This window comes from Sulfitobacter sp. 15WGC (assembly GCF_005068605.1).
Taxonomy (GTDB): domain Bacteria; phylum Pseudomonadota; class Alphaproteobacteria; order Rhodobacterales; family Rhodobacteraceae; genus Sulfitobacter; species Sulfitobacter faviae.
The window spans coordinates 10277-57135 of the sequence record NZ_SZNL01000014.1 but is presented as its reverse complement, the minus strand read 5'-3'; the positions used below and the strand labels follow the sequence as shown (position 1 = coordinate 57135).

Here is a 46859-nt window from a genome sequence, read left to right as displayed (position 1 = left end):
CTCGACTCGCTTCGGGCGCTGAAACCGGCAGGCGTGCTGCTGGCGCCCTTCGGCAAAGCCTCGGACCGTGACGAGATCGCGCGCTTTTGCAAGGATGTGCCGGTGGTGACCTTTGACGCCAATGTCGAAGGGGTTTGCGAGGCTTTCGTCGGCACCGACAACTTCCAAAGCGTTGATTTGATCGTCGAATACCTCTGCCGCAGCGGTGAGCCGCCCTGTTTTTTCGAGATGAAGACCCCCAGCAACCCCAACGCCAACAAGCGCCGCCAAGCCTATCTGGAAGCGATGGAGCGGCACGGTTTTGCGCCGCATATCCATCAGGTGCCGGGAGAGGGCTGGAACTTTGAAGAGATCGGCGCGACCGAGGGCGGCAAGCTGATCTCGGCGGGGGCGTTCGAGACGGATACGGTGCTTTGCTCGAACGACCGACTGGCCATCGGGATGCTCTCGGCGGCCTATGGGATGGGGCTGCGCGTGGGGCATGGCAAGGATTGCGCCATGCGGATCGCGGGGCAGGACGACCACCCGTTTTCGCGCTATACTTGCCCGCCGCTGACCACCATCGCGCAGGATTACGGGGCCATCGCGAATCGTGCCGCCAGTACCCTGTTTCGCATCATCGAAAGCGAAACCCGGCTGACCGAGCGCGAGGAAACGCTATTTGACGGCAAGCTGGTGATGCGCGCCTCTGCCTAAGTCATTGAGTTCGCAAGTTGCTCAGAAAATAGTTATCGCGCGTAAAATTTAATTTGACTGCGCGTTGCGTAGGTCGTTAGTCTCGGTTCATCATCTATAGAGGGAGGAACTATCGATGTTCTGCGATAAATCACTTTACGCCGCGACGGCCTTGGGCCTGATCATGGCGGGCGGCGCGGTTGCCGAGACGATCACCATCGCCACCGTGAACAACGGCGACATGATCCGCATGCAAGGCTATACCGACAAATTCACCGAAGAGACCGGCCACGAAGTGGAGTGGGTCACCTTGGAAGAGAACGTGCTGCGCCAGCGCGTCACCACCGACATCTCGACCAAGGGTGGCTCTTTCGACATCATGACCATCGGCATGTATGAGACGCCGATCTGGGGCGCGAACGGCTGGCTGGTGCCGCTGGACGACCTCAGCGAAGAATACGACGCAGACGATATCCTGCCCGCCATGGCCGGTGGTCTGAGCCACGACGGCACGCTTTACGCGGCACCGTTCTATGGCGAAAGCTCCATGATCATGTACCGCACGGATCTGATGGAGAAAGCCGGCATGGAAATGCCGAAAGACCCGACATGGGAATTCATCCGCGAAGCCGCCGCCGCCATGACCGATCGTGAGAACGACATCAACGGCATCTGCCTGCGCGGCAAGGCCGGTTGGGGCGAGGGCGGTGCGCTGATCACCGCGATGTCCAACTCCTTTGGCGCGCGCTGGTTCGATGAAGACTGGAATGCCCAGTTCGACACCGAGGCATGGGCCAATACGATCAACTTCTACAAAGACCTGATGGATGAAAGCGGCCCGGCGGGCTATGCCTCCAACGGCTTCAACGAGAACCTCTCGCTGTTCCAACAGGGCAAATGCGGCATGTGGATCGACGCCACCGTGGCGGCCTCCTTCGTGACCAACCCCGAGGATTCCACCGTGGCCGACAAGGTTGGCTTTGCGCTGGCACCGGACACGGGCCTTGGCAAACGCTCCAACTGGCTCTGGGCATGGGCGCTGGCAATCCCGGCGGGCACCCAGAAAGAAGACGCCGCGAAAGAGTTCATCGAATGGGCCACTTCGAAAGACTATATCGAAATGGTCGCCGAGAACGAAGGCTGGGCGAACGTCCCTCCCGGTGCGCGCAAGTCGCTTTACGAGAACCCCGAGTACCAGAAAGTGCCCTTTGCGCAGATGACGCTCGACTCGATCCTCTCGGCTGATCCTGAGAACTCCACCGTCGATCCGACGCCTTACGTTGGTGTGCAATTCGCCGCGATCCCCGAGTTTGCAGGCATCGCGACCGATGTGAGCCAAGAGTTCTCTGCCGCCTATGCCGGTCAGCAGACCGTCGAAGAGGCGCTTGAGAAGGCTCAAGACCTGACCAACGACGCAATGGAAGCCGCAGGCTACCGTTAAGCCGCCGCTTCACAGTCTAAAGGGCGGCGGCCTGCGCCGCCCTTTTCCGCCCCACCACCCGATATGATACCCTTCACCTAAACGCGGCATTCGCCGCCGGCAGAGGAGATGTGCCCGATGGCTACCCAACATTCCCGATCAGCGGCACGCCTGATGATGGCCCCGGCGGTGGTCTTGCTGCTTGGATGGATGCTCATCCCGCTGACCATGACGCTCTACTTCTCTTTCAAGAAATACCTGCCGATGCGCGGCGGTGATCTGGGTTGGGTCGGCTTCGACAACTATGTGCGCTTCGTCACCTCCAGTTCCTTCTGGCCCTCGGTGATGACCACGCTGATCATCGTCGGTGGTGTGCTGGCGATCACGGTCTGCCTCGGCATCCTGCTTGCCCTTCTGTTGAACCAGCCGATGTGGGGGCAGGGCTTTGTCCGCATCCTCGTCATCGCGCCCTTCTTCGTCATGCCCACCGTGTCGGCTTTGGTATGGAAGAACATGTTCATGGACCCGAACTATGGTCTCTTCGCGCATCTGTGGGAGTTCTTTGGCGCCACCCCAGTGCAATGGATGAGCCAAGCTTCGCTGTCGTCGATCATCATCATCGTATCCTGGCAATGGCTGCCCTTCGCGACGCTGATCCTGCTTACCGCGATCCAGTCGCTCGACCGCGAGCAGCTGGACGCCGCCGAGATGGACGGCGCGCCGGTGACCAAACGTTTCGCCTATATCACCCTGCCGCATCTGGGCCGCGCGATCACCGTGGTGATCCTGATCCAGACGATCTTTCTCTTGTCGATCTTCGCGGAGATTTTCGTGACCACGGGCGGGGCCTTTGGCACCAAAACACTGACCTATCTCATCTTCCAGCGCGTGCTGGAAAGCCAGAACATCGGCCTCGGATCGGCGGGCGGTGTCTATGCAATCATTCTCGCCAATATCGTCGCCATCTTCCTGATGCGCATCGTCGGCAAGAACCTGGACGCCTGAGGAGGAGACATCATGGCACGCGCAGTCACAAGGCAACGCAAGATCGTCAACACGGCCCTCGCTTGGGGCATCGGTTTCCTGATCTTCTTCCCCATCCTTTGGACCATCCTTACCAGCTTCAAGACCGAAGCACAGGCCATCGCCGACCCGCCAATCTTCCTCGGCTTCGACTGGACGCTGGCGAATTACGAGGCGGTTCTTGAGCGGTCGAACTACGGGCGCTTCCTGTGGAACTCCATCGTCATCGCGGGCGGCTCGACCATCCTTGGCATCATGATCGCGGTGCCTGCCGCATGGTCGATGGCCTTCGTTCCCGGCAAGCGGACCAAGGATATCCTGCTCTGGATGCTCTCAACCAAGATGCTGCCCGCGGTGGGCGTGCTCTACCCGATCTATCTGCTCTGCATCCAGTTCGGCGTGCTCGACAGCAAGATCGCACTGGTCATCATCCTGATGCTCATCAACCTGCCGATCATCGTCTGGATGCTCTACACCTACTTCCGCGAAATCCCCGGTGAGATCTTGGAAGCGGCACGGATGGATGGGGCAAGCCTGCGCGAAGAGGTGCTTTACGTCCTCACGCCTATGGCGGTGCCGGGCATTGCCTCCACCCTGCTGTTGAACTTCATCCTCGCATGGAACGAAGCCTTCTGGACGCTCAACCTCACTGCGGCCAAGGCCGCACCGCTCACCGCCTTCATCGCGAGCTATTCCAGCCCCGAGGGCCTCTTCTACGCCAAGCTCAGCGCGGCTTCCACCATGGCCATCGCGCCAATCCTCATCCTCGGCTGGTTCAGCCAGAAACAACTCGTCAGCGGCCTGACTTTCGGCGCGGTCAAGTAAGCAAGGGACAGTCACATGGGACAAATCAAACTCAATCAGGTTTCCAAAAGCTTCGGCGATGTGGAAGTCATTCCGCCCCTTGATCTGACCATCGAAGATGGCGAGTTCACGGTCTTCGTCGGCCCCTCGGGCTGCGGTAAATCGACCCTGCTGCGGCTGATCGCCGGGCTGGAAGACATCACCTCGGGCCATATCGAGATCGACGGCACCGATGCGACTAACGTGCCGCCCGCGAAACGGGGCTTGGCGATGGTGTTCCAATCCTACGCGCTTTATCCGCATATGTCGGTGCGCAAGAACATCGCCTTTCCGATGAAGATGGCGGGCGTTCCGGCGGATGAACAGCAGCGCCGGATCGAAGCCGCCGCCAAGGCGCTGAACCTCACCGACTACCTTGACCGCCGTCCGGGCCAACTGTCTGGCGGTCAGCGCCAGAGGGTCGCCATTGGCCGTGCCATCGTGCGCGAACCTTCGGCTTTCCTTTTCGACGAGCCGCTGTCGAACCTCGACGCCGCGCTGCGGGTGGGCATGCGTCTTGAGATCAGCGAGCTGCACAAGCGGCTGGCCACGACGATGATCTACGTCACCCACGATCAGGTCGAAGCGATGACCATGGCCGACAAGATCGTCGTGCTGCGGGCGGGCCATATCGAACAGGTCGGCTCCCCGCTTGAGCTTTACTACAAGCCGCGCAACGAATTCGTCGCGGGCTTCATCGGCTCGCCCAAGATGAACCTGATCAAGGGTGCCGAAGCCGAAGCGCGCGGCGCGCCGACCATCGGCATCCGGCCCGAGCATTTCGACGTCTCCACCACCGAAGGCGCATGGGAGGGCACCATCGGCGTGGCCGAGCATCTGGGCTCCGACACCTTCTTGCACGTCCATGGCGTAGCGGGCTGCGACCCGATGACCGTGCGCGTGGATGGCGAGTTGTCGGTCCGACATGGGGATCGGATTTTCCTGACCCCACAGGCGGACAAGCTGCACCGGTTCGACGCGCAGGGCCTTCGGGTCGAGTAATGCAAGCGGCAGAAATGACAGGCCGACCCCCGCACCCTTTCCCCGGTGCGCGGCCCTTTAAGGATGTGGATCATGGATAAACTGGTAGATCTTTCGAACGCGACGCTGGGTGATCTCGACATCGCCCACCCCAGCTATGACCGCAGCGCCCTGACCCCCGGTATCGTGCATATCGGCGTCGGCAATTTCCACCGCGCGCATCAGGCGTGGTATCTGCACCGCTTGATGCAGAACGGCCAAGCGCATGACTGGGCGATCCTCGGCGCGGGCGTGCGCCCCTATGATGCGGCCATGCGCCAGAAGCTCTTGGCGCAGGATTGTTTGACGACGCTGATCGAACTCGACCCCGCGCAGACCTCGGCCGAGGTTGTGGGGTCGATGATCGACTACTTGCCGATCGAAGAGGGCAACGGCGCCCTGATCCGCGCCATGGCCGATCCGGCCATTCGTATTGTCGGGCTGACCGTCACCGAAAGCGGCTATTACATTGACCCAGTCAGCAAGGGGTTCGACGCGGCCCACGCGGATATCATCCATGACGCGGCCCATCCCGAAACCCCACGCACCGCCTTTGGGGCCATCGTCGCGGCCCTGCGGCTGCGCCGCGATGCGGGGCAGGGGCCTTTCACCGGGTTGAGCTGTGACAATCTGCAGGGCAATGGCGATATCCTGCGCCAAGCGGTCGTGTCGCTGGCGCGCATGTCCGACCCGGCGCTGGCCGATTGGATCGAGGCAAACGCCAGTTTCCCCAACTCCATGGTCGATTGCATCGCCCCGGCCACCGGCCCCGCCGAGATCGGGCAGGCGCGGGAGTTCGGCGTGAACGACGCCGCCCCCGTCACCCATGAAGCCTTCCGCCAATGGGTGATCGAAGACGATTTCTGCGCGGGCCGCCCGGATTGGGACGAGGTAGGGGCGACCTTCTCGGACGAGGTGCACGCCTATGAGAAAATGAAGATCCGCATCCTCAACGCGGGCCATCAGGTCTTGGCCAATGTCGGTGAGGTGCTGGGGATCGAGACGATTTCCGCCACCATGGCGCATCCGCCGATCCGCGCGATGTTCCACCGCGTGCAGGCTGAAGAGATCACCCAGACGGTCGCCCCGGTGCCGGGCATGACGCCGCTGGCCTATCTCGATCTGATCGAACAGCGCTTCTCGAACCCGCGCATCGTCGATACCACCCGCCGCGTCGCCTTTGACGGTTCGGCCCGGCACACCGGCTTCGTGCTGCCGATCCTGCGGGATCAACTGGCGGCGGGGCGCTCGGTTACTGGTTTGGCCTTGGTCGAAGCGCTCTGGGCCCGGATGTGTGCGGGCACGCGCGAAGATGGCAGCGAAATCGTGGCCAACGATCCGATCTGGGACGCGCTGAAAGCCGTGGCGCAGGCCGCGCGGGAACGGCCCGAAGCCTGGCTTGAGCAAGAGCGCCTTTACGGTGATCTGGCGCAGGCCGAGGCGTTCCGCGATGCCTTTGTCGCTTGGCTCTCGCTCATCTGGGACGCAGGCGCAGTCGCGGCGATGAACGCCTATACGCAAGTTGATGAGAGCAACGATCGCGCCAGCAAGGCGGGCTAAGGGTTAGCTCTGGTCGGGTTTCAAGAACCCGACCAGCAGCGCCGACAGGGCCACCATGATCGCCGCCGCGCCCAGCATCAGGGGCAGGCCGCCAATCTGATAGCTTAGACCCGACATCAGTGTTCCCAAGAGCCGCCCGGCGGCATTGGCCATGTAGTAAAACCCCACATCCATCGTCACCCGCTCAGCCTTGGTGAAAGAGAGGATGAGGTAGGAATGCAGCGATGAGTTCACCGCAAAGACCGCGCCAAAGGCCAAGAGGCCGATCACAAGCGTCACGGTAAGCCAGCCCTGCGGCCCGTCGCTGAACAGCGCCGCCAGCGTCAGCGCCGTGGGCACGGCGGCAAGCGACCACGCCCAGCCCTTCGCGGCTGAGATCAGGTCGCCTGCCGGGCGGGATTTCGCGCGGAGCAGGCGTGGGGCGTAGATCTGCACCAACCCGTAGAGGATCACCCAGACCGCCATAAAGGTGCCGATCATGAAAAAGGCCGCGCGGTTGCTTTCCTCCGTGCCATCCGAGAGGACCGCGTAAAAATAGATCGGGATGCCCACCACGAACCACACGTCCCGCGCGCCGAAGAGAAACACCCGCGCCGCGCTGAGCCAGTTCACATTGGCGGATTTTGAGAAGACTTCCGAGAACTTCGCTCCCTTGCGGCCCTTGGGCAGGCCGGGCGGCATGGCGGTCAGCACGGCGAGCAGGATCAGCGCAAGGATCGCCGCCATCCCGAGCACCGCCCAGACAAAGCCAAGCGTCGCCAGCAGGGCTGCGCCGAGCAGAAAGCCCAAGCCTTTGACCATGTTCTTGGAACCGGTCAGCAGCGCCACCCAGCGAAACAGCCCGCCATCCTCAGCCGGGGCGAGCAGTTTGACGGCGGATTTCGACGACATCTTGGCTAAATCCTTGGCCACGCCGCTGGCCCCCTGCACCAGCATGACGAAGACGACCGAGGCCCCAACCGCCCATGTGGGGTCAAGCTGCGCCAGCGCCAGCAGTGCTACGATCTGCAACCCCAGCCCGGCATAGAGCGTCGAGGCGAGCCCGAAGCGCGCCGCGATCCAGCCCGCGCAGAGGTTGGTAATGACGCCCGCGATCTCATACAGCACAAAGAGATAGGCCAGTTGCACCGGCGAAAAGCCAAGCCGGTGGAAATGCAGCAACACCAACATGCGCAACGCGCCATCGGTCAGCATGAAGGCCCAATAGGCCGCCGTGACCGCGATATAGGCCGAAAGCCCCTCAGGGCGGGTCGCGCTCTGGCTCACAGGCTTGCCCCGACCATCAGCGCCACATCGACCAGACGGTGGGCATAGCCCATCTCATTGTCGTACCACGCATAGATTTTTACCTGCGTCCCGTTCACCACCATGGTGGAGGGCGCATCGACGATGCTGGACCGCGTGTCATTGGTGTAATCGGTCGAGACCAGCGGGCGCTCCTCATAGCCAAGGATGTCTTTCAACCCTCCTTCGGCGGCAGCTTTGAACAGGGCGTTCACCTCTTCCACGGTCGTCTCCCGCTCCACCTCAAAGACACAGTCAGTCAGCGAAGCGTTCAGCAGCGGCACCCGCACCGCATGGCCGTTCAACCGGCCTTTAAGCTCGGGGTAGATCAGGGTGATCGCCGTAGCGCTGCCCGTGGTCGTCGGGATCAGGGAGTTCAGGGCCGAACGGGCGCGGCGCAGGTCTTTGGCGGGGCGGTCGACGATGGTTTGTGTGTTGGTCACATCGTGGATCGTGGTGATGGAGCCGTGTTTGATCCGCAGCGCCTCATGGATGACCTTCACCACCGGGGCGAGGCAGTTGGTCGTGCAGCTTGCCGCCGTGACGATCCGGTGCCGTGCGGGATCATAGACATCATCATTGACGCCATAAACGATATTGGCCGCATCCCCGTCTTTTACCGGGGCCGAGATCACCACTTTCTTCACCCCGGCTTCGAAATAGGGGGCGAGTTTCGCCTCGGTCTTGAAGGCGCCGGTGCAATCGATCACCACATCCACCCCGTCAAGCGGCAGCGCGCCAAGGTCGCGCGTCCCGATGAAGGGCAGGCGGGTGCCGTTGATCGTCACGCTGTCGGCGTCATGGGCGAAATCGGCCTGCCAGCGCCCGTGCACCGTGTCGAATTCCAGCAGATGCGCGTGCATTTCTGGGTCGCCCACCGCATCGTTGATCCATGCAATTTCGGCCCCTTGGTCCAGCAGGGGTTTCAGGGCGAGCTTGCCAATACGGCCAAGGCCGTTGATCGCGTAGGTGGTCATGCGGAAGTTCCTTCTTTGTCGGTTTGGCCAGCGTCATCCAGCGCCTTTTGCAGCGAGATACGGTCGAGCGAGGTAAGCGGCAGGCTGGTAAAGCCCAGCATCCGGTTGCGCAGGGTGCCATAGGCCTGCTGGAAAGCGAGGCTCTTTTCCGCGTCGGAGCCTTCCACCTTGACCGGGTCGGGCAGCCCCCAATGGGCGGTGATCGGCTGGCCCGGCCATGTGGGGCATTCCTCATTGGCGGCCTGATTGCAGACGGTAAAGACGAAGTCGAAGGCAGGCGCATCCGCGGCCTGAAACTCAGAGATATGTTTTGATCTGAGGTGGGTCACGTCATGGCCCTTTTGTTCAAGCACTTCGACGGCGAAAGGGTTCAGCTCAGACTGCGGGCGGGTGCCTGCGGAATAGACGTTGAACCGGTCCCCTGCGAGGTCGCGTAGGATGCTTTCGGCAAAGATCGACCGGGCGGAGTTGCCGGTGCAGATGAATAGGACGTTGAACTTGTCGTCGGTCATGGGCGCGTTTCCATCTGAAGAGGTGAGGGGGAGGCAAATTTCGGGCCGGCCACGGCAGCAGTCGTTCAGCAGGTAGCCGATGGTGTCCCGCGCGGCCTCGATATCGATCGCATAGCGCAGGGATGTGCCCTGCCGTTCTTGGCTCACCAGCCCCGCTTGCATCAGCGCGCCGATATAGGTCGACAGGGTGTTGGGCTTGAGGCCGAGCGCCTGCGCCAGTTCGGTCGCGGGCACCCTGTCAGGATAGCGGCGCATGAGCAGCCGAAACAGCGCGAGGCGCTGCGGATGGCCGAGGGTGGCAAGGCGGTTGGGGATCACTTGTTCCATAATTCATGAATTACAGAATTAATCAGCTTTGCGCCAGTGAAGTTTTTGTAACAGCGCCAAATCGGCTGCGCCCGTATCGCCCCTATCCGCGGCGATTCATCGAAACCTATAAATATTACCAGCTTTACAGACGCGCCCGGGCGCGCGCAGTCAAGATGCGCCGGAAATTTAATCAAACTATAACAAATGCTTGAAGATCGCCGGCGCGAATCTTGCTATCCGAGTTTGCGGCTGTGCTGAATGGCCGTCAGACATAAGATGCGCGCTCAGGCTGACGCGACCTTTTGACAGGGCCTGCCATTTGGCTCTGTTTCGGTCCCCGCTTTCGGAAGCCGCGCCCCTGTCCGCTGTGTTGGACGATCGTGTTTTTGTAAGGGGCGCATTGGTTTTCGGGCGGGGGCCGCTTTATGCTCTGCACCGCTTCGCGGGCAGGCGGACGTGCCGACCTTTCGTCGGGCGGCCCTTTCGCTTGACCCTTGGTCATTGAGACAAAATTGCAACGTTTTGGCCCGTTTCCCCTATTCCGAGAAATCATTCGACGGCGGGCATGTTCCCTCACTGGTTGAGGTGTCCTAACTGAATGCTCAGTTTTTAATCACATGAGCTTTTGAACGCCGCCCTATGGTGACACCGCTTTCCGACCGCTACCTCCTATTGAAAGAACAACGCCCCGACATCAAACCCGCCGAGATGTTGCAGGTCTTGGCGCAGGATATGGGGCTGAACAACCTGTCCTATCTGGGGTTTCACAAGATCGGCGCCAGCGGCAGCGATCCGGTCATTCACTCGACCTATGATCCCGCTTGGCTGACACGCTACCAAGAGGAAAACTACCATTTGATCGACCCGGTGGTCGACAAATCCCTCGAAGGTACCCTGCCGGTGGACTGGAGCGAGCTGCCCAAGGTCGACCGGACCACGCGCAATTTCTTTGGCGAGGCGATGGAGTTCGGCGTGCGCCAGAACGGTGTGTCGATCCCCATTCGGGACCACGCGCATGGCAAGGCGGTGCTGACGCTGAACTCTGACCTGCGCATTCACGAATGGCGCAAGTACAAGCGCGGGATCATCGCCGATGCGATCTATCTGGGCTGTCTGATCCAAAGTGATATGGTGGCGGATATCGCCCCCGCCGCGCCGGGGCCACGGCTGAGCAACCGTGAAAAGGAAGTGCTGAAATGGGCCGCGGTGGGCAAAACGGCATGGGAGACGGCGCAGATCATGACGGTGGCGGCCAGCACGGTGAACCATCATCTGTATAACGCCTGTGCCAAGCTGGACGTGACCAACAAGACCCATGCGGTGGCCAAGGCGATCCGGGCGCAGATCATCACGATCTGACCGGGCGGGGCAGGGTTTGGCGGCGGCTTCGCCGCGCGGTAAGCCGCCTGCAACATAGGAGAGCGATATGGAACTGCGCGACAAACGTATTTTGGTCACCGGCGGCAGCGACGGGATCGGGCGTCACATCTGTCTCAAACTGGCAGAGGCTGGCGCGCGGCTGGCCATTCTGGGCCGGGATGAGACACGTCTTCAGGCCGTGGCAGAAGCCTGCGAAGCCGCCGGCGCGGCAGAGGCGGTGGGGCTGACCTGCGATCTGCAAGACCCTTCGGCGATCGATCGGGCCGCCGCACAGGTGGTGGACCGTCTTGGCGGCTTGGACATTCTGATCAACAACGCAGGGATTTGGCACAAGGCAGGCCCGCTCGACACGATCGCGCCCGAAATGCTGCAAGCGACGGTGCAGACCAATTTGACGGGCCTCATGCAGATGACACAGGCCACGCTGCCCGCGCTGCGCGACAATGACGAGGCGATCATCCTCAATGTCGTCTCCAAATCCGGTGTCGTGGCGCAGGCGGGGCAGTCAGTCTATACGGCCACGAAATACGGCGTGCGCGGCTTTACGGAGGTGCTGAAGGCGGATGAGGAAAACACCGGCGTACGGGTGGGCGGGCTGTATCAGTCTGGCACCAACACCGGCATGTTCGCCAAGGCCGGAGAGGACGTGCCGAACCATATTTTCACCGAGCCGGATGATCTGGCCGATGTGGTGGTCTTTGTCCTGTCCCGCCCGCCGAAGCTTTGGATTCACGATATCCGTATCGAACTTTAAGCGCGGGCGCGGCGCTCAGTCGGTGCTTTGCAGCGCGCTTGGGGCGGCTTGCGGGGTGGCCTCTGCCCCGGCCCCGATGCCGAATTCGACATGGAAGGTCGATCCGACGCCGACTTCGCTTTCGTAAAACAGATCCCCCGCCATCTGCCGTGCCAGTTGGCGGGAGATATGCAGGCCGAGGCCGGAGCCTTGGGTTGATTTCTGCCCGTCGTCGTCAAGCTGCCCGAAACGGCCAAAGACCTTTTCCTCCATCCCCTCGGGAATGCCGCGCCCATGATCGCGGATCGAGACCCGCACGCGCCCGTTGTTGGTGGTCAGCGTGCCCTCCACCGTGTCCCCCACATTCGAGAATTTCACCGCGTTCGATATCAGGTTGTCGACCACCTGCCGGATGGCAAAGGCATCGCCCAAGACCACGGCGGGCTGGCCGACACTGCCGATATCCAGCCGCACGCCGCGCTCATGGGCATACATGCGGTTTTCCTCGATACTCTCGCGGAGCAGGGCAGGCAGGTCGACCGGCAGCCATTCGAGCGAGAGCGCCTGCACCTCAAGCTTTTGCACCAGCAGGATATTATCGACCAACCGCGACAGGCGCACCCCGTTGCGATGGGCAATGTCGAGCGAGGAGCGCAGCGGGCCTTTGATCTCACCCAGCTTGCCGCTGAGGGCCAGTGCCAAGCCCCCTTTCAGAGAGGTCAGCGGCGTGCGCAGCTCATGGCTGACGACCGAGATGAATTCATCCTTGGCACGGTTCGCCTCATCCGCCTCTCTCAAGGCCCGCTCTAGGGCCGTGGTGGTGGCGATCCGCTCGGTAACATCGACGAAAGTAACGCTCCAGCCGATGGCGGGGCCCGCGGGGGCGAGGGGGTTTTCGATGGGTTGAACGCGCGGCTCATAAAGCCGTTCGTTACAGGTGATATGGGCCGAGCCGTTCTGCGCCATCTGCGCTTCGATCCCCGCGATCAGATCGTCGCCCAACGTCGGATCGGACAGAAGCCCGCTGCGCTTGGCCGCGGCGTTCGAGCGGATGACGCGGCGCCGCGCGTCCAAAAGGATCAGCGGTTCGCTCATCGTGTCAAACAGGGTCGATTGCCCGACCGAGGGCATGTCCATCGTCTTGTTCGTGACCAGCAACCACGAAAAGGCGAAGATGCCCAAGGTGAACATGAAGGCGGTCGGATCAAGGCCGACGACAGTAAAACCAAGCAGCGCATAGGCCGCGTTCGCGCCCAAGGGGATCAGCGTGATCACCACCAGCATCGTCAGCAGCGGCCAAGCGGCCCGTTTCGCGCGAAAGAACGCCCGGCCCAGCCAGATGAGCGTCGCCATCACGAAGCAATAGAGCACCGCAAGAACGAGGAAATACCCCGGCCCATGTGCAAAGGTGATCTGATCGTCGCCCGGCTGAAGCGCGGTCTCGGCGGTATAGATCAGGTGGTGCCAATCGTTCGTCGCCGCAAGGCCGAAGGCCGCAAGCGGCACGGCAATCAGAGCCAGAAGGCTCACCCATCCGCGCGACCGGCTGGAGGGGCCGACATATTCGAAGATAAAGAAGGACCACGCCACCGGCACCAGCCCATGCCCCAGCCACGCAAGCTGCGCCTGTTGCATCTGGCAGGCGTAGGCGGGCGTTGCCGCTTCGGCCCCGACCATCATCAGGGTCCAGATCATCCCCAAAAAGGTGAGCGCATAGTAAATTTTGCCATGGAACTCTTGGAACTTGAGCGTCCAAAAGGCGACAGCTGCGGCGATCGTGCTGACGGCGAGCACGGTCCAATAGACCGGGTCGAGCATCAGCCCTTGGAAACACGTTAGCATGGCGGAAATACCTATGAACCAAAATGAATGTGCGCAGACCAGCATTAAAATACGGCGCAAGTTTGGCGCTGTAGTGACGTATTATGGCCGGTAGATGCAACCCTAGGGCGCAAAGCCGCGCCGTAAGTACCGTCACTCCCGCGCTTTAGTTGCTGTGATTCCCCTCGGGGGATGGGGCGAAACGGCGCTTAGAACGGGCATCTTGACGCCTTCGGTTGCAGGGGCGGGGGGCGATTGACCGGCAAACAGCCCGCCTGCGCTGTTTGCGAGGGGCTGGAGTTTCATCAAATGAAATTACCGCCAAAAAGAACCCCCCCGAACACGGTTTCGACGCAATCCTTGCGCAACACTGGCGTCATTATCTTGAGGTTTAAAAATGCTGACTGTGGCTCATTCTATGCACTCGGACCACGATATGACGCTGGTCTTGCTTGCCGCGCTGTTGTGCGCATTCGGCAGCTGGGTGATCGCAAACCTTTACCGGCACGCGCTTAAACAAACGCCGCGACAGGCGTTGTTGTGGTATTTTCTGACCGCCGTGACCTCGGGCATCGCCATCTGGTGCACGCATTTCATCGCCATGCTGGCCTATCAGCCCGACGCGCCGGTCAGCTTTGATTTCGGGTTGACCTTCGTCTCGCTGTTGATCGCAATTATCGGGTCCACCTTGGGCATTTTGATCGCCGGGATGTACCGCAGGCGGTTCACGAATGTGATCGGCGGGGTGATCTTGGGGCTCTCGATCTCGGCCATGCATTACACCGGGATGGTCGCCTATCGGATCGAAGGTATGATCCACTGGGACCAGAATTATCTCGTCGCTTCGGTCGTGCTGGCCATGGTGCTCTCCATCGTGGCTTTGTCTTTTGGTGGGCGGGGCGAAAAATACGCCCGGTCAAAAATGACGGCGAGCTTTGCTTTGGCGATCATCGGCCTTCATTTTACCGGCATGGCAGCTTTTCACGTGATGCCGACAACCTTGATCGGCGGTCATAGCAACCCGGATGAGTTCAGATTGCTGGCGATGGTCATCGCAGGAACGGCTGCAATGATCGTGACCGGCGGGCTGTTCACCTATTTCATCGAAAACCGCACCCGGATGGAGAACATCGTCGAGCTGCGTCAAGCACGGGATGAAGCCCGCGATGCCAGCCGGGCCAAGTCCGAGTTCATGAGCGTTCTCAGCCATGAGCTGCGCACGCCGCTGACCATCATCAACGGCTACGCCAGCTTCCTGACCAACCTCAAAGGCCATACCATGGCCAAGCTGAAACCGAACGAGCCGATCTCAAAGGTGCATTTCGATGAGTTGGGCGACCAGACAGAGCGCTACGGCGGGCGTATCAAATCGGCGGGCGACCATCTGTTGACCATTATTAACGAGCTTCTCGACTATACGAGCATTGAATTGAATTCCGTGAAGCTCAACAGAACCTCTTTTGCGGCGGGCGATTTGCTGGCCGAATTGGCAGAGCAATTTCAGGGGCTGGCCAAGGAAAAACAGGCGGTGTTGGAAATCGAATATGATGAATTTGACGTTTTCGCCGACCGCGGGCGCTGCAAACAGATCCTGATCAATCTCTTGGGCAACGCGCTGAAGTTCTCTTCGGCCTCCAGCATTCGCATGCGCGCCAAGCAGGTCGGCGATACATGCCGACTTGAGGTCGAAGACAACGGTTGCGGGATGCCGGCAGAGGATTTGCAGCGGATTTTCCAAGCCTTCATTCAAGCGGAAACAGCCAGCAAAAGCGCCGATGGCGGCACCGGGCTTGGCCTTGCGATCAGCAAAAAGCTCGCCGCCGCGCATGAGGGGGACATCCGGGTAGAGAGTACCGTTGGCATCGGGACGAAGTTCACCGTCGATCTGCCCCTCTGCGCCTCGGAAATCGCGGCAGAGGAAGCGCTTGTGGCCGCGTGATCGGCCCCTTCCCATTTCGGGGCGGGGCCTCTCCTTCTAAATGCGCCCGTCGATTGAGCGAATTCGCGCGGTCTTAATTCAATTGATGCGCTTTAGAGCACTGCGACTTGAATTGGGATGCGAAAGCGACAATGGTCGGAAGAGGCGTCATTTATTCACCGGGGATGTCAAAAAAAAACGCCATTCATTCCCGGAATACATAGCTTATACAATTTTGCGCTGCCTACCGCCCTTCCTGTCTGGGCGCTTTGGCGCCGCTTAACTTAAATTAGTATCTCTTTGCTTTTATGTTCCAAATTATAGGACTACGGTAAATGCTAAAGATGATAAGTATTGGGAGGGGGACCTATGGGCGCGAGCAAATCGGCAAACGGGGACGTGCCGAGATCTGCAATTTTTGCGGCGTCCCCCCATGGTTATCTTATTTTAGACACTGATTTGATTATCATCGACGTGAATGACCGGTACTTATTCATGACCGGGACAAAAGCGGAGGACCTTGTCGGGAAACATCTGTTCGACGCTTTCCCGGATGACCCTTCCGACGCGACGGCCGATGGCACCAACAATCTGGGCAAGTCGCTTGAGATCGTCGCCGCCACGGGCAAACAGCACCGCATGGCCGTGCAGAAGTACAATATCCCCATTCGCGACAGCGCCGACGGGGCCTTTGAAGAGAAATATTGGCAACCGTTGAACACGCCCGTGTTTGAAGATGGCAAGCTGATCGCGCTGATCCACCATGTCGAGGATGTCACCTCGGAATTTATCGGTCGCCGTGATCAGGCGATACGGCTCAATCTGGCCAAGCAGGTGTCGGGGATCGGCTATGGTGAGTTGGACCTTCAGACGGGGACCGCGAATATCTCGCAGGAATTGGCCAATCTGTTCGGCTATGCCGATACCGAGGGGACAATCCCCATGGCCAAGCTGTTCCGGCGTATCCATCCCGATGATCTGGCGCATGTGAACCAAAGCTTGGGCGAAACGATGGCCAATGATGCCACCGTGAACGCCGATTATCGGATCGTCTTGCCCAATGGGGAGACCCGTTGGCTGAACACGCGTGGTGAAGTTCTTTTCGAACATGACAAGCCCGCGCGGTTCATCGGTGCCACGCTCGATCTGACCCATTCCAAGAAGCGCGAAGAGGTCTTGCAGAAGACCCTGACCGAGCGTGACAAGCTTCTTGAGCAGAAGGAAACACTGCTTGGCGATGTGAACCACCGGATCAAGAACAGCCTGCATCTGGTGTCGAGCATTCTGCGTCTCGAAGCCGCGTCGGTGGACGATGCGTCTGTCAAACACAGCCTGCAACAGGCTTCGCTCCGGGTGCATGCGGTAAGCTCCGTCCATGAACTTATCTATAAATCGCATAACGTTACCCATGTGGATGTGGGCGAATACATCCCGCAGCTCGTCGATTTCCTTTCAGCCAGTACCGAGACCGACAGCAAGCAGATCGAGACTGTCGTCGATGCGCAGTCGGTCACCGTGCCGACCGATTTGGCCATCAACCTTGCGCTGCTGATCAATGAGCTTGTGACCAACGCGCATAAACATGCTTTCGTCGCGCGGGAACAGGGCAGGGTTGATGTTCGTTTGCATCAAGAGGGAGCCCTTTTGGCGTTAACGGTGTCGGACGATGGGATCGGCAACGCGGAGAGTGTGGATAGGGTCGGTCTCGGTTCGAAGATCGTGGCGGGCATTGTCGGCCAGCTTGGGGCGACGATGGATAAGAGGGCAACAGAGCATGGTTATTGCGTTGAAATTGAGGTTCCCATGCCCGCCGGGTGATGGCCGGTGAATATTCTGATTGTCGAAGACGAATTTTTGATTGCCTTGGACCTTCAGATGCAGCTCGAACAGCTTCAGCATTCCGTCCTTGGCCCGGTCAAGGATTTCGCGACCTGCCGGGAGGTGGTGACGCAGTCCCGGCCCGATCTGGCCTTCATGGACCTACGGCTCGCCAATGGCGATTCCGGCGAAGAGGTCGCGCAGTGGCTGCTGGCGGAACACAACATCCGCTGCGTCTTCATGAGCGGCAATCTGGACGATCTCACCCAACAGCGGCTAAGCGCGCTTGAGCCTGTCGCCATGCTTGGCAAACCGACCTTTCCGCATCTGATCGCCGCGGCGATCGAGGATTTTTCGCGCGCGTAGGTGGGGAGGGCCCACGTGTGAAAGAAAGTGGCGCTCCCTGAAGGATTCGAACCCTCGGCCTGCCGATTAGAAGTCGGCTGCTCTATCCAGCTGAGCTAAGGGAGCACTCGGCCGCTTATAGGGGCAAGCCTCGCCCTGCATCAAGAGGAACCCGACGCGGGCCGGGCGGGTTGAGCCGACATCGGACATATAACCCAAAGGAGGAAGCCATGTATCTGCGCAATATCCTACTCGGGGCCGCTTTGGCCACAACTGGCGCCGTGGCGGCGCAGGCCGAAAGCCATATGCAAACGGCGGCGACGGCTCAGGTCGCGGGCAATTCGAATGATATTTCGGGCAATGTTTCGCTGAACACGACTGCGTCGGGCCGCACCTTGGTCAAGATCGACGTAACCGGCGTGCCCGCGGGTACCCACGGCGTGCACTTGCATGAGACCGGTGATTGTTCGGCAGAGGATTTCAAATCCGCCGGTGGCCATATCGCGGGGGACCGCAAGCACGGTGTGCTCGTCGAAGGTGGGCCGCATCCCGGTGATATGCCCAATATGGTCGTGGGTGAAGATGGGGTGCTTGAAGCCGAAGTCTTTCTCGACCTGCTCGATATTGAGACCATGATCAAAGACGATGATGGTGCGGCCTTCATCATCCACAGCGGCGCAGACGATTACGAATCGCAGCCATCGGGCGACGCGGGGTCGCGTATCGCTTGTGGCGTGTTTGAGGCGTCGTGATGTTTTGAGGCGTCGTGATGTGATGTGAATTTTCGGCACTTCCGTCCCGGCTATCGGGGCGGGGGTGTCGATTCGATTTATAGAATAGGCGTGCAGCGTAGGCTTTAAAGAAACGAGCGGCACTCTCGCGGGGGTACTTCGATAATTAAGAGGAGTTTCATGGTGTTGCTGGAGAGAATTGAACTCTCGTACTCAGACTGACGCGTAGCGTCGGGCGTAAGTCGAGAGACCAGCGCTTGTGCTAGACGTTACATGTCCGGAAAAAGCGAAGATTAATGGTGCTGCTGGAGGGAATTGAACTCTCGCACTCAGACTGACGCGTAGCGTCGGGCGTAAGTCGAGAGACCAGCGCTTGTGCTAGACGTTACATATCCGGAAACAAGGAAGTTTCATGGTGCTGCTGGAGAGAATTGAACTCTCGACCTCTCCCTTACCAAGGGAGTGCTCTACCTCTGAGCTACAGCAGCGCCGTGGACGGGTGATTAGCCGCAATCGAAAGGGGGCGCAACCCCTGATCTGGACCCTTCTTGCCCCCTGCGCTAGATAGGCGGCATGGCAAAGCAAAACGCCCCGGAAAAGAACGCGAAAACACCCTCTGCGCGGGAGGCGCGGCTGAAGGCTGCGCTCAAGGCGAATATGGCGCGGCGCAAGGCGCAGGCGCGCGCGCGGGCCGAGGATGTGGCGCAGGATACAGGCAATGGCCCCGAGGGGCCGGAAAAGGACAGCTGAACGATGGATTCCATTCTGGTCAGGGGCGGCGGTGCGCTCAACGGGCAAATTCCCATCGCGGGTGCTAAAAACGCCTGTCTGGCGCTGATGCCCGCCACATTGCTGAGCGAAGAGCCGCTGACGCTGACCAATGCGCCGCGTCTGAGCGACATTCGCACGATGACACAGCTTTTGCAGTCTCTCGGCGCCGAAGTGGCCGCGATGCAGGACGGCAAGGTCATCACCATGGCAAGCCATGGGGAGATCAACACAAGGGCCGAATATGACATCGTGCGCAAGATGCGCGCGTCGAATCTGGTCTTGGGGCCGCTTTTGGCGCGCGAGGGCCATGCCGAAGTCTCGCTCCCCGGCGGCTGCGCGATTGGTGCGCGCCCGATGGACATTCACACCGACGGTCTGGCCAAGATGGGCGCGGAGATCGACCTGCGGGACGGCTATCTTTATGCCAAGGCGGGCGCGGGCGGCAAGCTGAAGGGGGCGGTGATCGACTTCCCCTTCGCCTCTGTCGGGGCGACCGAGAATATCCTCATGGCCGCGACCCTTGCCAAGGGCACCACCGTCATCAACAACGCCGCGCGGGAGCCTGAGATCGTCGATCTGGCGGATTGTCTGCGGGCCATGGGGGCGCAGATCGAAGGCGATGGCACCTCCAGCATCACCATTCAGGGTGTCGACAGCCTGCACGGGGCCACCCATAAGGTCGTGACCGACCGGATCGAGCTTGGCACCTATATGCTGGCCCCGGCCTTCTGCGGCGGTGAGGTTGAGCTTCTGGGCGGGCGAATCGATCTGCTGGAGGCGTTTTGCGAAAAGCTCGACGCGGCGGGCATCGACGTAAGTGAGACTGATGCGGGCCTCAAGGTCGCACGGCGCAACGGGCGGATTTCGGCGGTGGATGTCACCACCGAGCCGTTCCCCGGTTTCCCGACCGATCTTCAGGCGCAGATGATGGCGCTGCTCTGCACGGCTGAAGGCACATCGGTTCTGGAAGAGAAGATTTTCGAGAATCGCTTCATGCACGCGCCGGAGCTGATCCGCATGGGCGCGCGGATTGATGTGCAGGGGGGTACGGCCAAGGTCACCGGGGTCGAAAAGCTCAAAGGGGCGCCGGTTATGGCGACCGATCTGCGGGCGTCGATCTCCCTCATCCTTGCCGGGTTGGCCGCCACTGGGGAGACCACGGTCAGCCGGGTCTACCACCTTGATCGCGGCTATGAGCATGTGGTCTCCAAACTGCGCGGCGTTGGGGCGGATATCGAAAGGATCAGCGACAAATGACCGAAGATGCACGTTTCGAAGATGGCCGCGAAGCGCCGCTGAACCTTGGTGCTTTGGATGCCGAGGATCTGACGGTGATCGCCTCGCTGACCCAAGACGCGGTCTTTCCCGCCTCCGAAATGCGCTGGCACCGCGCGGGCGCGCGCTTTGCGCTGCTGCTGAACCGGCTGCGGCATGAGGATACGGGGGCGGCGCGTCACGCGCCCGAGCGGGTGCAATCGGTGCTGATGTTCAACAACGTGCAACGTGTCGCCAGCCAAGGTGTGCCGCAGGGCGATGCCGATACGATCCTGTCGCTGCTGGATATCGCGTTTGAAGAGGGCGACGCGCCCTCGGGCCATGTGACGCTGACTTTGGCCGGAGACGGCGCGATCCGGCTGGAAGTCGAAGCGCTTGAGGTGACGCTCAAGGATGTGACCCGCCCCTATGTCGCCCCGTCCAAGAAACGGCCCGTTCACCCTGAGTGACGCCGCCGCATGGCGGGCAAGGATCGCAAGATGCCTGAACTGAAACAGAATAGATTTACGCGGGGCCGGATCACCGCGCTGCTGACCGAAGTGTCCGGTTGGGCACTGATCCTCCTGGGCTGCGTCTTGGGCGCGGCGCAACTCATCGCGTCGCTCTCGGTCGCGACCTTGGTGGTGCCGCTCGCGTTGGTCTCGGGTGGTCTCTCCGCCATTTTGGTGGCGCAGGTGGCGCGTGCGATCTTCGACAATGCGCAAGACACCCGCGCCATGCGACTGGCGCAGCGTGCCGCCCCCGCTGCCACCTCTAAAACCGCAGGCCTGCGGGCCGAGCCGAGCCTGCGCCGCCCGCAGGCGTCTTAACATTTTCGGGCCAGCCCTGCGCGGCGGCCCCTCTACGAAAGCTTGAACCCATGCCCGTCACGCTCGATGCCTCTGCCGCCGATTTCGAAGCGGCTTTTGACAAACTGCTGAACGCCAAGCGCGAGGACAGCCCCGATGTCGATGCCGTGGTGGCCGAGATCATCGCCGATGTGCGCGCCCGTGGCGATGCCGCCGTGATCGACCTGTCGCAGAGATTCGACCGCGTGACCCTGACTGCCGAGACCCTGCGCATCAGCGCGGAAGAGGTCGACGCCGCCGTGGCCGAAGTCTCTCCCGAAGACCGCAAGGCGCTGGAACTCGCCGCCGACCGCATCCGCGCCTATCACGCCCGGCAATTGCCCGAGGATGCGGAATGGACCGACCCCGATGGCGCCACGCTGGGCTGGCGCTGGACGCCGGTTTCCGCCGCGGGCCTCTATGTGCCCGGCGGATTGGCGAGCTACCCATCCTCGGTGTTGATGAACGCGGTCCCGGCCAAAGTGGCGGGGGTGGCGCGTCTGGCGATGGTCGTACCGACGCCCGATGGTGTGCTGAACCCGCTTGTGCTGCTGGCCGCCCGCATCGCCGGGGTGGATGAGATTTACCGCATCGGCGGCGCGCAGGCCGTGGCGACACTGGCCTATGGCACCGAAACGATCCCCCCGGTGGACAAGATCACCGGCCCGGGCAACGCTTTCGTCGCCGCCGCCAAACGCCGCGTTTTCGGCAAGGTCGGCATCGACATGATCGCGGGGCCATCCGAGATCCTCGTCATCGCCGATGGAGAGAACGATCCCGATTTTATTGCCCTCGATCTGCTCAGCCAAGCCGAACATGACGAGAGCGCGCAGAGCATTCTGATCACCACCGACCCTGCCTTTGCCCGCGCGGTGGAAGAGGCGGTTGAGAAGCGTCTGCTCACCCTCGAACGCCGCGCCATCGCGGGCGCAAGCTGGCGCGACAATGGAGCGATCATCACCGTGCCGGACCTCGACGCCGCCGCCGCCCTCAGCAACCGCATCGCGCCGGAGCACCTTGAGCTTTGCGTGGCGGACCCGAAGGCGCTGTCGGACAAGATCACCCATGCCGGGGCGATCTTCCTCGGCCAATGGACGCCCGAGGCGATTGGCGATTACGTCGGCGGGCCGAACCACGTTCTGCCCACGGCGCGCTCGGCGCGTTTCTCCTCTGGCCTGTCGGTGCTGGATTTCATGAAGCGGACGACGCTGGCGCAGATGTCGCCCGAGGCGCTCAAGGCCATCGGCCCCGCGGCAGAGCGGCTGGCCCAGTCCGAAAGCCTTGAGGCACATGGCCTGTCGGTCACCGCGCGTCTGCGCAAACTCAACGACTAGGGCAGGGGCAGCGCTGCCCCCGCCTGCGTGCTTTCGGCCCTGTTGATGCTTCTGACGTATCGTCAAATGCGCTGACGGGGCGCAATCGCGGGCGCGCGTGCTCTCGCGCATTGCCCCCTTCCCACCGCTGCGCTATCCACGGAAGGGTATCGCCAGCAAAAAGGATGCGCCGATGACCCGCATCACCCATATCGCGCTTGATGACGCGAACATGCCGCCGCCCACGCCCGAGATTGATCAGGAGCGTAAGGTGGCCATGTTCGACCTGCTGGAAGAGAACAGTTTCATCCTGCCCGAACGCGAAAAGGGGCCGGTGCCCGAAGGGCCTTACCATCTGTCTCTCTCTATCCGCGACAAACGTCTGGTCTTTGACGTGCAGACCGAAGCGGCTGAAAAGGCAGCGGAATTTCACCTCTCCCTCGGCCCGTTCAGGCAGGTGGTGAAGGATTACTTCCAAATCTGCGAAAGCTATTTCGAAGCGGTCAAGAAACTGCCCCCCAGCCAAATCGAGACGATCGACATGGCCCGGCGCGGCATTCACAACGAAGGCTCCCGCGTGCTGCAAGAGCGGCTCTCGGGCAAGGCCGAGATCGACACCGACACCGCCCGGCGGCTATTTACCCTGATCTGCGTTCTGCATTTCGGCGGATAAATGACGCAGGTGCTGCCTCAATCCGTTCTCTTCTGCTGCGATCATAACGCCGTCCGCTCCCCCATGGCCGAGGGGTTGATGAAGAAGTTCTACGGCACCGGCACCTATGTCCAATCGGTTGGCGTCAAGAACGACATGGAGATTGACGGCTTCTCCATCGCCGTGTGCAGAGAGCTGGACGTGGAACTCGACCGCCACCGCAGCCGCAGTTTCGACGAGATGGAGGAATGGGGCGACGATCTGGGGTCATTCGACCTTGTGATCGCGCTTAGCCCTGCCAGCCAGCGCCGGGCGCTGGAACTGACGCGGTTTTATCATCTCGACGTGGAATATTGGCCGATCCTTGACCCCACCGGGCTGGGCGAGGGGCGCGAGGCCAAACTCACGCAGTTTCGCGCCGCCCGCGATCAGATCGTCGGACGGCTGATTGACCGTTTTGGCCAGCCGCTCAGCCAAGACTGAGCAATCAGGTGTTGGAACAGGCCGCCGCGGCGCTTTGGCCGAAGGCTTTCCATGTGCTCCAGAAAGCGTTCTCGCTTTTGTTGTCGGATTGGCGCATTTCCTGCAAACGGTGCGGGTCGCGGAAAATCTTGGCACCTTGGCGCTGGTCCGAGCGCGACAGCGTCTGATCCGCCACCGCCTGCACACAGCCGCAGCGCGCATGGCTGGAGCCGCGGCGCCCATCGGCCAGACAGGCCTTTTGGATCGGCCCCGTGGCGAAAAGAACCGGTGTGGGGGAGAAACGTCCGACGGCGGCATCGCTGGAATAACGTGTGCCGCCACAACCCGCCAAGATGGCGAGCGCCATCAAACTTGCAACTGTCCGCATTGATTTGCCCTATTGTTCTGGACCATGGGGTTTTCCCCTTGTCGGCCCGATCTGCTCTGCCCTTCATTATGCCGCAAAAGGGGGCTTCGCGCAATTCTCCTTTGGGGGGCTGCGCCCTTCGACCCGCGATAAAGCGCCGTGACGTGCGGGCAGGGGGCATGGGCGCGTTCATGGCCAATTGACGCAGGCGCGGCTCTGCGCCATATCCCCTTGCATGACACCGCTTGAAAACATCCGCAACTTCTCCATCGTGGCGCATATCGACCACGGCAAATCCACGCTGGCCGACCGGTTGATCCAACTCACCGGCACGGTCGCCGAACGCGACATGCAAAGCCAGCTTCTGGATAACATGGATATCGAGCGGGAGCGGGGCATCACCATCAAGGCCAACACCGTCCGCATCGAATACCCGGCGAAAGACGGCAAGACCTATGTGCTGAACCTGATCGACACGCCCGGACACGTCGACTTCGCCTATGAGGTCGCACGCTCCATGCAGGCGGTCGAGGGCTCGCTCTTGGTCGTCGACGCCACACAGGGGGTCGAGGCGCAGACGCTGGCCAACGTCTATACCGCCATCGATGCGGATCATGAGATCGTGCCGGTGCTGAACAAGGTCGACCTGCCCGCCTCCGACCCCGACCGCGTGCGCGAGCAGATCGAGGATGTGATCGGCATCGACGCCTCTGAGGCGTGTCTGATCTCGGCCAAGACCGGCGTCGGCATCCCGGACGTGCTGGAGGCCATCGTCAACAAGCTGCCCGCGCCCACGGGCGGCGACCCCGACGCGCCGCTCAAGGCGATGCTGGTGGACAGTAAATACGACCAATACCTCGGCGTCATTTGTATCGTGCGCATCGTGGAGGGCACCCTGAAGAAGGGCGACCGCATCCGCATGATGAAAACCGGCGGCACCTATGACGTGGACGACGTGGGCGTCTACCGGCCCAAGATGGTCGGCGTCGACAGCCTCGGCCCCGGCGAGATCGGCTATCTCAACGCCTCGATCAAACAGGTCCGCGACACCCGCGTCGGTGACACGATCACCCATGAGAAACGCAAATGCGAAACAGCACTTCCGGGCTTCAAACCCTCGGTGCCGGTGGTTTTCTGCGGCCTCTTCCCGGTCGACGCCAATGATTTCGAGGACATGCGCGAGGCGATCGAGAAGCTCGCCCTGAACGACGCCTCCTTCACCTACGAGATGGAGACCTCCGCCGCGCTTGGCTTCGGCTTCCGCTGCGGCTTCCTTGGCCTTTTGCACCTCGAGGTGATCCGCGACCGGCTCGAGCGCGAGTATGACATCGACCTCATCACCACCGCGCCCTCGGTGATCTACCACGTCCACATGAAGGACGGGGAGATGCAGGAGCTGCACAACCCCGCCGACATGCCCGACATGACGCTGGTCGATCACATGGAAGAGCCGCGGATCAAGGCGACGATCCTCGTGCCCGACGACTACCTCGGCGACGTGCTGAAGCTCTGCCAGGACCGCCGCGGCATTCAGGAAGACCTGACCTATGCCGGCTCCCGCGCCATGGTGGTCTATGACCTGCCGCTCAATGAGGTGGTGTTCGATTTCTACGACCGGCTGAAGTCGGTCACCAAGGGCTATGCCAGTTTTGATTATCAGATGATCGGCTACCGTCAGGACAATCTGGTGAAGATGCAGATCCTCGTGAACGACGAGCCGGTGGATGCGCTCTCAACCATGGTGCACCGCGACCGCGCCGAGATGCGTGGCCGGGCGATGGTGGAGAAGCTCAAAGACCTGATCCCGCGCCACATGTTCAAGATCCCGATCCAGGCGGCCATCGGCGGCAAGGTGATCGCGCGCGAGACGCTTTCCGCGATGCGAAAGGACGTGACGGCGAAGTGTTACGGCGGCGACGCCACGCGGAAGAAGAAGCTGCTGGAGAAGCAGAAGGCCGGTAAAAAGAAGATGCGCCAGTTCGGGAAGGTCGATATCCCGCAGGAGGCGTTTATTTCCGCGCTGAAGATGGACAGCTAAAATGAATTTGATGAGCGACTTTGCGTTTTTCATCCCGTAGCGAAGTCATGACTCTCGTCTTGCCCTATCGCTTTGCAGGCTATTGCAACTCGTGGGTGTGCATTGCAATATTGAACTCACTTTTCTAAACAGTCCAAGTCTTAGGTTTAAGGAGTGAGTTTTGTCCGGTCATGGGAACAAGAACATTGCAAGCCAGGCGCAGTTGACGACCGACGGAGGGGAAACCGCTGAGTTCCCGCGCCTTCCATCTACAGTTCTTAAAGCTCTTTTCGATGAGGTGACTGGCACAAAAGAGTACCATTTTTCGCGCCTTAACAAGTCCTATCGGATCGAAAGGAATGACATTTCTCAACTTTGTTTGAAGTTGGGTCAGTGGATAGAACATTTGCAGCCTACTTCTGCGGGCTTTCGCTCCGTTATTGTGGAGAAACGAGACAACAGCGGTGCGGTGTCCCGTGAGAATATTTCGTCCTACGATAAATTTGTTAATCATGACTTTAGCTCAACTTCCCCGATCTCATGTCTAGAGATATACTTTAATTTCGTTATCCCGACTGAGCGGTCTGCAGACGTCGCTGCTTACTCAATTAATATCGACCTACACGGTTTTGTACTGAACCAAGATGGTTCTAACGCGATGGTTGGTCACGAGCCCGGCCAACCGTGGTCAAGTTCATGTGCTGAAGTGAGAATTGAGTATGTTGACTACCTAATTTCGCGAAATTTAGAATTGGTCATAAAGGACTGGTTCGAAGCCTTACCTGAACACCCCGTGCCTGAAAGGCCGAAATGGGCGCCAAATTGGGGGCGCTGGAAAGATTTTGGCTCAAACCTGTTGACAGTGAATAGCTTTGAACAGCTGCGTATTGGTATTCTCTGCGCAGCAATTGTTGCCACAATTACCGGTAACGGATACTGGTGGACATTAAACCCTAGCTATCATTTGTACTTCCAAAACGTTCTTATTCTTGCTCTCTTGTACTATTTTCTGAATTGGGTATCACACAAGCTATATGTCCATGTCGCTAACAATGCTTGGCCACGTGGGTATTTCCCGATGCTAAATTTGAATGTTGCCGGTTCGCGACAAATCGATAGGCACTTGAAGATAGTAAATAAGGGCCGAGGATTCGCGAAAGAAATAGCCTACGCATCGATGGCCGGCGTTATCTCGACCATTGGGGTCAGTGTCCTAGTTTGGTTGGTTAGAATAATTAGCCCATAGTGAGCGCAACTGCGTTTCTGTAATTTCAGGTCGTTCGTACGATATTCAATAGCCATTCCATCTGTTGAAAGGTTGCTAAGGGATGCAGGTCTTAGCCCCTCTGTTCTCGCGCGGTGGCGGCTAGTGAACTCCAACGCTCTCTCCCAACTAGTGTACACCGCCCCCGCCATATGCGACCTTCTGCATCACACTACAGGACCACCACCCATGACCACCCCCTGCATCCTCTGCGTCGCCATCACCGGCTCCGTCCCCACCAAAGCCGCCAACCCCGCCGTGCCGATCTCGATCTCCGAGCAGGTCGAGTCGACCCACGCGGCCTTCGAGGCCGGGGCCTCGATCTGCCACGCCCATGTGCGCAACGAGGACGAGACCCCGTCCTCGGACCCCGAGAGGTTCGCGCGGCTGATGGAAGGCGTGCAAAAGCACTGCCCCGGCATGATCATCCAGTTCTCCACCGGCGGGCGCTCGGGCGCGGGGCGGGAGCGGGGCGGGATGCTTTCGCTACGGCCCGACATGGCCTCGCTCTCGGTCGGGTCCAATAATTTCCCGACGCGGGTTTACGAGAACCCGCCGGAATTGGTCGATTGGCTGGCCTCGGAGATGAAAGCCCATGAGATCAAGCCCGAGATCGAAGCCTTCGATCTCAGCCACATCCACAAGGCCGCCGAGATGAACCGTGACGGGCGCATTCCCGGCCAGCTCTATGTGCAATTCGTCATGGGCGTGAAAAACGCCATGCCGGTGGACCGTGAGACCTTTGATTTCTACATCCACACGCTCAACCGCTTGGCGCCCGATGCGCAGTGGTGTGCCGCCGGGATCGGGCCGAACCAGATCGTGCTGAACGAATGGGCCATCGCGGCGGGTGGCCATACGCGGGCGGGGCTCGAGGACAACGTGCGGCTGGACCGCGAGACGCTGGCACCTTCGAACGCGGCGCTGATCCAGCGCGCGGCGGATCTCTGCGCGAAATATGAGCGCCCCGTTGCCACGGCTGCACAAGCGCGTGAGATTCTCGGCCTGCGCCCCTCATAGGCTTGCCGCAAAACGGGTGCCGCGTTGAAATGCGGGGCGGGGCCGCTATGTCCCGTTCCAGCAACCAACAGGAGCCTGAAATGACCCAGACCCGCCGCCATTTCCTTGCCACCTCCGCCGCTGCCGCTGGCGTCGTGACCTTGCTGCCCTTCGCCGCCCGCGCCGCCACGCAGAGCGGTGATACCTTCGACACCGACGCAGGCCCGATCACCGTGCACCCGGTCGATCACGCCTCCATCGTGTTGGAGACGCCAAAGGGCGTGATCTATGTCGATCCGGTGGGCGAGCCCGCGCAATACAGCGATTTCCCGGCGGCGGATCTGATCCTCATCACCCATGAGCATGGCGATCACTACAATGCCGATACGCTGGCCGCACTGGCAGGCGATGACGTGCAGATCATCACCAACCCCGCCGTGTTCGACATGCTCCCCGAAGCGCTTGCCGCCAAGGCCAGCAAGATCGCCAATGGCGAGAATACCGAGTTCAACGGCCTGCCGATCAACGCGATCCCGGCCTATAACACCACCGAAGAGCGCAAGAAGTTCCACCCCGAGGGGCGCGACAACGGCTATATCCTCGGCTTCGATGGCTTCCGCATCTATATCTCGGGCGATACCGAAGACACGCCCGAGATGCGCGGGCTGACCGATATCTCGCTGGCTTTCGTCTGCATGAACCTGCCCTTCACCATGGATTCCAACGCCGCCGCCTCGGCGGTGGCCGAGTTCAAGCCAGCTTACGTCTACCCCTATCACTTCCGGGGCAAAGACGGCGGCACCCAAGACCCGCAAGAGTTCGCCAAACGCGTCGGCACTGATGTCGAGGTCAAATTCGGCGACTGGTATTAAAATTCAGCGGCCACGTCCTGTGCGGGCGTGGCTGCCTTTTTTACGGGCCGCTCGATCCGAGCAGCCGATTCCGGGATATGGTGGGGCTGTTCCACGCCTGCACCAAACTTCGGGAAATTTTCCCTTAACAAATTCAATAGCCTAACCGCTCTCCCTGCCGATGGCCCAAGTTTCGCTTGATCGCCTTCGGTCCGCGGACTAGCGTGACCTGCGACAAATGCGAAACAACGGTTCGCATTGCGAAACAAGTCTCTGGGAGGAGCCGACATGACAATTTTCAAACACCTGAGCTGCGCCGCAGCTCTGGCGCTGGCTGGTGGCGCGGTAAGCGCTAAGACCGTGTTGATTCATGGGGAAGCCGGGCCGAACCGCGGTGCACGCGCGCAGGCGTTGCAGTGGTTCGCCGATCAGGTCGCCGAACGGTCCGACGGCGATATGCGCCTCGACATCCAGTGGGGCGGGGCGCTGTTCAAAGCCAATGCCGCTGTGCAATCGCTTGCCGATGGCGTGGCCGACACCGGCTCGGTCATTGCAGTCTACTACCCGCAAGAGATGGCGGGCTACGGCATCGCCGACCTGCCGGTGAACAACCCCGACGCTTGGGTTGGCATGCGCGCCACCGATGAGCTGATGCGCAGCAACGAAGCCATTCAGGAAGACCTCGCCGACAAGAACCTCGTCTACATCGGCACTTGGACCACCTCTCAGGTGAACATCGGCTGCAAGGGCGGCGCGATCAAATCCGTCGACGACATTTCGGGCAAGAAGGTCCGCGGCGTGGGCGCCTATGGCAAGGTCTTTGGCGAGGAGGGCGCGAATATGGTCAACATGTCGATCTACGACGCCTACCAAGGCCTCGACACCGGGCTGATCGACTGCTCGCAGGGCTACAGCTATGCCGTCGCGGCGCTGAAGCAGGCCGAGGTGATGGACAGCTATACGATCCTCGATTGGGGTCAGGTCGGCGGTCTTGGCATCTTTATGAACAAGGACATGCACGACAGCCTGACGGAAGAGCAGCAGGAGACGCTGGCCGAGGTTGGCGCGGACATGGCCGACGAATTCGGTCGTCTGATCACCACCGCCAACGAAAAGGCCATCGCCTCCATGAAAGAGCAGGGCGTCGAGGTCATCACCCTGCCCGAAGGGGACCGCGCGAAACTGGTCAAAGCCGGTGAGAAGTTCCTTGACGAATGGGTGCAAACGGCAAGCTCCGCCGGTCTGCCCGGTGAGGAACTGCTGGAAGAGTATAAGGCGCTGATCGCCAAATACACCGAAGAGCGTGACGCCAACGGCTACCCATGGGACGCCGCTGGTAACTGATCGCTGACACTGGGGAGGGGCAGCATATGTTGGTAAATCTGGAGAAAATCCTGTTGGGACTGGGGGCCTTGGCGGTGATCGCCCTGGGGGTGTTGATCACCTCCAACGTGATCGCCCGCGCGCTCTTTGCCAGTCAGGTGCCCGATAGCGTGACCATGGTGCGAGAGCTCATGGTTGCCGCCATCCTGCTGCCCCTCGCCGCCGCCACCGCGGCCCGTGCGCATGTCTCGGTCGCCTTCGTGACCGACCGTTTCCCCGAACGCGCGCGTTCGGTGCTGATCGTGGCAGGCTCTGCCATCGGCATGTTGGCTCTGGCGCCGCTGATCTATTCCGGCGGGCGCGAATTCCTCTCCGTGGTGGAGAAGGGGAGCTTTTTCTATGGCGACCTGAACCTGCCCAAGTGGCCGGGGCGGTTGTTGTTCCTGATCGGGATGATCGCGACTTTCTTGCGGCTGGCCGAGCTGACATGGCGCGACGGGCGCACCGTTCTTGCAGGCGGCGTCGTCTCGGATGAGCAACATCACGCGGCTGATCTGATGGTTGAAGAGGACCTGCGCTAATGGATGCCTCGACCATCGGAATGATCGCCTTTGCCGCGGTGCTAATCATGCTGGCCCTGCGGGTGCCGATCGCCTTCACGCTGGCCTCGGTCGCGACCGTCGCCACCTTCTTTATCTTCGCCTTCCGCACTGGGACTTTCATGCCCGAACGCGCGATCAAGGCGACCACCTCGATGGTGTTCTCGAACTCCTTCGACCTTATCCATTCCTACGATCTGTCGATGATCCCGCTCTTCGTGGCGCTTGGACATATCGCTTACCGCGCGGATATCACGACGAAAATCTACCACGCGGCCAAAGTCTGGCTGACCAAACTGCCGGGTGGGGTGGCCATGGCCTCCGTCATGGGCTGCGGTGGGTTTTCCGCGATCACCGGCTCGTCCATCGCCTGCGCCTCGACCATGGGCAAGATCTGCACGCCCGAGATGCTGCGCATGGGCTATGACCCGCGCCTCGCCACGGCCTCGGTCGCGGCGGGTGGCACGCTGGGCTCGCTCATTCCGCCTTCGGTGCTGTTCATCATCTACGGCATCTTCACCGAGACCTCGATCTCCTCGCTCTTTCTCGCCGGTGTTCTGCCGGGGCTGCTGACGCTGATGGGCTTCGTGCTGGTCATCGCCGTCTGGGTCTGGCGCGATCCATCGGTCGCCCCCTCGACCGACCAGCGCTACAGCGCCGGGGAGCGTTGGACCGCAGCGCTCGAAAGCTGGCCCGCGCTGCTGCTCTTCGTGCTCATCATCGGCGGCATCTACGGCGGCATCTTCACCGCGACCGAGGCCGCAGCCGTCTGCGTCGTCTCGGCCACGCTGATCGGTTTTGCGCAGAAAAAGCTCGACTGGGCGGGCCTCTGGGCCGCGGTCAAGGAAACCTGCGTGCAGACCTCCGCCATTTTCCTCATCGCCGCCTCGGCCAAGATCTTCGTGGCCTTCGTCGCGCTGACTGGCGTCGCGGGCACCATCGTCGGCTTCGTCTCTGACGCGCAGATGTCGCTGGTGGTGCTGATGCTCTGCATCGCGCTGATCTACCTGCTTTTGGGCATGTTCCTTGATCCCATCGGCATCATGGTGCTGACCCTGCCACTGATGATCCCGCTGGTCGAAAGCTATGACCTAAACCTCATCTGGTTCGGCGTTGTGGTCATCAAGCTGCTGGAGATCGGGTTGATCACCCCGCCCGTCGGCCTCAACGTCTTCGTCATCGCCAACGTGGTGGGGCGCGAAGCGCCGATCGATAAGATCTTCGCTGGCATCACACGCTTTCTCAGCGTCGACGTGATCGTGCTGATCCTGATCATGTCCTTCCCGATGATCTCGCTCCTGATCCCGATGGCGGCGCGATGAATCAGGCGGCATCCGATACCGGCACGGACCGCAAGTTCGCCAATACTCTGGCGCGGGGGCTTGGCATTCTGCGGGCCTTTCGCGCCAGCGACAGTGGGCTGAGCCATGCCCAGATTGCCGAGCGGACGGGGCTGCCGAAACCCACCGTGTCGCGGCTGACCTATACGCTTTGCGAGTTGGGGTATCTGGCCCATGGCGGGCGCAACGACAAGTTTCGGCTTGGGCCCGCGGCGATAGCGCTCGGCTCCGTCGCCTCTGTCGCGGTGAGCTTCGTGGATATGGCGTCGGATGCGATGCAGGAACTGGCGGATGAGACCCGCACGCTGGCGTTGATCGCCGTGCGCGATGGCGACCGGATGATGCTGGTACGCACTTGGCGGCCGCGCACGGCCTCGACGATCTGGCTGGAGCCGGGGCACCGCATTCCGGTCTATGGCTCCTCCTCGGGTCTGGCCACGCTGGCCAGCCTCGACGAAGACCGTTTCGAAGCGCTGGAACCCGACGACCGGCTGCGCGATTTCCGTCGTGAGGGCTATGAGCAACTGCTGGCGCAGGGCTTCGTGCTGGCCCCGCCTGACACCCGCTATGCCCGCAATGTAAACGCGGTCAGCGTGCCCTATTACGCCGGTGAGTTCGGAGAGCCGGTGTCCTTTAGCTGCGGCGCGCTGCCGGCGGACTTGCCCGACGACCGCATTCTGTCACAAGTGGGGCCAGCCCTGCGCGACGTGGTCAGCGGCATCGAACAACGCACCGGACGGGCGCCCGCCCTGTCACGGCGCGGATAAAGACAAGGAGACATCACATGACCGACAAGATCGCCTATTCCCGCCACGACGACATCGTCGTGCTGCGCATCGAGAACCCGCCCGTCAACGCGCTGAGCCAAGCCGTGCGGCAGGGGCTGGCCGACGGCATGGACCGCGCCGAGGCCGAGGAGGGCGTGCGCGCCGTGATGATCGTGGGCGAAGGCCGCGCCTTCATCGCCGGGGCCGATATCACCGAGTTCGGCAAGCCGCCGATGGAGCCGCATCTGCCGAACCTCTGCAACCGCATCGAAGCCTCGCCGCTCTTGGTCGTGGCCTCCATGCATGGCGTGAGCCTCGGCGGCGGACTCGAAGTCGCGCTCTCGGCGCATTACCGCATCGCCCAGCCCTCGGCCCGCGTCGGTCTGCCGGAAGTGCACCTCGGCCTCATTCCCGGCGCTGGCGGCACCCAGCGTCTGCCGCGGCTCATCGGCGTGGAACCCGCGCTCGACGCGATCACCACGGGCCGCCACATCAAGGCACCGCAGGCGCTGGAAATGGGCATCGTCGACCGCGTGGAGGAGGGCGATCCGCAGGAGGTTGGTCTTGCCTACGTCCGTGAGCTGCTCGACAGCGGTGCCGAGCGCCGTCCGATCTGCGAGATGCCCGCGCCCGCGCCGATCGACTGGGATGCCGCCTATGAGGCAACGCTGAAGAAAGGCCGCGGCCAGATTTCGCCGGCCGAGGCCGTGCGCGCCGTGCAGGCAGGTGTCGAAAAACCCTTCGAGGAGGGCATGAAGGCCGAGCGCCGCATCTTCTCGGAACTGATGAACACCGACCAGCGGCAGGGCATGATCCACGCCTTCTTCTCCGAGCGGGCGGTCAGCAACCTGCCAGAGCTGAAAGGTGTCGAACCGCGCGAGCTGGAGGCCATCGGCGTCATCGGCGGCGGCACCATGGGCGCGGGCATCGCCACCGCGGCGCTGCTCTCTGGCTTCTCGGTCGTGCTGATCGAGATGAAGGACGAGGCCGCCAAGGCCGCGCATGAGCGTATCTCCGGCAACCTCGCCGGCGCGCTGAAACGCGGCAAGATCGATCAGGCGAAGTTCGATCACCTGACCGGCACGGCGCTGACCGTCTCCACCGAATACGACAGCCTGGGAGACGTCGATCTGGTGGTCGAAGCGGTGTTCGAAGACATGGACGTGAAAAAAGACGTCTTCGGCAAGCTCGACGCGGTCTGCAAGCCGGGCTGCGTGCTGGCCTCCAACACCTCCTATCTAGATGTGAACGAGATCGCCGCCGCCACCAAGCGCCCCGAGGACGTGATCGGGCTGCACTTCTTCTCGCCCGCGCATGTGATGAAACTGCTCGAGGTCGTTGTCGCCGACAAGACCGCGAAAGATGTGGTCGCCACCGGCTTCGCGCTTGGCAAGGCACTGGGCAAGGTCAGCGTCCGCGCCGGGGTCTGCGACGGCTTCATCGGCAACCGCATCCTCGCCACCTATCGCACCGCGGCGGACCACATGGTTCTGGACGGCGCCAGCCCCTACAAGATCGACGCGGCGCTGGAGAAATTCGGCTTTGCCATGGGCCCCTTCGCCGTGGCCGACCTCGCCGGCCTCGACATCGGCTGGGCCACACGCAAGCGCAAGGCCGCCACGCGCCACCCCGAGGAGCGCGTGCCGACATACATCGACCGGCTTTGCGAGCAGGGGCACTTCGGCCAGAAGACCGGCGAGGGTTACTACATCTACGAGAAGGGCAAGCGCGGCGGTACGCCGAACCCGGAAGTCACCCGCCTGATCGAGGAAGAGCAGAGGGAGCGCGGCATCACCCCGCGCGAGTTCACCGACGCCGAGATCGTGCGCCGCTATATGTGCGCCATGGTCAACGAGGCCGCCAAGGTGCTGGAAGAGGGCATCGCCAAACGCCCGCTCGACATCGATATGACGCTGCTCTTCGGCTACGGTTTCCCGCGCTACTGGGGCGGCCCGATGAAATGGGCCGACATTCAGGGCCTGCCCAACGTGCTGGCGGCGATCGAAGGCTTCGCCGAGCAGGACCCGTGGTTCTGGAAACCCGCGCCGCTGCTGGCCGAACTGGTCAAGACCAACCGCAACTTTGATGATCTGAACAAGGAAGCTGCCAAATGAAACAGGCCGTAATCGTCTCTGCCGTCCGCACCGGGCTGGCCAAATCCTTCCGCGGGTCATTCAACATGACCCATGGTGCCACCATGGGCGGCCATGTCGTCGCCGAGGCCGTGAAACGTTCGGGCGTGGAGCCTTCGGCCATCGAGGACGTGATGATCGGCTGCGGCTACCCCGAAGGGGCCACGGGCTCGAACATCGCGCGCCAGATCGCTCTGCGCGCGGGCCTGCCGGTCACCGCCTCGGGCGTGACCGTGAACCGCTTCTGCTCGTCCGGTCTTCAGACCGTCGCCATGGCCGCCAATGCCATCTGCATGGAGGGCGCAGGCCCGATGGTCGCAGGCGGGGTCGAGAGCATTTCGCTGATCCAGCCGCATGTGAAATCGGTCAAGGAGCCCTGGCTGGAAGAGCACAAGCCCGAGGTCTATATGGCGATGATCGACACCGCCGACATCGTGGCCAAACGCTACAACATCAGCCGCGAGGATCAGGACGCCTACGGTCTGCGCAGCCAGCAACTCATCGCCAAGGCGCAGGAGGCCGGTCTCTTCGACGACGAGATCGTGCCGATGCAGACCACCATGGGCGTGCAGGACAAGGAGACCAAGGAGATCTCCACCCGCGAGGTCACCGTGGACCGCGACGAATGCAACCGCCCCGGTACCACGATGGAGGGGCTTGCGGGCCTCACCCCGGTGCGCGGCGAGGGGGCCTTCATCACCGCCGGTAATGCCAGCCAGCTCTCGGACGGTGCCGCCGCTCTGGTGCTGATGGACAGCAAACAGGCCGAGCAGCAGGGCCTCCAGGCCATGGGCGCCTTCCGCGGCTTCGCCGTGGCGGGCTGCGAGCCCGACGAGATGGGCATCGGCCCGGTCTTCGCCGTGCCGCGCCTGTTGGAACGCCATGGCCTCAGCGTCGATGACATCGACATCTGGGAGCTGAACGAGGCTTTCGCGAGCCAAGCGCTCTACTGCCGCGACCGTCTGGGCATCGACCCGGACAAGTGCAACGTGAACGGCGGCTCCATCGCCATCGGCCATCCCTTCGGCATGACCGGGGCCCGGATGACCGGCCACATTCTGCGCGAAGGCCACCGCCGCGGCGCGAAACTCGGCGTCGTGACGATGTGCATCGGCGGCGGCATGGGGGCGGCTGGCCTCTTCGAAATCTACTAAAGGGGGCCGACATGGACCTGAGCTATACAGACGAAGAACGCGCCTTCCGCGAGGAGGTGCGTCATTTCCTCGCCGAGAAACTGCCGAAAGAGCTCTCCGAGAAGGTGCGCCGCGGGCAGGAACTGACGAAGGACGACCACGAACGCTGGCACGCGATCCTGAACGAACAGGGCTGGCTCGCGACCAACTGGCCCAAGGAGTTCGGCGGGGCCGCGTGGAACGCCGTGCAGCGCCACATCTTCGAGGAAGAAGCCGCCGCCCACCACGCGCCGCGCATCGTGCCTTTTGGCCTGTCGATGCTGGCGCCGGTGCTGCAGAAGTTCGGCTCGAAAGAGCAGCAGGACTACTGGCTGCCGCGCATCCTCTCGGGTGAGGACTGGTGGTGTCAGGGCTATTCCGAGCCGGGCGCAGGCTCCGACCTCGCCTCGCTGAAAACCACCGCGGTGAAGGACGGCGATCATTACATCGTCAACGGCCAGAAGACATGGACGACGCTGGGCCAGCACGCCAACATGATCTTCTGCCTCGTGCGGACGAACAAGGAGGTGAAGCAGCAAGAGGGCATCTCCTTCCTGCTGATCGACATGGAGACGCCGGGCATCACCGTGCGCCCGATCATCCTGCTGGATGGCGGCGCCGAGGTGAACGAGGTCTTCTTCGACAACGTGAAAGTGCCCGCCGAGAACCTCGTCGGCGAAGAGAACAAGGGCTGGACCTACGCCAAGTACCTGCTGACCCATGAGCGCACCAACATCGCGGGCGTGGGCTTCTCTCAGGCCGGTCTGCAGGCCGTCAAACGCATCGCCCGCTCCGAGATGGCCGGGGGCCGCCCGCTGATCGAGAACCCGCATTTCGCCGCCCGCGTGGCACAGGCTGAGATCGACCTGATGGCGATGGCGACGACCAACCTGCGGATCATCTCGAAAGCCGCCGCAGGGCAGGCGCCGGGCGTGGAAAGCTCGATGCTGAAGGTGAAAGGCACGATCATCCGGCAGGAGATCAACGATCTGGCGCGCCGCGCCGCCGGTGTCTACGCCATGCCCTTTGCCTCCGAAGCGGTGGCAGGCAGCAACGATGCGCTGCCCGACCCGCATGAGGCCGGCCCCGTGGCCGCGCAATATTTCAACAACCGCAAGCTGTCGATCTTCGGCGGCTCCAACGAGATCCAGCGTGGGATCATCGCCAAGACCATGCTGGGAGGTGGCAAATGAATTTCGACCTGACCGATGAACGCCAGATGCTGCAGGACAGCCTGCGGCGGTTCCTGCGCGACAAATACGACACCGAAACCCGCAACCGCATCCTCGAGAGCGAGACCGGCTATTCGACCGAGATCTGGGAAGGTCTGGCTGAACTGGGCGTGATCGGCGCGCTCTTCACAGAAGAGCAGGGCGGTTTCGGCGGCGCGGGCTTCGACCTTGCCGTGGTCTTCGAAGAGCTGGGCCGCGCCGGGGTGGTCGAACCGCTTCTGGACAGCGCCGTGCTGGCCGGGGGGCTGATCGCCGACCTCGGGACCGAAGAACAGCAGGAGCATATCGAGCAACTGATCGGCGGCGCGCTGCAATTGGCCTTCGCCCATGGCGAGCCGGGCAGCCGCTATGACCTTGAGCGGGTCACCACCGCGGCCACGCAAAATGGCGACCAGATCGTGCTCAGCGGCCGCAAGGCCGTGGTGGCGAATGCCGAGGCCGCCGACATGCTCGTCGTCTCCGCCCGCGAAAGCGGGGAGGCGGGGGACCGCGATGGCATCTCGCTCTTCCTCGTGCCCGCGGATGCCAAAGGGCTGACCGTCACCGGCTATGCGCTCTTGGCCGGTGGCCGCGCCGCCGAGGTAACGCTGGATGACGTGACCCTGCCCGAAAGCGCCCGTGTGGGCGCGCCCGGCAAGGCATTCGAGGCCATCGAGACCCGCACCGCCAAAGCCACCGCCGCGCTCTGCGCCGAGACGCTCGGCGCGATGGAGACCGCCTGCGACCTCACGCGCGAATATCTCGGCACCCGCAAGCAGTTCGGCCGCCCCATCGGTACCTTCCAGGCGCTGGCGCATCGCATGGCGGACCTGCTCATCGACCTCGAACAGGCGCGCTCGGCCGTGATCAACGCGGCGGGCCATCTCGAGGACGACCGCGCCAGCCGCGAGCGTCACGTCTCGGCGGCCAAGAACCTGATGGGCCGCGTTGGCCGTCTGGTCGCGGAGGACACGATCCAGATGCATGGCGGCATCGCCATGACGCAGGAGTACGAACTGGCGCATATCGCCAAGCGCATCACCATGGCGGACCACCGCTTTGGCGATGTCGACCATCATCTGGAGCGGTTCATTGCACTATCCGCCGCATGATGCGCCGACCAGCGGGGTTCAGCAGCTGATCGGGTTCCAACCCGACCTGTCGAACCCCGATGGCAGCACCCGCGTGACGCTCGATCTCGGCCCGCAGCACCTGAATGTTTCGGGCGTGTTGCACGGCGGGCTGCATACGCTGATGCTCGACGTCGCCGCCGGTTTCGCCTGCGCGCGGCACTGCGCGATGAGCGGGCCTTTCGTGCCGATGCTGACGCTCTCGCTGACCACCGATTACATCGGCGCGGTCCGCGAAGGTCAGATCATCGCCACGGGGCGCGTCACCGGCGGGGGCTTCAAGATTCTCTACGCCGAGGCGCAGTTGCACGATGCCGAAGGCCGCCTGCTGTCGCGCGCCACCGGCGTATTCAAGAGGGCCAAGACATGAGCGCACGTATCGAGGACCGCGGCGATCGGTTGATCGTCTGGAACGGCAACGCCGAGAAGCGCGGCGCGCTGACGCCCGCGCTCTACGACGCCATCGCCGAGGCGATGCGACTGGCCGAAGAACCGCGCATCCGCGCGGTGATCCTGACCTCCGAGGGGCGGTTCTTCTGCGCCGGGGGCGACCTCAACGTGCTGATCGAACGCCGCAAGCTGACCGAGGAAGTGCGCCGCGAGCGGGTCGATGCGCTGCATGATCTGGTGCGGTCGATCCGCGCCTGCCCGGTGCCCGTCCTCGCCGCCGTCGAAGGCGGTGCCGCGGGTGCGGGCCTGTCACTGGCGCTGGCCTGCGACATGATCGTGGCCTGCGAGGACGCGCAGTTCACCGCCGCCTACGTCAAGGCCGGTCTGGTGCCTGACGCAGGCCTCACCGCCTCGCTTGCCCGGCTCCTGCCGCGCCCTCTGGCGATGGAGATGTGCCTCTTGGGCCGCCCGGTGATGGCCATGCGCTTTGCCGAACTGGGCGCGGTGAACCGCATCTGCCCCAACGGTCGCGCGCTCGACGAGGCGCTGATGCTGGCCGACACGCTGGCCGCGGGCCCGCGCGACGCGCAAGCCACGATCCGGGCTTTGGTCGGGCAGGCCTATGAGACCGATGAGGCCGCGCAGCTCGACGCCGAGCGCAACGCCATGGCCCGTGCCGCGGGCGGCGATGAGGCCGCCGAGGGCATCGCGGCCTTTTTAGAGAAACGAAAGCCCCGGTTTTAGCCGGGCGGCGGCTGCCGGAGGAGGGGGCCGCCATTAGGCAGGAGGAGACACCCATGAATGCCAGGGTACAGGATTTTCTAGCTGAGCAATTGGCGACCCGCCCAGAGGCGGCGGCGCTGAGCGACGCCAGCGGCGCGGCTTGGAGCTTTGCCGATCTGGACCGCGCGCGCCGGGCTTTGGCGGCGGAGTTGCGGGCCGCGGGGGTGCAGGCGGGCGACCGCGTGCTGTTGATGGTGGAAAACTGCGTTTCCGCCGTGGCCGGGCTCTATGCCGCGTGGGAGTTGGACGCGGTGGCGATCCCCGTCAACGCCCGCCAGAGCGAGGCCGAGGTCACCCGCATCATCAACCACGCCACCCCGGCGGCGGTTCTGCTGACCTGCGAGGTCTCGCCCGAGGCGGCGGCCCATGCGGTGCGGCTGGACGCACGCGAGATTGCGGGCGATTTCGGCAGCCTGCATCTGGCCACGCCACAGCCCAGCAGTCCGGATGCCGACCTGCATGACGTGGCGGTGCTGCTTTATACCACCGGCACCACGGGCGACCCCAAGGGCGTGATGCTGACACATTCCAACCTGCGCTTCGGCGCGCGGGCCTCGGCCGATCTGCGGCAGATGGTGCCGGGGGATGTGGTCTATGGCGTCTTGCCGATGACCCATGTCTTCGGCCTCGTCTCGGTCCTGATGGCCGCCGTCAGCGCGGGCGCGAAGGTGCGGCAGGAGAGCCGCTTTTCCGCCGCGAAACTTCATGCTGCGACCCATGAGGACGTCACGATCCTGCCGGCGGTGCCGCAGATGCACGCGCTGGTCATGCAATACTCGCGCGAGCGCGGCATGCCGAAACTGGAAAGCCCGACCCTGCGCTATGTCTCCTCCGGCGGTGCGCCGCTCGACCCGGCGTGGAAGCGCAAGGCCGAGGCGTTCTACGAACTGCCCTTGCAAAACGGTTTCGGCATGACCGAGACCTGCTCGGGCGCCTCGGCCACGACCAATGCGCTTGGCTCCCCCGATACCTCCGTCGGGCCGGTGACGCCGGGCACCGAGTGCAAGATCGACGACCAAGCCCCCGGTGGCAATGGCGCGGGCGAAGGCGAGGTGCTGGTGCGCGGCCCGCATGTGATGAAGGGCTATTACCGCAACCCGACCGAGACCGACAAAGCCATCGACGCCGAAGGCTGGCTACACACCGGCGATTTGGGCAAGCTCGATAAGGAGGGGCGGCTGCACATCCTCGGACGCTCAAAAGAATTGATCATCCACGGCGGTTTCAACGTCTACCCGCCTGAGGTGGAAGCCGCGCTGAACGATCACCCGCGCGTGGTGCAATCGGCGGTGGTCGGACGGCGGCGCGAGGGCGATGAAGAGGTGCTGGCCTTCGTGCAGGTGGCACCGGGGGACGAGGTCACGGCAGAGGAGCTGCGTGGTTTCGTCAAGGAACGGCTCACCGGCTACAAACGACCCGCACAGATCATCGTGGCCACTGATCTCCCCGCAGCGCCCACGGGCAAGATCCTGAAGCACCGCTTGTTGACGGCCTTTGCCGATCAACTGGCGTGACGAGGTGGGGCGCAGAAGCGCCCCGCATCTTTATCAGACGTAAGTCCCTTCGGCGGCAGCGCGGATCGCGCGAATGTTCTCGCCGTAGGGCGCCGGATCGCTGACCGAGCCGCCTTTGAAGACGGCGGAACCCGCCACCAGCACATCGGCCCCGGCCTCAACCACCAGTGGCGCGGTCTTGGGATCGACGCCGCCGTCGATCTCGATATGCACGGGCCGGTCGCCGATCATGCTGCGCAGCTCGCGGATCTTGGCGGTCATGTCGATGAACTTCTGCCCGCCGAAACCGGGGTTCACGGTCATCACGCAGACCAGATCGACCATGCCGAGGATCTCGGCCACGGCGCTCGCCGGGGTTCCCGGGTTCAGCGCCACGCCCGCCTTGGCACCCGCGCCGCGGATCGCTTGCAGGGTGCGGTGGATATGGGGTGTCGCCTCCACATGGGCGGTGATGAAATCTGCGCCCGCCTTGGCGAAGGCTTCGATATAGGGATCGACCGGGGCGATCATCAGATGCACGTCCATCACGCCCTTGATATGGGGCCGGATCGCCGCGCAGGTGGCGGGGCCGAAGGTGATGTTGGGCACGAAATGCCCGTCCATCACGTCCACATGCACCCAGTCGGCGCCTTGGGCTTCGATGGCTTCGCATTCGGCGCCGAAATTGGCGAAATCGGCGGCAAGGATGGAGGGGGCGATCTTGATCGAACGGTCGAAAGTCATGGGGGCAGGCCTTTGTTACGAGGGTTGGCCCCTCATAACGGCTGACCGCCCCCGGGGAAAGAGGGCTAGAGATCCAGCTCCAGCACGCCGCCGGGCTGTGCTGCGCGGGACTGGCAGAGGATGATCGCTCCCTCGCGTTGCTTGGCCGAGAGCACGAAGTCGCGGTGCTCCACCTCGCCGCCGCGCAACCCGCATTTACAGACGCCACAGATGCCGTCGGAGCATTTCAGGTCCACCGGCACGCCCGCCGCGATCAGCGCCTCGGCGGCGGTTTCCTCGGCCCCGACCTCGATCTCGCGGCCCGAAGCGAGCTTCAGCGTGAAGGGGTGGTTTTCGTAGTCCGGCAGTTCGGGGGTGGAGAAATACTCCGAATGCCGCGCCTCTTCGGGGATGCCGGCCTCTTCGGCGGCGCTCAGCACCGCCTGCATGTAGGGCTCGGCCCCGCAGGTGTAGACATGGGTGCCTTCGGGCGCGCCGGCCATGATGGCGGGCAGGTCGGCGCGGGTGCCCTCGGCTGAGATATGCAGATGCACCCGGTCGGCCCATGGCATCGCGGCCAGTTCCTTGGCGAAGGCCGCGGCTTCGCGAGTCGAGGCGGAGTAATGCAGATCGAAAGGCCGCCCGAGCGCATGCAGACGATGCGCGAAGGCGATCATCGGCGTAATGCCGATGCCGCCGCCCATCAGTAGGCTGTGGGGGGCGTCTTCGATGAGTTCGAAATGGTTCACCGGCTTGCCCACGAAGATGCGCCGTCCCTTGGAGAACACCCGGTGCAGCAGGGCCGAACCGCCGCGGCCCGCTTCCTCGCGCAGCACGGCGATGCGGTAGCGGCTGCGGTCCTCGGGGTCGCCCAAGAGCGAATAGGGGCGCAGGTATTCCGGGGCCACCACCAGATCGAGATGCGCGCCTGCGGTCCAAGCGGGCAGATCATGCCCCTCGGGGTGGGCGATGTCGTAAAGCCGGGTCGTGGCGTTTAACTCCTCAACCGCGGTGATCCGCAGGTCGAGCACCGGGGTGTCGCTGCCGACTTTGTAGAGATGCAGGTGCTCGGTCTCCCCCGCTGCCGTCTTGCGGCGGTGTTCGTCGGCGCTGATCAGGGCGGCATGGGCCTTGATCCCGGCCTCGCGGTTCATCGGGTCGGGATAGGGCCACGGGTGCGGGGCCAGCGGGGCGGGGTAGACGGCGAGGGTCTGGTCTTCAAACTTGAGGTCCAACTCCGGTTGCAGGTCGCGCGCGTTGACCGGCTGGGCAGGGGTGTCGAACTGGCCCGAGGGCTTGCGCTCGATGTCCCACCACCATTTCTTCACTGGGTTCAGGCGGCCCTTGCCGACCTTGTCGTCGAGCCTGGCCAAGAGCGGTGCCGCGGCGGGAATGTTCGAGGCGGCCCAGCGGAAGGGGGCCTCGGCAAAGAGCCCTTCGAGGTTCCACGGGCAGGTCTTCATGCAGCGCCCGCACATGGCGCCGCCTTGGTTGGTGATCCGGTAGGTGGCGCATTTCTGGCTGTCGGATTTCCAGATCTCGTAGCCGTTGAACATCTTCTTCGGCCCCGCGGTGATCGCCCCCGAGGGGCATTCGCGGGCGCATTTGTTGCAGGCCTCGCAGAACTTTTGCAGGCCGAAGTCGATGGGATTGTCGTGGGCGACGGGCAGGGTGGTGGTGACCACGCCGGATTTCAGCCGCGGGCCGAGGAAGGGGTTCAGGATCACCTCCCCGATGCGGCTGACCTCGCCCAAGCCCGCCAGCAGCAACAGCGGCGGTTGCAGCACGTCGCCGTCCATCACCGTATGCGCCCTGGCGGAATGCCCGAGGTTGCGCAGATGCTGCGCCAGCACGCCGCCCAGCATCGAGAACCGCAGATAGGCGCGCATGGATTGCGACACGGCGATCCAGTCGTCGCCCGAGGAGCCTTCCATCGTGTCATAGCCTTGGTCGATGATCAGGCTCAGCGCTTGGTCATGCGGCGGGGTGATCGGGGTGCCGGTGGCGTCGTGGCTGTACCACGTCCAGTCCGGGCAGGCCGAGAGGCCCGCGGCATCGGCGCCCAGAAAATAGCTCGCCGCCTTGAGGTTCGCCGCGTTGCGGGCGGCATCCCCGGCCTCGGGGGCATCTTCGTTCACCGGCCCGTCCTGCAACAGGATCAGCGCGCCCAGCAGGCGGCGCTGCGCGGCGGAGGGGGCGGATTTGATGACGTGATGCCCGCCCTTCATGGCGTTCTGCACCTTCGGCCCCATGTCGCCGAACTGCCCGCGCGCGAAGAGGTCACCGCGTTTCGGCACGCGGGGGACGTTGGCGGCGTCGATGTAGGTCGTCGGCTCATCGACACGCTTCAATGTCTCGAAGGGATGCGGCCCCATGGCATAGTCGCGCCGGGCGTAAGGATCGACGTCGCGCGCGCTGACCCCGCCGTGGGTGCCAAGCTGCCAATGCGGGCCTTTCAGCACCGACCACGGCTGGTCGGCCAGCGGGGCAAGCGGCATGTCGGGCGCGAGGGCCATGTCGGTCGTCACCACCGCGAGGCCGAAGCGCGGGCCGATCCATGGCACTTGCAGGGTGCCGTCCTCCAACACCGCCAGCCCCGCCGCCACGGCCAGTTGGCCGAGGTTCACGTCGGAGGTGGTGGCCGAATGCACCTTGGCCGCGAAGCCCAGCTGGCGGATGTATTCGGCGAGCACGGTGGCGTTCTCGGTGCCGCGCAGGCAGGCGCGCTCGGCTTGCGCGTCCATGATCCAGTCGCTGCCCGGCTCGCCCTCGCGCGGGTCGCGGGGGTAGGCGGTGAGGATCACCAGCGCATGACTGTGGCCGTCGATCGGGGTTTCGGGCGCATCCACGGCGTCGCGCAGGTTTGCCATGATGACATCGACGCCCGCGGCCAGCGTCTTGGTCTGGCGGCTGCGCAGACCTTCGGCCAGTTGCGCGGTGCCTTGGCTGCGGCGCGGGTGGGGTAGCCGCGCCTCGCGCGGCAGGGCGCAGACGCCCATCATCGAGGCATCGTTGTAATAGCCAAAGGATTTGAGGTGGTTGGCCCGCTCCTGCGGGCTGTCGGGGATCACCGCGCCCGCCCTGTTGACCGGCCCGTCGCGCAGCACATCCATCATCGCCTGAAAGGGGGCCATGGCGTTGCAGATGCTCTGCGGCATCTCGGGCCGCTCGAACCGCAGTTCCGGCTCGGGGGTCTTGGGCAGCCGGTCATGCGGTGCCTGCAACCGGCGCAGCCGTTCCAGCGGAAAGGGGCCGAGGTGCATGGGGCGGGTCTTGGACGAAAAGAGCTTCATGGGCAAATCGATGCCATGCTTTGGGATGATATGCTAGCCTTGGTTGTATTGGTAAACACCGCTCTCGCTTGACTTTTTGCGCAGCCGCCGACCATGCTGCGGCAAATTTGGAGGAGTAAGATCATGACCCTGTTCACCCGCCGTCAGGCCATCGCAACTTTGGGCGCCGCAACGGCTGTGGGGCTGGCGGCACCGGCTCTGGCGCAGAACCGCAAGATCACCTTAGGCGCGCTGCGTTTCACCAGCCACGCGGGCAGCTTCGTCGGCTTTGAACGGGACTATTTCAAAGAGGCCGGTCTGGATGTCGAACTGCGCTTCTTCGAGGCCGCGCAGCCGATGGCCGTGGCGATTGCCAGCGGCGATGTGGACTATGCGATCACCGCGATTTCCGGCGGGCTGGTGTCGCTGGCGCAAAAGGGCGCGGTCAAGGTGATCGGCGGCGGCCTGCAAGAAGAGCAGGGCATCGACGGGCAGAAATTCCTCGTCTCCGACGCGGCCTATCAGGCGGGCATCACTGCGCCGGGCATGTTGGACGGCAAGAGCTTTGGCATGACGCAGGCGGGGTCGTCCTTCCACTACATGGGCTCCAAAATGGCCGCGGCGGAGGGGATCGACCTCAAGTTCAAGCCGTTGCAAAAGGTCGGCGCGGTGATCGGCGCACTGAAATCGGGCCAGATCGACGCATGGTCGATCGTGCCGCATATCGCCAAGCCCCTGGCCGGGTCAGGTGCGGTGCATATCATCGGTGATGTGGCGACCTATCTGCCAGATTATCAGGTGACCACGGTCTTCACCTCAACCAAAAACGCCACGGACGAGCAGGAGATGACCAAGAATTTCCTCGCCGGTTATTCCAAAGGTGTCGCCGATTACAACGCGGCGATGATCGCCAAGGAAGGCGGTGATACGGGCGTGGATGAGATGGTCGATCTGATCCACAAATATGTCTACACCGACCGCCCGCGCGACAAGGCCGCGCCTTCGATCATCAATGGCACCATGCGCCTGAACGAAGGGGCCAAGTTGAACGTCGCCTCGGTCCGCGATCAGTTGGAGTGGTTCCAGTCCGAAGGGTTGGTCGATGCCGACATCACTTTGGAGACGCTGATCGACACCTCTTATGTCGAGACGGTGGGCAGCTAAACGCCCGACCTTTTGAAGGCTACGCTGTGCAAGGCGCGCTCCCCACGGGCGCGCCTTTTGCTTTCGGGCCGCGAGGGGATTTCCGCCGCGCATGACTGGCAATGCCGCCGCGCCAAGATACCTATGATGCTGATATGGGGCCAAGCCCCTGAGCAGAAAACGGGAATCGGCAGTGAGCGACGGCAGTTTTTTT

42 protein-coding genes and 2 tRNA genes are annotated in these 46859 nt (G+C 62.5%); 35 read left to right on the top strand and 9 right to left on the bottom strand.

Annotation, left to right across the window (positions count from 1 at the left end; translation table 11 throughout):
- The 6 genes from FCK22_RS12930 to FCK22_RS12905 all read left to right on the top strand — a co-directional run.
- The coding region (locus FCK22_RS12930) for a LacI family DNA-binding transcriptional regulator (protein WP_136720477.1) at positions 1 to 696 on the top strand (696 nt) is incomplete at its 5' end.
- Positions 697 to 811: 115 nt separating this feature from the next.
- Entirely contained in the window at positions 812 to 2116 is a 1305-nt protein-coding gene (locus tag FCK22_RS12925) for a sugar ABC transporter substrate-binding protein (protein ID WP_136720473.1), read from the top strand.
- A gap of 117 nt (positions 2117 to 2233) precedes the next feature.
- Entirely contained in the window at positions 2234 to 3100 is an 867-nt protein-coding gene (locus tag FCK22_RS12920; RefSeq protein WP_136720472.1) for a sugar ABC transporter permease, read from the top strand.
- A gap of 12 nt (positions 3101 to 3112) precedes the next feature.
- Positions 3113 to 3943 carry a carbohydrate ABC transporter permease gene (locus tag FCK22_RS12915; RefSeq protein WP_136720471.1) on the top strand — a complete coding sequence of 277 codons (831 nt, stop codon included), beginning with the start codon at positions 3113 to 3115 and terminating at the stop codon, positions 3941 to 3943.
- 15 nt (positions 3944 to 3958) lie between these two features.
- Positions 3959 to 4963 carry an ABC transporter ATP-binding protein gene (locus tag FCK22_RS12910; RefSeq protein WP_136720470.1) on the top strand — a complete coding sequence of 335 codons (1005 nt, stop codon included), beginning with the start codon at positions 3959 to 3961 and terminating at the stop codon, positions 4961 to 4963.
- A 72-nt stretch (positions 4964 to 5035) separates the two neighbouring features.
- Positions 5036 to 6541, top strand: coding sequence for a mannitol dehydrogenase family protein (locus FCK22_RS12905; RefSeq protein ID WP_136720469.1), 1506 nt, complete (start codon positions 5036 to 5038; stop codon positions 6539 to 6541).
- 3 nt (positions 6542 to 6544) lie between these two features.
- Here FCK22_RS12905 and arsJ read toward each other — a convergent pair whose 3' ends face one another.
- Genes arsJ through FCK22_RS12890 form a run of 3 tightly spaced genes read right to left on the bottom strand, consistent with a single transcriptional unit; the run spans position 6545 to position 9641 of the window.
- Complete coding sequence (gene arsJ, locus FCK22_RS12900; protein WP_067264674.1) at positions 6545 to 7807, bottom strand: organoarsenical effux MFS transporter ArsJ; 1263 nt, start codon at positions 7805 to 7807, stop codon at positions 6545 to 6547.
- Complete coding sequence (locus FCK22_RS12895) at positions 7804 to 8802, bottom strand: ArsJ-associated glyceraldehyde-3-phosphate dehydrogenase (RefSeq protein WP_067264676.1); 999 nt, start codon at positions 8800 to 8802, stop codon at positions 7804 to 7806. Before FCK22_RS12895 ends, arsJ begins: the two co-directional genes overlap by 4 nt.
- On the bottom strand, positions 8799 to 9641 hold the full coding sequence (locus FCK22_RS12890; protein ID WP_067264678.1) for a helix-turn-helix domain-containing protein: 843 nt from the start codon (positions 9639 to 9641) through the stop codon (positions 8799 to 8801). Before FCK22_RS12890 ends, FCK22_RS12895 begins: the two co-directional genes overlap by 4 nt.
- A gap of 621 nt (positions 9642 to 10262) precedes the next feature.
- Here FCK22_RS12890 and FCK22_RS12885 point away from each other — a divergent pair.
- Positions 10263 to 10982 (top strand): LuxR family transcriptional regulator, encoded by a 720-nt coding sequence (locus FCK22_RS12885; RefSeq protein ID WP_067264680.1) that lies wholly within the window; start codon positions 10263 to 10265, stop codon positions 10980 to 10982.
- Positions 10983 to 11049: 67 nt separating this feature from the next.
- The gene (locus FCK22_RS12880; protein WP_067264682.1) at positions 11050 to 11757 is read left to right on the top strand and encodes an SDR family oxidoreductase; all 708 of its coding nucleotides are present in this window, start codon (positions 11050 to 11052) and stop codon (positions 11755 to 11757) included.
- 15 nt (positions 11758 to 11772) lie between these two features.
- On the opposite strand, the gene FCK22_RS12875 is transcribed toward FCK22_RS12880, so the two are convergent.
- On the bottom strand, positions 11773 to 13578 hold the full coding sequence (locus tag FCK22_RS12875; protein ID WP_231886362.1) for a histidine kinase N-terminal 7TM domain-containing protein: 1806 nt from the start codon (positions 13576 to 13578) through the stop codon (positions 11773 to 11775).
- Between the two features lie 415 nt (positions 13579 to 13993).
- Between FCK22_RS12875 and FCK22_RS12870 the strand changes: the two genes are divergently transcribed.
- The 3 genes from FCK22_RS12870 to FCK22_RS12860 all read left to right on the top strand — a co-directional run bounded on the left by FCK22_RS12870 (position 13994) and on the right by FCK22_RS12860 (position 17659).
- Positions 13994 to 15496: an MHYT domain-containing protein gene (locus tag FCK22_RS12870; RefSeq protein ID WP_231886363.1), complete on the top strand. Its 1503-nt coding sequence runs from the start codon at positions 13994 to 13996 to the stop codon at positions 15494 to 15496.
- Between the two features lie 348 nt (positions 15497 to 15844).
- Positions 15845 to 17293 (top strand): histidine kinase dimerization/phosphoacceptor domain -containing protein, encoded by a 1449-nt coding sequence (locus tag FCK22_RS12865; RefSeq protein WP_082852063.1) that lies wholly within the window; start codon positions 15845 to 15847, stop codon positions 17291 to 17293.
- Between the two features lie 6 nt (positions 17294 to 17299).
- Complete coding sequence (locus tag FCK22_RS12860) at positions 17300 to 17659, top strand: response regulator (protein WP_067264689.1); 360 nt, start codon at positions 17300 to 17302, stop codon at positions 17657 to 17659.
- A gap of 28 nt (positions 17660 to 17687) precedes the next feature.
- Here the strand turns inward: FCK22_RS12860 and FCK22_RS12855 are convergent.
- Positions 17688 to 17764 (bottom strand) — tRNA-Arg (locus tag FCK22_RS12855).
- Positions 17765 to 17868: 104 nt separating this feature from the next.
- Between FCK22_RS12855 and FCK22_RS12850 the strand changes: the two genes are divergently transcribed.
- Positions 17869 to 18390, top strand: coding sequence for a superoxide dismutase family protein (locus FCK22_RS12850; protein WP_067264691.1), 522 nt, complete (start codon positions 17869 to 17871; stop codon positions 18388 to 18390).
- 392 nt (positions 18391 to 18782) lie between these two features.
- Here the strand turns inward: FCK22_RS12850 and FCK22_RS12845 are convergent.
- Positions 18783 to 18857, bottom strand: a tRNA-Thr gene (locus tag FCK22_RS12845).
- Positions 18858 to 18942: 85 nt separating this feature from the next.
- Here FCK22_RS12845 and FCK22_RS18945 point away from each other — a divergent pair.
- The 7 genes from FCK22_RS18945 to FCK22_RS12815 all read left to right on the top strand — a co-directional run bounded on the left by FCK22_RS18945 (position 18943) and on the right by FCK22_RS12815 (position 23690).
- Positions 18943 to 19119: a hypothetical protein gene (locus FCK22_RS18945; RefSeq protein WP_168612795.1), complete on the top strand. Its 177-nt coding sequence runs from the start codon at positions 18943 to 18945 to the stop codon at positions 19117 to 19119.
- A gap of 3 nt (positions 19120 to 19122) precedes the next feature.
- Entirely contained in the window at positions 19123 to 20397 is a 1275-nt protein-coding gene (gene murA, locus FCK22_RS12840) for a UDP-N-acetylglucosamine 1-carboxyvinyltransferase (protein WP_136720468.1), read from the top strand.
- A complete protein-coding gene (locus FCK22_RS12835) occupies positions 20394 to 20864 on the top strand; it encodes a DUF2948 family protein (protein ID WP_067266611.1) in 471 nt (156 codons plus the stop codon). Before murA ends, FCK22_RS12835 begins: the two co-directional genes overlap by 4 nt.
- Before the next feature lie 30 nt (positions 20865 to 20894).
- Positions 20895 to 21224: a hypothetical protein gene (locus FCK22_RS12830; RefSeq protein WP_136720467.1), complete on the top strand. Its 330-nt coding sequence runs from the start codon at positions 20895 to 20897 to the stop codon at positions 21222 to 21224.
- A gap of 50 nt (positions 21225 to 21274) precedes the next feature.
- Complete coding sequence (gene hisD / locus FCK22_RS12825; protein ID WP_067266608.1) at positions 21275 to 22576, top strand: histidinol dehydrogenase; 1302 nt, start codon at positions 21275 to 21277, stop codon at positions 22574 to 22576.
- A 148-nt stretch (positions 22577 to 22724) separates the two neighbouring features.
- Positions 22725 to 23228 carry a UPF0262 family protein gene (locus FCK22_RS12820; RefSeq protein ID WP_269451601.1) on the top strand — a complete coding sequence of 168 codons (504 nt, stop codon included), beginning with the start codon at positions 22725 to 22727 and terminating at the stop codon, positions 23226 to 23228.
- Positions 23229 to 23690, top strand: coding sequence for a low molecular weight phosphatase family protein (locus FCK22_RS12815; protein ID WP_067266605.1), 462 nt, complete (start codon positions 23229 to 23231; stop codon positions 23688 to 23690).
- Between the two features lie 4 nt (positions 23691 to 23694).
- Here the strand turns inward: FCK22_RS12815 and FCK22_RS12810 are convergent, their stop codons facing one another.
- Complete coding sequence (locus FCK22_RS12810; protein ID WP_067266603.1) at positions 23695 to 24057, bottom strand: hypothetical protein; 363 nt, start codon at positions 24055 to 24057, stop codon at positions 23695 to 23697.
- Positions 24058 to 24271: 214 nt separating this feature from the next.
- On the opposite strand from FCK22_RS12810, the gene lepA reads away from it, so the two are divergent.
- The 15 genes from lepA (at position 24272) to FCK22_RS12735 (ending at position 41528) form a co-directional block, all read left to right on the top strand.
- Positions 24272 to 26074, top strand: coding sequence for a translation elongation factor 4 (gene lepA / locus FCK22_RS12805; protein ID WP_067266602.1), 1803 nt, complete (start codon positions 24272 to 24274; stop codon positions 26072 to 26074).
- Between the two features lie 160 nt (positions 26075 to 26234).
- Positions 26235 to 27299 carry a hypothetical protein gene (locus FCK22_RS12800; RefSeq protein WP_136720466.1) on the top strand — a complete coding sequence of 355 codons (1065 nt, stop codon included), beginning with the start codon at positions 26235 to 26237 and terminating at the stop codon, positions 27297 to 27299.
- Between the two features lie 207 nt (positions 27300 to 27506).
- The gene (locus FCK22_RS12795) at positions 27507 to 28337 is read left to right on the top strand and encodes a 3-keto-5-aminohexanoate cleavage protein (RefSeq protein WP_136720465.1); all 831 of its coding nucleotides are present in this window, start codon (positions 27507 to 27509) and stop codon (positions 28335 to 28337) included.
- Between the two features lie 80 nt (positions 28338 to 28417).
- Positions 28418 to 29188 carry an MBL fold metallo-hydrolase gene (locus FCK22_RS12790; protein WP_067267045.1) on the top strand — a complete coding sequence of 257 codons (771 nt, stop codon included), beginning with the start codon at positions 28418 to 28420 and terminating at the stop codon, positions 29186 to 29188.
- A 267-nt stretch (positions 29189 to 29455) separates the two neighbouring features.
- Positions 29456 to 30511: a C4-dicarboxylate TRAP transporter substrate-binding protein gene (locus FCK22_RS12785; protein WP_067267047.1), complete on the top strand. Its 1056-nt coding sequence runs from the start codon at positions 29456 to 29458 to the stop codon at positions 30509 to 30511.
- 26 nt (positions 30512 to 30537) lie between these two features.
- Entirely contained in the window at positions 30538 to 31071 is a 534-nt protein-coding gene (locus FCK22_RS12780) for a TRAP transporter small permease subunit (RefSeq protein WP_067267049.1), read from the top strand.
- Positions 31071 to 32411, top strand: coding sequence for a TRAP transporter large permease (locus tag FCK22_RS12775; protein WP_067267050.1), 1341 nt, complete (start codon positions 31071 to 31073; stop codon positions 32409 to 32411). Before FCK22_RS12780 ends, FCK22_RS12775 begins: the two co-directional genes overlap by 1 nt.
- The gene (locus FCK22_RS12770; protein ID WP_067267052.1) at positions 32408 to 33196 is read left to right on the top strand and encodes an IclR family transcriptional regulator; all 789 of its coding nucleotides are present in this window, start codon (positions 32408 to 32410) and stop codon (positions 33194 to 33196) included. The genes FCK22_RS12775 and FCK22_RS12770 overlap by 4 nt, the downstream gene beginning before the upstream one ends.
- Before the next feature lie 17 nt (positions 33197 to 33213).
- Complete coding sequence (locus FCK22_RS12765; protein ID WP_067267053.1) at positions 33214 to 35310, top strand: 3-hydroxyacyl-CoA dehydrogenase NAD-binding domain-containing protein; 2097 nt, start codon at positions 33214 to 33216, stop codon at positions 35308 to 35310.
- Positions 35307 to 36482 (top strand): acetyl-CoA C-acyltransferase, encoded by a 1176-nt coding sequence (locus tag FCK22_RS12760; protein WP_067267055.1) that lies wholly within the window; start codon positions 35307 to 35309, stop codon positions 36480 to 36482. The genes FCK22_RS12765 and FCK22_RS12760 overlap by 4 nt, the downstream gene beginning before the upstream one ends.
- Positions 36483 to 36493: 11 nt before the next feature.
- On the top strand, positions 36494 to 37693 hold the full coding sequence (locus FCK22_RS12755) for an acyl-CoA dehydrogenase family protein (protein ID WP_067267057.1): 1200 nt from the start codon (positions 36494 to 36496) through the stop codon (positions 37691 to 37693).
- Positions 37690 to 38823 carry an acyl-CoA dehydrogenase gene (locus tag FCK22_RS12750; RefSeq protein WP_067267058.1) on the top strand — a complete coding sequence of 378 codons (1134 nt, stop codon included), beginning with the start codon at positions 37690 to 37692 and terminating at the stop codon, positions 38821 to 38823. Before FCK22_RS12755 ends, FCK22_RS12750 begins: the two co-directional genes overlap by 4 nt.
- Entirely contained in the window at positions 38804 to 39211 is a 408-nt protein-coding gene (locus FCK22_RS12745; RefSeq protein ID WP_231886399.1) for a PaaI family thioesterase, read from the top strand. The genes FCK22_RS12750 and FCK22_RS12745 overlap by 20 nt, the downstream gene beginning before the upstream one ends.
- Positions 39208 to 39975, top strand: a complete 768-nt coding sequence (locus FCK22_RS12740) for an enoyl-CoA hydratase family protein (RefSeq protein ID WP_067267062.1) — start codon at positions 39208 to 39210, stop codon at positions 39973 to 39975. Before FCK22_RS12745 ends, FCK22_RS12740 begins: the two co-directional genes overlap by 4 nt.
- Positions 39976 to 40028: 53 nt before the next feature.
- Positions 40029 to 41528, top strand: coding sequence for a class I adenylate-forming enzyme family protein (locus FCK22_RS12735; protein WP_067267064.1), 1500 nt, complete (start codon positions 40029 to 40031; stop codon positions 41526 to 41528).
- A gap of 33 nt (positions 41529 to 41561) precedes the next feature.
- Here FCK22_RS12735 and rpe read toward each other — a convergent pair whose 3' ends face one another.
- On the bottom strand, positions 41562 to 42251 hold the full coding sequence (rpe, locus tag FCK22_RS12730) for a ribulose-phosphate 3-epimerase (protein WP_067267065.1): 690 nt from the start codon (positions 42249 to 42251) through the stop codon (positions 41562 to 41564).
- Positions 42252 to 42316: 65 nt separating this feature from the next.
- Positions 42317 to 45523: a 4Fe-4S double cluster binding domain-containing protein gene (locus FCK22_RS12725; protein ID WP_197470963.1), complete on the bottom strand. Its 3207-nt coding sequence runs from the start codon at positions 45521 to 45523 to the stop codon at positions 42317 to 42319.
- Between the two features lie 123 nt (positions 45524 to 45646).
- On the opposite strand from FCK22_RS12725, the gene FCK22_RS12720 reads away from it, so the two are divergent.
- The gene (locus tag FCK22_RS12720; RefSeq protein ID WP_067267069.1) at positions 45647 to 46666 is read left to right on the top strand and encodes an ABC transporter substrate-binding protein; all 1020 of its coding nucleotides are present in this window, start codon (positions 45647 to 45649) and stop codon (positions 46664 to 46666) included.
- The last annotated feature ends 193 nt before the right edge of the window (positions 46667 to 46859 follow it).

What these genes read in the sequence shown, in the direction of transcription:
- FCK22_RS12925 (WP_136720473.1), top strand. Translation starts at nt 812, where the DNA reads ATGTTCTGCGATAAATCACTTTACGCCGCGACGGCCTTGGGCCTGATC.
- FCK22_RS12920 (WP_136720472.1), top strand. Translation starts at nt 2,234, where the DNA reads ATGGCTACCCAACATTCCCGATCAGCGGCACGCCTGATGATGGCCCCG.
- FCK22_RS12915 (WP_136720471.1), top strand. Translation starts at nt 3,113, where the DNA reads ATGGCACGCGCAGTCACAAGGCAACGCAAGATCGTCAACACGGCCCTC.
- FCK22_RS12910 (WP_136720470.1), top strand. Translation starts at nt 3,959, where the DNA reads ATGGGACAAATCAAACTCAATCAGGTTTCCAAAAGCTTCGGCGATGTG.
- FCK22_RS12905 (WP_136720469.1), top strand. Translation starts at nt 5,036, where the DNA reads ATGGATAAACTGGTAGATCTTTCGAACGCGACGCTGGGTGATCTCGAC.
- FCK22_RS12895 (WP_067264676.1), bottom strand. Translation starts at nt 8,802, where the DNA reads ATGACCACCTACGCGATCAACGGCCTTGGCCGTATTGGCAAGCTCGCC.
- FCK22_RS12890 (WP_067264678.1), bottom strand. Translation starts at nt 9,641, where the DNA reads ATGGAACAAGTGATCCCCAACCGCCTTGCCACCCTCGGCCATCCGCAG.
- FCK22_RS12885 (WP_067264680.1), top strand. Translation starts at nt 10,263, where the DNA reads ATGGTGACACCGCTTTCCGACCGCTACCTCCTATTGAAAGAACAACGC.
- FCK22_RS12880 (WP_067264682.1), top strand. Translation starts at nt 11,050, where the DNA reads ATGGAACTGCGCGACAAACGTATTTTGGTCACCGGCGGCAGCGACGGG.
- FCK22_RS12875 (WP_231886362.1), bottom strand. Translation starts at nt 13,578, where the DNA reads ATGCTAACGTGTTTCCAAGGGCTGATGCTCGACCCGGTCTATTGGACC.
- FCK22_RS12870 (WP_231886363.1), top strand. Translation starts at nt 13,994, where the DNA reads ATGACGCTGGTCTTGCTTGCCGCGCTGTTGTGCGCATTCGGCAGCTGG.
- FCK22_RS12865 (WP_082852063.1), top strand. Translation starts at nt 15,845, where the DNA reads ATGGGCGCGAGCAAATCGGCAAACGGGGACGTGCCGAGATCTGCAATT.
- FCK22_RS12850 (WP_067264691.1), top strand. Translation starts at nt 17,869, where the DNA reads ATGTATCTGCGCAATATCCTACTCGGGGCCGCTTTGGCCACAACTGGC.
- FCK22_RS18945 (WP_168612795.1), top strand. Translation starts at nt 18,943, where the DNA reads ATGGCAAAGCAAAACGCCCCGGAAAAGAACGCGAAAACACCCTCTGCG.
- murA (WP_136720468.1), top strand. Translation starts at nt 19,123, where the DNA reads ATGGATTCCATTCTGGTCAGGGGCGGCGGTGCGCTCAACGGGCAAATT.
- FCK22_RS12835 (WP_067266611.1), top strand. Translation starts at nt 20,394, where the DNA reads ATGACCGAAGATGCACGTTTCGAAGATGGCCGCGAAGCGCCGCTGAAC.
- FCK22_RS12830 (WP_136720467.1), top strand. Translation starts at nt 20,895, where the DNA reads ATGCCTGAACTGAAACAGAATAGATTTACGCGGGGCCGGATCACCGCG.
- hisD (WP_067266608.1), top strand. Translation starts at nt 21,275, where the DNA reads ATGCCCGTCACGCTCGATGCCTCTGCCGCCGATTTCGAAGCGGCTTTT.
- FCK22_RS12815 (WP_067266605.1), top strand. Translation starts at nt 23,229, where the DNA reads ATGACGCAGGTGCTGCCTCAATCCGTTCTCTTCTGCTGCGATCATAAC.
- FCK22_RS12810 (WP_067266603.1), bottom strand. Translation starts at nt 24,057, where the DNA reads ATGCGGACAGTTGCAAGTTTGATGGCGCTCGCCATCTTGGCGGGTTGT.
- lepA (WP_067266602.1), top strand. Translation starts at nt 24,272, where the DNA reads ATGACACCGCTTGAAAACATCCGCAACTTCTCCATCGTGGCGCATATC.
- FCK22_RS12795 (WP_136720465.1), top strand. Translation starts at nt 27,507, where the DNA reads ATGACCACCCCCTGCATCCTCTGCGTCGCCATCACCGGCTCCGTCCCC.
- FCK22_RS12790 (WP_067267045.1), top strand. Translation starts at nt 28,418, where the DNA reads ATGACCCAGACCCGCCGCCATTTCCTTGCCACCTCCGCCGCTGCCGCT.
- FCK22_RS12785 (WP_067267047.1), top strand. Translation starts at nt 29,456, where the DNA reads ATGACAATTTTCAAACACCTGAGCTGCGCCGCAGCTCTGGCGCTGGCT.
- FCK22_RS12780 (WP_067267049.1), top strand. Translation starts at nt 30,538, where the DNA reads ATGTTGGTAAATCTGGAGAAAATCCTGTTGGGACTGGGGGCCTTGGCG.
- FCK22_RS12775 (WP_067267050.1), top strand. Translation starts at nt 31,071, where the DNA reads ATGGATGCCTCGACCATCGGAATGATCGCCTTTGCCGCGGTGCTAATC.
- FCK22_RS12770 (WP_067267052.1), top strand. Translation starts at nt 32,408, where the DNA reads ATGAATCAGGCGGCATCCGATACCGGCACGGACCGCAAGTTCGCCAAT.
- FCK22_RS12765 (WP_067267053.1), top strand. Translation starts at nt 33,214, where the DNA reads ATGACCGACAAGATCGCCTATTCCCGCCACGACGACATCGTCGTGCTG.
- FCK22_RS12760 (WP_067267055.1), top strand. Translation starts at nt 35,307, where the DNA reads ATGAAACAGGCCGTAATCGTCTCTGCCGTCCGCACCGGGCTGGCCAAA.
- FCK22_RS12755 (WP_067267057.1), top strand. Translation starts at nt 36,494, where the DNA reads ATGGACCTGAGCTATACAGACGAAGAACGCGCCTTCCGCGAGGAGGTG.
- FCK22_RS12750 (WP_067267058.1), top strand. Translation starts at nt 37,690, where the DNA reads ATGAATTTCGACCTGACCGATGAACGCCAGATGCTGCAGGACAGCCTG.
- FCK22_RS12740 (WP_067267062.1), top strand. Translation starts at nt 39,208, where the DNA reads ATGAGCGCACGTATCGAGGACCGCGGCGATCGGTTGATCGTCTGGAAC.
- FCK22_RS12735 (WP_067267064.1), top strand. Translation starts at nt 40,029, where the DNA reads ATGAATGCCAGGGTACAGGATTTTCTAGCTGAGCAATTGGCGACCCGC.
- rpe (WP_067267065.1), bottom strand. Translation starts at nt 42,251, where the DNA reads ATGACTTTCGACCGTTCGATCAAGATCGCCCCCTCCATCCTTGCCGCC.
- FCK22_RS12725 (WP_197470963.1), bottom strand. Translation starts at nt 45,523, where the DNA reads ATGAAGCTCTTTTCGTCCAAGACCCGCCCCATGCACCTCGGCCCCTTT.
- FCK22_RS12720 (WP_067267069.1), top strand. Translation starts at nt 45,647, where the DNA reads ATGACCCTGTTCACCCGCCGTCAGGCCATCGCAACTTTGGGCGCCGCA.